Source organism: Oceanisphaera sp. IT1-181 (assembly GCF_033807535.1).
Classification (GTDB): domain Bacteria; phylum Pseudomonadota; class Gammaproteobacteria; order Enterobacterales; family Aeromonadaceae; genus Oceanimonas.
In genome coordinates, this window is sequence record NZ_CP136856.1 from 2,805,327 (window position 1) to 2,862,997 (window position 57,671).

Consider the following 57,671-nt stretch of genomic DNA (forward strand, 5'->3'; position numbering starts at 1 on the left):
TTTAAAAACTTCAAACAAGCGTGGGCGTTTACCAATAAAGTGGCCGAGCTGGCTGAAAGTGAATTTCATCATCCGGCCATTACCTTGGAATGGGGAAAAGTCACCGTTACTTGGTGGACTCACGCCATCAAAGGCCTACATCACAACGACTTTATCATGGCCGCCCGCACCGATTTATTGTTCGATAAGTAGCGCCGAGCTAAATCCAAGGCGCCGCTCTTTGTTGGTCTGTGCCCTTGGCCGTCATCCTGAACTTGTTTCAGGATCTCGTTTTTACGCTTTAAAGACCTAAACCGAGATCCTGATGTGCATCAGGAAAACGGCATAAGTACAGCACCGACCAAAAAACGGCCAGCAGATGCTGGCCGTTTTTATCTTAAATTTTGTGCAACAAAACTAAAAACCTAACAAGTGCCGCTCTGCGCCACCAGCCGGCTAAAGCGGCTTCTACCAATAACAAATCAATGCTTAGCGTGCGGTTAGGGTTCTGCCGTCTTCGGCAAAGACAATTAACTCACCGCTGGCATTAAACTCAATGCGCTTCGCATGGCCCAGTACATCTAGCATGGTGCGCTCATTTTTCATCTGCGCATCAGTGCACATCATCATGGTGCCGGCTAACTGAGAAGTGCTCAACTTGTCGCCTTGTAACTGATAACTGCCATTAACACTGTTACAAAAGGCACGGCCAAACACACGGCCGTCGTCGCCAAAGTTTAGGCTGCCTTCGCTGTCACTGTCACCTTCAACACCCGCAGGCACAGACACATCTTCGCCATTGAGGTTGGTCACCTGCCAAGCACTACTTTGCAGTATGGCGTTGGCATCTGACTCTTGGTTATTAGACTCGTTGCTATAAGACTGGCACTCTGGAAACGCCTTGCCCTTCACCTTAAGCAGGGCTTTATCGCCCTTATTCCACAGCTCGGTGCTAGGGTCGTTGGCTAACTGATAACGTGCGCCCGAGGCTGAGATTGCCTGCTCCAATGTATGCGTTTGGTTGCCTAAGCGTAAAAATGCCAGCCCATCATCATAGGCCACATGAATGCGCTGTTCACCGCATTGCATCAAGGTACTAAATTTATATTCAGCCACTTGTTGCAGCTCTAAATTACCCAATGCCGTATCACTTGGCTTACCCGATACACCGATAGGAGCGGTGCGCCAGCTCACTTGGTCTTGCTCTTTGATCACCGCGTTTAAGCTGTAGGTACCTGAGTCCAGCTTGTGATTATTAAGTTCAAGGGTAAAGGGGATCGGTAATTGTTGTTTATCTAAATCAATGCGTTGCTGTGCGATGACCTTGCCATCCGCCACACTGGTGTCACGTATGGTGACTTCGGCGACGCTATTGGGCGCTAAGGCAATGCGCGATAAATAAGATAAGCTGCCCGTGAGCTGGTGCTGTTCACTGGGCGCGTTGTTATTCGCACAGCCGCTAAGAGCCGTCATTGCTACCACGGACGTTAATGCGAGAGAAGTTAGTTGCTTCATCAAAATACCTCAAAAAGATAAGAATCTTCATCCTTGAGTTCAAGGCGCATCGCTATCTGCTTATATATAGCTTCAATGCGGCCTTAAAATAGAGTAAAAACACAATAACTGTAACGATTTACGCTCGTAAATACTCTAAGCAAAAGTCAGGTCACAAACCGACAAATCTTCTCAATCGCGACATAATCTGCCACGACTGTGGTGGGCGCTGTGGCTTAGCGCTTTAGCTCGGCGCTGTATTATCTGCTGCAGGATCAACGAGTACGCCACTATCTTAGTGTCGTTCCACGACACCGACCGGCTAAAGCGGCCTCTTGGGTAAGGTGTCTGTTGTTAGGCACGGCGCTTGGCACAGCCCTTCGTAGTCATCCTGACGCAGGTCAGGATCTCGATTTAGAGCCTTAATATATAAAGACGAGATACCGGGGCAAGCCCGGCAAGACTGCATAATGCTAATAAAAAAGACCTCCGAAGAGGCCTTTTACACAGCAGATTAAATAGAGCTAAGCCGACTGCAATCCCAGCTACAAGCCAGACAAGAGCCACTTAATGGCGCCACCAAACAGGGTGAGCAGTAGCACACCGCCTAGGTAGAGCGCGGCAAACCACAACCAGTTTTTCTGCTTATTCATTATTCACGAGCCATAATTTAATCGCCATCCGTTAATAACCCTCTTCAAAGTCTTCAACCTTGCCCGAGAAAATACGATATCCCCACAAGGTATAAGCAAAAATTAAGGGCAAGAAGATGAAGATACCGGGCAATAAAAATTTCAGGCTAGAATCTGGCGCGCTGGCCTGCCAGAAGGTTAACTGGTGCGGGATCAGGTAAGGGAATAAACCTACTACCAAACCGGCAAAGCCTAAAATAAACAAGCCCACCGCCAGCCAAAACGGCCGCGTTTCATGAGGTTGACCGTCTAAGTCGCGATACAACAACCAGCCAAACAGCGCGCTCAATATCGGCAGCGGCATTAGGTAGACAAAGTTTATGCCGCCTAGCCAGCGTGCACGCACCTCTGTGTTAGCAATTAAGGTCCACAGGCTGACTATCGCTAAAATCACCATTAGCGTGACCACCAGCTTGCGGCCTAAGTGAGCGGCGCGCGCCATAATATCCCCGCGGCTTTTCATCACAAGATAGCAACAGGCTAACAAGGCGTAAGCCACCATCAATGCCAAGCCGGTAAACACGCTAAAGGGACTAAGCCAGTCCAGTGCGCCCTGCTCGCCTACTTTCACGCCTTGTACCACGGCGCCCAAAATGGTGCCTTGGCAGAAGGTGGCCACAGACGAGCCTAAAAAGAAGGCGCTGTCCCACAGCGGCTTTGAGCGCTCAGACTTAAAGCGATATTCAAAGGCCACGCCGCGAAAGATAAGCCCAATCAGCATCAGCATAATGGGCGTATACATGGTGGATAAAATGCCTGCATAAGCGGCTGGGAAAGCCGCAAACAGCACTACGCCCCCAAACACCAACCAGGTTTCGTTGCCGTCCCACACATGGGAGATAGAGCGCATCATATGGTCGCGCTCGCCCTCGCTTTTAAACCAAGGGTACAAAATGCCGAGGCCGAGATCGAAGCCATCCAGCACCACATACATCAGCACCGCAAAGCCCAGTAATAAATAATAAAACAGCGCCAGATCCATATTAATCCTCCACCACTTCGCGTTGCAGTTTTTTCACCCACTCAAGTGCGAAGCTGGGTGCATTAACGTCTAGCATATGTTGCTCTAATCGCGCTAAATCCGGCGGCCCTTTACGTACTAACTTGGCCATAAAATACAGATACACCAGTAGTAAAGTACTGTAAGTCACCACAAACAGCGTCAATGAAAACAGCACCCGCTCCGCCGGCAGCGGCGTCACTATATCCATGGTGCGCACTAAGCCATGCACCACCCAAGGTTGGCGGCCCACTTCGGCTACATACCAGCCCGCTAGCGTACAAATAACGCCGGTGGGGATCATCAGGTTCATCAGTAGCAAAAAGGGTTTATTTTCAAACTGCGGGTGCTTACGGCGCAACCATAACCCCCACACGGCAGCCGCTACCATCAGCATGCCTAAGCCCACCATGATCCGAAACGAGAAAAAGATCAGCGGCACATAAGGTCTGTCTTCAGGCGGCACCGATTTTAAGCCTTGTATCTCACCGTCCAGTGAGTGGGTTAAGATTAAGGAAGCCACCTTAGGCACTTTCACTTCAAAGTGGTTGGTTTCGTTTTCCATGTCCGGAATCGCAAACAGCAATAACGGCGCGCCGGCTTCAGTTTCTGGCCAAATACCTTCCATGGCCGCCACTTTAATCGGCTGATGCTCTTTGACGTTCAAGCCATGAAAATCCCCCACTATCACCTGCAAAGGCGCCAGCACCAGAGCGGCCCATAGCGCCATCGATAAGCCTTTTTTGGCAAACGCCACGTCTCGGTCTTTGCGTAAATACCAAGCACTCACGCCGCCAATTAAGAAAGTCGCGGTGAGCATGGCCGCCAGCAGCATATGCACTAAGCGGTACGGCATAGAGGGGTTAAAAATAACCTCCATCCAGCTATCCACTTCAAAGCGGCCCTCTACTATCTTGTGGCCGGCTGGGGTGTGCATCCAAGAGTTGGCGGCAATAATCCAAAACGACGACACCCAAGTGCCGAACGCCACTACGCAAGTGGCAAAGTAATGCAGCTTTTCACCCACGCGCTGCCAGCCAAACAACATAATGCCGAGAAAGCCGGCCTCTAAGAAAAACGCCGTGAGCACTTCATAGGCCAGCAAGGGCCCTAATACCGGGCCAACCAGCTCGGAAAACTTCGAAAAGTTGGTGCCAAATTCATAAGACAACACAATGCCACTGACCACGCCCATACCAAAGGTGATGGCGAAGGGCTTGATCCAAAACTTAGCGAGTTGAAAATAAACCGGATTACGGGTTTTTAGCCACATGCCTTCCCAGATCGCGATGGCGGTGGCCAAACCTATGGTGATGGCAGGGAAAATAATGTGAAAGCTGATGGTAAAGGCGAATTGGATCCGCGACAGCATGGCAGCATCTAAGTCCATAATATCTCCTTGAAGGGCGATAAAGCGGTTAACTGCCGCAGGCAAAGTAGCTAATAGTAGAACAATAAAGATGGCAGAAAATTACAACTTTAATGTGAGCCTAGTCATAAATATGCTCAGCTGCAGCACTCACTAATCATAACTCAAACCATGATTATCGCGCCAAGTACCAAGTCCACCCACAACCCCCCGTCCCTGTAGCCGCTACTTGTTTGAATACAAAGAGCGCAGCTGGCTGGTTTAAATCAAAAAACTGACCGAGCCGAAGTCCTCTTTACCAAAGAGACGGGCACCTACAACAGAATCGTCTCTTGTAGCCGCTACTTGTTTGAATACAAAGAGGTCGGTGGACCAGCGCAGCTGGCTATTTTAAGGTTTAGGGATAAAACAAACCGTGCCGAAGTCCTCTTTACCTAAGAGACGGGCACCTACAGGGTCAAAACCAAGCGCTAAGACCGTACCGAACTTCTCTTCACCAAAGAGACAGGCACCTACAACAGAATCGTTTCTTGTAGCCGGCAACTTGTTCGCCGGGCCAGCGTAGCTGGATGTTTTAAATACAGCGCCAAATACCGAGCCCAACCAAAAACCACCGTCCCCGTCGAGGCCGTCTTTAGCCAGCTGGTGTCTTAGGTAAAGAGTTGCGCAGCGCAGCAAAACTAAATCAAACTTCCCTAACGCAAATTAAAAGCAAATACGATCAGCAAGGCGATGGGCGTGAGATAGCGCACCACAGGGAACCACAGCTTGTGCCAAGCGCCGAGCTCGGCTTTTGAGTGTTCTGGCTTCATCTTCCAACCCACGAACACCGCAATCAAAAAGGCCACCAACGGCATCATAATATTGGCGGTTAAATAATCGTATAAATCGAATAGGGTTTTACCTTCAAAGCGAGCGAAGCTATCTAGCGGTGTAAAATCAGACCAAACGTTCAGCGACAATAAAGTAGTAATGCCCACCAACCAAGCGGCAAAACCACCACCGATAGCAGCTTTAACTCGGCTCACGCCCTTTTCATTGAGGTAACTCACCAAAGACTCCAGCATAGAGATAGACGAAGTCCAGGCAGCAAACAGCAGCAATACAAAAAACAGCGTGGCAAAAAAGCCACTGCCCGGCATCTGGCCAAAGGCCACCGGCAAGGTCACAAAAATCAGCCCAGGCCCTTCACTGACGGCTAAACCATGGGCAAATACGATGGGAAAAATCGCCAAGCCCGCTAACAGTGCCACGCCCGTATCCATCACTGCCACCACCACCGCCGTGCGCGCAATAGATACGTTTTGCGGCAAATAAGCGCCGTAGGCCATCATGGCACCGCTGGCCAAGCTCAAGGTAAAAAAGGCATGGCCCAAGGCCGTCAATACGCTTTCGGCAGTCAGAGCAGAAAAATCAGGCTTAAATAAGAAGCGCAGCGCCTCACCAAAATAGCCGGTGGTGCTGGCATAACCGACCAAGATCAACAGCAAAATAAACAGTGCGGGCATTAACTTAGTGACGGCGCGTTCTAGGCCATGGCGCACGCCCCCCGCCGACACTAAAACAGTCAGCCCCATAAACACCGTATGCCACAGCAGCAATTGACCGGGTGAGGCTAACAGCTGACCAAATAGCTCGCCCGAGCTATCTGCACTAATGTCATTAAAGCCACCGCTTACCGCCGAGAGGATATACGGCATAGTCCAGCCGGCGATCACGCTGTAGAACGACAAAATTAAAAAGGCCGCCAGCGTGGCCATCATACCCACACCCACCCAGTTTTTATGACGCCCTTCTGCCGCCGCTAGCGCCTCCATGGTGCCAATCGGACTTTTTCGACCGCGCCGGCCAAGCATTACCTCTGACATCATCAGCGGCAAGCCGATAATGGCAATACACGCCAAATAGACCAGCACGAAAGCGCCGCCACCATTTTCTCCGGTAATATAAGGAAACTTCCAAATATTGCCCAAGCCCACGGCCGAGCCGACCGCCGCCATAATAAACACGAAACGACTGGACCAAAGGGCAGGTTTAGTAGAGGAGGCAGAGCGAGAAGAAGACGAGTTTGAGGCTACTTGCTGACTATCGGGCACGGGTGTGGCCACTCCTGTTACTGGGCTTAAGCCGGTGGATAAGGCTGGGCCAGATTAAACGCTTAGCCCGAAAAGTTCGCAGTTTAACAGCATACGAAACGAAAAGGGAAAATCAGCGCCCTTGGGGCAATGTTGAATTTTGAATGCTTAATGTTGAATGAAGAGCCATTAATCAACCACCATTACACAGCGGCACCGATGTTCACATATTTCACGAATGCTTCCACATCCACCGGCGCCCAGCGACCACCAGGTCGAGTATTGTTGTAGAAGCCGCTTTAGCCGGATGGTGGCGCGTAGCGGCACTTGTTAGGTTTTTAGTTTTGTTACACAAAACCGGCGCGCTCAAAGCGGCCTCTACCAAGCGAAAATCTGTATAACAGGTTCTTATGCACAGATTTAACGTGCCGCTCTGCGCCACCAGCGCTCTACTCCCATTTACTCACTCCGGGGTAGCCGCCGCCGGTGAGTTCTTTCACGAACACTGAGGGGATCTGCTGATCTGCCAATAAGAATACCTGTTGGCGGGCTCGTGTTAAGCCCACATACAAAAGCCGGCGTTCTTCGGCGTACGGAAACGTTTCTGCGACCGGTAACAATAAATCCAGCAGCGCGGTGGCATTTTGCTCCGGCGGAAAGCCATATTTCCCACGGCTCAAACCTAACAGGATCACATGATCCGCCTCTTTGCCTTTGGCACCGTGCAAGGTTTGCACGGCAATAGTAAGGCCGGGGAAACGCCGACGCCACGCCGTTAACTGCGACTCATCAGGCAAGCTAAAGCGAAAACGCGCCAAAATATAAAGCGAAGCCTCGGGCTGCTCAGCAGCTATTTGGCCTAACAAACGGCTAATAGAGTCCATTTGGCTGTTGCTGTCTACGGGCAACACATGCACGCTCGGCGAGCTGGTGCGCACGTGAGTATTCAGCTCTTTCGGTAATTGTTCGCGGTTTTGCTGCACGAAGCGGCTGGCTACTTGCTCAATTTGGTTGTTAAAGCGAAAGGTTTTATCCAACTTAGTAATACGAGTGGCACCAAAGTATTCGGCAAAACGCGTAGTCAAAGAAACGTCCGCACCACTAAAACGATAAATCGCCTGCCAGTCATCGCCCACACAAAATAACGATAACTCAGGCGCCGCATCACGCAATGCCTGCAACAGTGCCGCGCGGGGGGCCGATATATCTTGAAACTCGTCCACTAAAATATAGCGCCACGGCACCGCAAAACGCCCTTGGCGCACCAGCTCTGTGGCTTGCTCTATCATGTCGTCAAAATCAATCTGGCCAAGCTCTGCTAACTCTTGCTGATAACAATGCAATAACGGCAAAATTAAATTGAGCTGCTCAGCAAGCGCAGGCGTTAGACCATTCGGGTCGGGCTCGCCATAGAGTTTCAGCGCTGCGACTATGGGCGCCCACTCGCGCGCCACCCGATTATAATCGGGCTGGGGCAGCACTTGAAAACGATGCCGCCGTAACCAATCGTGCAGCTGTTGGCCGTAAACTTCATCATCATCACATAACTGCTCCAGCCACCGAGCAAGTGCTTGTATACGCACCTTATCTTGCTGTGCCATGGGGCTTAAAGCAGGCGTACGGCCTTGAGACTTACTCAAAATCATTAAGCCTAAGGCATGAAAGGTACTGGTTTTAACGGCTTGAGTGCTGGGTTGCTGTGCCAAACGCGCAGCCATTTCACTGGCCGCCTCGTTACCAAACGCCAATAACAGCAGTTCATCCGGCTCGGCTTGCTGAGAGGCCACCAAAAAGGCTGCGCGCGCCGTCATTACGCTGGTTTTTCCGCAACCCGCGCCCGCGAGCACTAGATTATGGTCTTCATCCACCACGCAGGCTAAGCGCTGAGCCTCGGTCAGCGGATGCGCCTCTATGGTGTCAAATAGCTCGCTATAATCGCTTAGCATCTGCTGGCAGTAATCCTCAGCGCATTGCTCACGCCAAATGTCATCGGCCGCTATTAAGGTGGCCATTAAGCCCAAAGCGGCGGCTTCGCGATCGCTTAACTCCGTCGGCGGCGTTAAGTTTAACCAATCAAGATTGCCGTGAACTTTACGTGCTTTCGCTAACAGCTTTTTCAGCTGCTGCCAGCGAGACTGGCGTAAGTAACCTTGCTCTAATAGGCGTACGCAAGATTCCGCCAGCGGCAAAATACGCTTCGCCTGAAAACGATACCAAGCTAAATTTAGCGCCTCATATAACGGCTCGACCACGGTTTTAGGCAACCAACCCAGTTCAATATCACCTTGGACACAGCTTAAATGCAAGCGATACAAACGCCGTCCTTGCACTAGTCTCGGCGGTGCTAACATCTCCTGCCACGCCAACGCTTGGCGCTCACCTTTAAGGTGTAACACCAAGCCCGTAGCCGACAGCTCACTGGCTAAAAACGGATGATTAAACCAAGGAGCCAACCAATGGGCCCGAAAAATTTGCATAATATCCTAATCTACAAGGCGAAATTTAAGATGAAAAATGCTTAACGTAAATACGCAGCTAAAGCACGCCTATAAATGGCGCCATTCTGTAGTAGCTGCTTTAGCTGCTACATCCGACGACGTCGGATGTCATGGACAAAATCAAACCTAAAGAGAGATGTTCCGACCCTGACTTTTATATTTTTCAGGTTAACTTCACATTGTACTTAATTTATTTAATAGACTCATACTTTACCTACAACAGACTCTCCAACTTGGATATTAATTTTACTAATCAAAAAAAATATAAATATGCTTAGCAAAGAGCACAAAGCAAAGGACGTGAAGAGTAACAAATAAACATTAACCTCTCCAACAAAACCAACAACGAATTTATTAGTAAAGTTCAATATAAACGCATGCACAAGATAGGCACCAAATGAATACTTACCAATAAAAGTCAGAACTGACGACAGCCTCACCATATTAACAGTAACAAAAGTGCTTAACTTTAATACCACTAACAAGGATGAAATTAAAAACAAGTAACACCCTAAAATTTATACATACGCTAATTCATCCCAACGGTTACTGCATCTGGTTACATATCATTTGAAAGGGGTTGGGTTTTTCTGCCTAGCCATTTAAACGCATCCGGGATGCTAAAATCATTCACTATATACTCACCGAGATACCAACTGCCAGACATACTTAAATGCCAGCCATCAAAATATATTAACCTATTGTCTAAAGAATTAAAACAAAGTTCACCCTCGCACAAATACTCCCAGATATCAAAATAGTTTACCGTTACGTACGTTGAAACTAACTTTTCGATAGCAGGGTTAGCTATTGACTTTGTATATACTGGCTTATCCCCCTCACACTCAACACTTGATATTTTTATACTTTTTTGTTTACATGATTTATCAACATTCGCGAAGATCGGGACATTGCCTACGACAATGATCTTCTTACCTTCTTTCTCCAAGAAAAGAATAGTATCATTAAGATCTGACATTAAATCCTGATTATTACTAAAATACGTATCCCACGCTGCAGCTATAATAATAACTTCATACTTACCAAGATTTTTCTTAACTAACTCTATAGATTCCTTACAACTTCTTTTACTTAATGCGTCACCATGAATGTATTTTCCAGCACCATTTAGTAGTGGTGGACAAGAACTATGAGCTATGTTTCTAAACGAAAAATCTACTTCTTTAGCAATAGCTCCTATAACACCCACGTAATGTGCGGCATTTGAATCTCCCCACAGCAAAACAGTTGGCTCAACATCTGAGTTTATAATACATTCTCTTCTACTGAGGTAATCTTCATCTAAAAGAACACTCTGACATATATAATTATAAGCATAAGCTGGACTGTCGGGCTTCAATTGTTCTATCGTTGCTTTATAGTTATTATCAAAATAATAAGTCCCGAAGCCTTTAGTTAAAATAACAACTACAGCTAAACATGAGAATGCAAAAGCAGGAGCACCAACACCGCGAAACATTACTTTTTTAAATGACATCTTGAGCTTACGCGTTGGCTTCTCTACAAAAAAATAGCTAATTATAGATAGCATTACTATTATAAAGATTAAAAGTAACTGAATCCAACCATCAACACTACCAAAAATGTAACGATAATAAGCTAAAACTGGCCAGTGCCATAAATACAAAGAATATGAAATTAAACCTATTAACACCACATAACGAAATGACAACAACTTATTTACTATTACTATTTTATTAGATGCTCCGGATAAAATAACAAGTCCTGCACCTAACGTTGGTAACAACGCATTTATTCCAGGAAAGTTTTTACTCGAGTCCAAAAACACCATACTATAAATAATTAACAAAGCACCTACTAAGCTTAAAAAATTAGAGGCAGCGCTTCCTAGAAATCTACCTACATTATGATTAAAAACCACATATGAAAACACACCACCAATTAACAGCTCTCCGGCTCTTGTTGGTAACATGTAATATGAGAACATAGGATTAACCTGCAGCATTATTTCAGCCATCACAAATGACGATACTATAATTGCAAGAAACCCTACATAAGAAGATACTCGATTAACCTTAGTTATAAAAAAAACAAGGATCAAAGGCCAGATAAAATAAAATTGCTCTTCGACCCCTAAACTCCATAAGTGCAATAGCGGCTTATGGCTACTGTCATCAGCAAAATAGCTTACATCCAGAAAGTATGTAAAATATATATTTGCAGAAGAAAATACGGCTGCTAAGGAAGAGTATGTTAGGTCTAAAGAGTCTTGAGGTAATAAAATAAAATTACCTACAAAAAAAGTAACAAAAACAACAAAAAACAACACAGGAAGAATACGCAATGCTCTTTTTCTGTAAAACTCCTTCCAAGAAAACCCTTTTTCACTAGCATTATCATTCAATATGTTTCCAGTAATTAAATACCCAGAAATAACAAAGAATATATCGACACCAACAAAACCGCCAGGTAGCCAACTTGAATTAAAATGAAAGACTATAACGGCTAATACAGCTACCGCCCTTAACCCATCAATATCTGGACGATACCTTCTTAACAAACTAGAGGACATTTAATTATTCCATTTAAAAAAATAAAGCATTACTAGCTTATAACTAGAAACTTACTTGATACTAATTTTTTAGCTATAAAAAATTAGCGAAAACCCAGTATAAATACTAAGCATCTAACAGTCATCAGGAAATGGACAGAGCGTAAATTTTGCTTTTAGCTTATCCATTTATTTAGCCGTCATAATTGGGGGCTTAAGCTTCCATTAAATACTCCGCGGCGTGGATTCATACGCTCTTAAAGTGCCCCATAACACGGCTAACCAGAAGGCGTATACCATTACGCCACTGGTGTGACCAAGAAACACCTGCGACAAACCAAAGTCCATAAACGCTACCGGTAAAATAGCGCCAGCGGTAGCCAACGCACGTAATTCTAAATTAGGCGCGGTTAAGCGTTTAGCAAACAAACGTAACGGCACCAAATATAGCGCCAACAAAGAGAGCAAGCCTAAAATTCCGCGACGGGCAAAGTTATCTAAATACTCATTATGGGCGTGATTATCAGCGGCAAATTGAATAACCAGCCCCTGATCAACTAAGTCTTGCATGCCTTGATAATAACCATTCCAGCCCCAGCCGGTCAGCGGCTTTTTCGCAATCAGCGTTACAGCACCTTGCCACATATCAAAGCGTGCGCCGAGTGACGTGTCTTTGTTTTCACCACTTTTATATAGTTCAACATCCTGAAAGCCTTGCGCCACGCGGGCTTGTACCCCAGTTTGCGGCACCACATAGACCAAAGCGACCAAGGCTAATAATGCACCCAGGATACCGAGGCGTAACTTGGCCGACAGTAAATTACCATAAGCGCGATACAACACTAAAAATACAAACGGTAGGCCAATCCAACCACCGCGGCTACCGGATAATAACGAGGCAAGCGCACCAAAGGCGGCGCCCACTAATAGCAAGAGCAGCCACCGCTTGGCGTGAGGTTGCACTGCGGCCCAACCCAGCCCTGCCAAACAGAGCAAGCCAAACAACATGCTGATGTTGCCAAACTGGATCACATAGGTGTAACCGGTAGCTCTGTCTATACCCAGTACCAGCTTTTGCCAAATGGCCCAGCTGCCCGTTAATACCGAGCCCACCACTAGCCCACTCCATAACCAACTTAACTTGGGCGGATAAGCGAGCACAAATAACAACACAGGAACTGCAAATAAGAAGCGACTGGGCCGGTCGAATACCCGAGAGTCGGCACCCTCCCACAATAGTTGGGCAATAAATAGCAGACTGTAACCGGCAATCACAGCCATCAACCATTTATCTTCGGCTTGCAAATTTAGCACCGGCCTCTGCCACAACAAGCTCACACTGGCTAACAGCAACAATACAGGCCCTATGGTGTAGCCACTGTCTACCACCAGGGTCAAGGCACCCATTAAAAATACCGCAAGGCTAGTGAAGTGGCGCATACCCGCGAAATGGGAATCTTGAATAGTTAATGTTGAATGTTGAATGGGATAAACCTTAATAAAAGCGCCGAGCGCCAAGCGCCAAGCGCCAAGCTAACCCAAAAAACAATAATAAAAACCACCTGCCGCTGCGCGTCACCGGCCAGCTGCTTTTGCCTAAAATAAGGGCTTCTACAAAACAAACCTGGCCCTGTAGAGGCCGCCTTTAGCTGGCCGGTTTTGTGCAACAAAACAAAAACCGAATAACCATGCTGATATATAACATGGAATCATTCTTGAACATGGCGTTACTTGACTATTTTGCGTGCCGCTGCGCGCCACCAGCCAGCTGAAGCGGCCTCTACGGAACATAAATCAGCGCTTAGCCCAAGCGCATGCTTGATCGATCAAGCCATTGGTTGATGCATCATGTTGATGGCTGGGAATGCCCGTAGCTAGCTCTTTGGCGATAGGAATAGCTAGCTTTTTGCCCAGCTCTACGCCCCATTGATCGAAGCTATTAATGTTCCACAGCATGCCTAAAATTGCGGTTTTATGTTCATATAGCGCCAGCAGAGTACCCAAACTGTAAGGAGTTATGCGCTTACACAGCAAAGTAGTGCTTGGCCGGTTACCATCCATCACCATATAAGGCGCCAGCTCGGCTATCTCTGCAACAGTTAAGCCTTGCGCGCTGAGTTCGGCTTCTACTTGTGAGCGGCTGCGACCAAAAGCCAGCGCCGCAGTTTGGGCAAACAAATTAGCCAACAGCTTAGTTTGATGCTCAGGAAAGTCATCATTGGGCTGTACAAAACCAATAAAGTCGGCAGCAATCACATGGCTACCTTGATGAAACAGCTGAAAAAACGCATGCTGACCATTACTGCCCACGGCACCCCACATCAAAGGGCAAGTAGGTTCGGTGATTTTTTCGCCCTGCCGGTCAACCGATTTACCGTTAGACTCCATGCCCAGCTGTTGCAAATAATCCGCAAACAACGCCATATCTTGGCTATACGGAAATATCGCCTCAGTATTCAGATTTAAATAACGGCTATTCCAGTGGGTGAATAGTGCCATTAACACCGGCACATTTTGCTCCAGCGGCGTATCGCGTAAATGGCAATCAGCCAAGTACGCTCCTTGTAATAACTGTTCAAACTGCTCAAACCCTATCGCTAATGCAATAGAGAGCCCCACTGCTGACCATAACGAGAAACGCCCGCCAACCCAATCCCAAAACTCAAAGCAGTTATCCGGCGCAACACCAAAATTAACGGCGGCGCTCACATTGCTGGTTACCGCCACAAAATGATGAGACACCGTCTGCGACTCAGTCTCTTCGCCATCAGATAAACGTTCAAGCAACCAACGCTTGGCACTAAGCGCATTAGTTAAGGTTTCAGCTGTGGTAAAGGTTTTAGATGAGACGATAAACAAGGTTTGCTCAGGATCTAAGCCTGCCAATACTGCGGTTAAATCGGCACCGTCCATGTTAGACACAAACTGCACCTGCACCGATTGTTGCTGATAAGCGCGCAATGCCCGCACTACCATAGCCGGGCCTAGGTCTGAGCCACCAATGCCAATATTCACAATGTGACTAATGGGTTTTCCCGTAATTCCGCGCCATTGACCGCTGTGCACTTGGGCGCAAAAATTACGCATTTGGCTTAACACTCGTTGCACATCGGGGATCACGTTTTTGCCATTATGCTCAAGGTGAGCATTGGCAGGCATGCGCAATGCCGTGTGCAGTACGGCGCGCTTCTCAGTGTTGTTAAGCTGGTTATCGCTAAACAGCTGTGTTATCTGGGGTTCAAGCCGTTGTGAGCGAGCCCAATCACACAACAGCGACAAAGCTTGTGGTGAGATACTTTGCTTAGAAAAATCAAACAGCCAATTGTCGCCCAGCGTACAGCTTAAGCGTTTAAAGCGCTCAGGATCTGCGGCAAAGCGCTGTACCGAGGTGAGGGCAGACTCGTACTCTGCGAGTTCTTTTAGTTGTTGGTCTAGCTCTTTATTTTTATCCTGCACTACTAACTTATCCTTAAACTCACGTAGAGGCCGCTTCAGCCGGACGGTTTTGTGCAACAAAACAAAAAACCCACAGAAAATATCAGTGTTAAATAAGGCGCGGTTTCACGGTATTAAATGCCGCTGCGCGCCATCGGCCGGCTAAAGCGGCCTCTACATTCTTGCATCATGTGAATTTAATGACATGTCACCACCCATGCCGCGCATACAAAATGACACCGTCTTCTGTTTAGCTCGGCGGCGTCTAATCAATAAGCATTCTTATGCACAAAGCCTTTTACTACGGTCCAAAATATAATACGCAAGTCTAGCCACAGCGACCAGTTATCGATGTACCAAAGATCAAATTCAACGCGCCGTTCCATTTTCTCAAGGGTGTCAGTTTCGCCACGAAAGCCATTCATTTGCGCCCAACCGGTAATGCCTGATTTTACCTTATGGCGCTTCATGTAAGATTCAACCAAATCTTTATAATACTCATTGTGCGCCAGCGCGTGAGGTCTAGGGCCCACAATCGACATCCGCCCTTGCAACACATTAAAAAACTGTGGCAATTCATCCAAAGATGTACGGCGTAAAAGCGTCCCTACTTTGGTTAACCGACCATCACCCTTACTGGCCTGCGTAACTTGGCCGGCGCACTCTTGATGTAGCTTCATGCTACGAAACTTATACACCTTAAAAGTTTTACCATTTACCCCAGTGCGATACTGCTTAAACAACACAGGGCCTCGCGATGTAAGTTTAATAGCGATCGCAATCACCGCACATACCGGTAAAATAAGTAAGCTAATCAAGGTGCCCAAGACTATATCTTCTAGCCGCTTAATAAGGCGCGCCATGTCGTTCATAGGCGTCACACTTAAATCAATGGCATATTGACCCGCCACTTCACTCATACGGTGGTTAAGCAGCTGCATATCTCTAAACTCAGGAATAAAACGCACTTCGGCGGTATGATGGCGCAACGCATAAAAAATAGAGCGCACTACTGAGCCCATTTCTAACGGCACACAAATCCATACCTCTTGCGCGCCCGAGTTCGCCACTCGGCGCGATAAATTGTTTAGGGTATCTTCATCTACACCTGTGCTATTCAAGCGCTGTACGCCTGCAATTCGATAGCCTTCTTCAGGCGTACCGCGCATGCCATGACCTACATGCTTGATATTTTGCCCAGGCCCTATCATGAACACCGAACGCAATGAACGGCCTTGTAAGCGGGCTTTGTGTAGTAGTCGCTGAATAACGACTCGAACCATAGCCGACAAACTAAACGAAATGAGCAATGCCCCACCCACCCACATGCGTGAATAACGATCAGCCGACTGCGTTAAATAGACCACTGTCGCCACCAAAGAGGCCACCGACAGCCATACCAAAAATTGGCGGGCCAATAAACTAGAAATACGAGTAATTCGCCAACGCTCATAAGCGCCAATGCTGCTGTTAATAAAAGTGATTAATAGCAGCATAATCACCACCGCTAACCAATAGCGGTCATGAATATTTACATGCCCAAAACGCAAGGCGTGAGCAAACACAGCCCCCAGTATTAATGCCAAACCATCTAATAGCGGCACTAATATCTGAGCTGGATAACGTTCGGTAACACCTTTGGGTTTGTGCAATTTAGGCACCTTAAAAATTTAAGCACCGCTATTATAGCAGGGTGAAGAAGAGCCAGACCACCAGCGATAATGCATGCTTAACATAGGCAGAAAGCGTAATGGCAAGCGTTTATGCTGCTTACCCAGCTTATAGCCTAACCATTTCATGGTATTACGCACAAAAAACTGCGGTAATAACTGCCAAGCGGCCTGCTTGCGCAAATAGTCAAATTCTGACTTAACATAGCGTAGCCCCTCCCCCTCAGGTTTGCCAAAAGTAGTTAGCAGCCACGGCTCCATGGCATGGAACACACCTATATCAAAATAGCGCTTAAATTCTTGCCATATAGTATAACTGTGCGAATGATATACTTGAGCTTCGGCTACATAGGCTAACTCATACCCAGCTAGCAACAAGCGCCCACCGGCGTAACTGTCTTCGCCTAAAATAAGGCCATTTTTAAAGTTGCCAATGTCTAGTAATGCCGAGCGACGATAAGCTGCAAATGAGTTAGACAAAAATGCCGTTTTAATGCCAACGCGAGGGCTATCGCTTAACGCACGCACATAAGACTGCGCGGTATAGTTAAAGTAGCGCAAATGCTTACCAAACAAATGGCACTGTTCATAAGGCAACTGTCGGCCGAAAGCTGCGCCTACTTTGGGATTAACAAACGCGGCCACTAACCTATCAATGGCATCAGCACTGGTAGGCAAGGCGTCTTGGGTCATAAGCACCACTACCTCGGCACTCACTTGTTCCACAGCCCAGGCACGGGTGCCACCATGATCAAAGTCAGCGCTATTTACGCTTAATACTCGGCCAAGGTTAGCCGCAGTTAACAGATCTGCGGTACCGTCTTTAGAACTGGAATCAACAAACAACAATTCGCGATCGGCAGTATTACGCCCTAGCCATTCAGCAAGCACCGGTAACAGCGTGGATAAATAAGCCGCGGCATTATAACAAGGAATAATCAGAGCTAGCTTCATTCAGTCACCTTTAAAAACAGCGCTTTGCGCAGATTGCAGGATATCGCTACGCGATATTGCAGGATGCAGCATCGCCTACAGCAGAGCCTACATCCGAGCACGGAGTGGCTGTTCCGCCCCGCCAAACAGCAACGCCAATATTCACATGGTGCAAGAATGTAGTCGCGCGCTTTAGCCGCGAAAACCGGCAACGCCGGTTCTGTTCGCCATGTTCATCCCGACGCGCCATCCCATGTACGGAACCAACCCAGTGTAGTGGGAAGAGCTCGGAGTTGGGATATCGCTACGCGATATTGCAGGATGCAGCATAGCTGCATTGCGGGATATCGCTACGCGATATTGCACAGCTGAAGCAGTGCCTACAGCATCGCCTACAGAATGGCGCCATATGTAGCCGCGGGTTCAACCGCGACATGGCGCAAATTAGCACTCAAACAGCCCCGCAAACCGCTGTTGCCAGGTCACTTCATGTGCGGTTACTGGTTTAGCTAAAAAGGCCGTAATGTCGTCATGCTTAGGAAGGGCAGCCATATACACAGAGGGTGAATTAGCCGCATGCCAAGGCATCTCGCCAAACTCAGACGATAACACCGGTAAACCTGCGGCGGCGTACTCATAATACTTAACCGGATCTACATAGCGAGTAATCTCATTTACCAAAAAAGGCACCAAACCGGCATTAAAACTAGCCAACAAGGCGGGTACTTCAGTGTGTGCGACCGCAGGTAACAATTGAATATTGGCGGGTAAATCCCGCGGCTTTAACACTTTAAGCGGACCAATCAACTTAATAGTGGCGGTTGGAAACTGCTCGGCTAAGGCAATCACCCACTGCCAGTCAAACCACTGAGAAATAGTACCTATATAACCAAAACATAGCGCCGCACTGCCAATACTCAGCGGTTCAGCGCTTACTGGCTGCGCCATATAATCTGCAGTAGCATTAAGGTATAAATGAATATTGGGGTGGCTGGCAAACTTATCGGCTAAGGCATGGCTAGAGCACAGCAGCTTGTCAACCTTGAGCACCACTGCTTGCTCTAACTGCGCCATGCTGTTGCGCGATAAGCCCTGATAAAAAGCCGCATAGTTATCCATTGCATCAAACCAGCATTCCTGCCAATTAGGCTCAGCTAATAGCCTTAACGCCAAGCGACTGGGCTTACCAATCACTAACATTGCTGGCTCACCAGCGGTAAAGTCGTTTATTTGTCGCTGCAACACCGCCAGCTTGCGGCCGTTTAAACCATTAAACAACACTGCAAATGGCTCAACCGGCAATAAACGCTGGCCGATCACGGTCAGGCCCGGCAAGGCATCAAGCCCTGCGGGCTCGATTGCATGGCGGCTGGGGATCAAGTCTTGCCATACAGGTAAACGCCCAGGATAAGGCTCAACCCACAGCACCTCACTTATGCCCTGCGCCAGCGCCTGTTGCACAAAAAAATGCGGCCGTTGGCTAATACTTTGCCAAGGCACAGGTGACAAATAAACGAGCTTCACTCGACGAATTACTTGGCAGATGTCTGTTGAGAAAAATAGTTGCGCACTATCTCAACAATGCGCGCGCTAGACTTACCATCGCCATAAGGTGAAGCACCTTTGGCCATGGCCGCATACGCATTGGCATCGGTGAGCAAAATGTTGGCTTCGCGCACAATGTCTTCTTTATTGGTACCGATGAGCTTAACCACACCCTCAGTTACTGCTTCTGGACGTTCGGTATCGCGGCGCAATACTAAGACTGGCTTACCTAACGCAGGGGCTTCTTCTTGTACACCACCAGAATCCGATAAAATCAGGTAAGAGCGCTTCATGGCACTCACGAAAGGGCCATAGTCAAACGGTGCTACCAACTTAATGCGATCATGACCTTGCAGGTACTTATCGGTTACCGCACGAATATTGGGGTTTGGATGTACCGGAAACACCACAAAAATATCATGGTGCGTGGCCACCAACTCAAGCAAGGCTTGGCAAATATGCTCAATGGGCTCGCCAAAGTTTTCACGACGGTGTGCCGTCACTAACACCAAGCGCTTATCCGCCGGAATATCAAAACCTAACTCAAAGTCTTTATCAGCCGTGGTTAGCAGCGCATCAATGACCGTATTACCGGTTACAAAAATTTGCTCAGCAGGCGTGGCTTCGCGCAACAGGTTTTGCTGCGATACTTCAGTAGGTGCAAAATGCAAACACGCCAACTTACCCGCCATCACGCGGTTGGCTTCTTCCGGAAACGGCGAGTATAGATCATGAGTACGCAAACCCGCTTCTAAATGAGCAAACGGAATTTGACGGTAAAAACAGGCCAACGAAGTCACAAATACCGTCGTGGTATCGCCTTGGGCAATCACCATATCTGGCTTAGCTTCGTCTAGCGTTTTATCAATGCTTAACATCAAGCGCGCCGTTAGCTCAGGCAGCGTTTGGCCTGGCGTCATCACGTTTAAGTCGTAATCGGCTGTAATATTAAACAAGGCAAAGGCTTGATCTAATAAATCGCGGTGCTGCGCCGTGGCCAGCACCCTCACTTCAAAATCGGGTGCTGCAGCAAAGGCATGCACTAAGGGGGCTACTTTTATCGCTTCTGGTCGTGTACCAATCACACACATAATTTTTTTCATTGTTATTGTTCCACTTTATTCATTTTATCAAACACCACAGCCATGGCTTCGGCACGGCTGTCCCAGCCATTACTATCAGCAAGAGTAGCCATGCGTCGTTTAAATTCAGCGTTATCTTTAACTGCTATCGCCTGGTCAATACAAGCGGAAAACCCAGCCACACTGTCTGCATGAAACACTTCGTCATATACCACACACTCACGCATTTCTGAGCTTACTACCACGGGTTTTTCAAGCGCAAAATATTCAAACAGCTTAAGTGGTGAAGTGGTGCGAGCAATCTCTATCGGCGCAAACGGAATAAAGCACACGTCGAATTGGCGTGCATAAGCAGGCAATACTTTATAATCAACCGTACCCAGATACAGTACGTTTTCTGGGCGGTTAAGCTGGTCAGCTCCACCGTAATAGTCAGGGCCAATAAATACGAAGCCTAAATCTGGCCGGCTGGCGATCAGCTCGTTCACCACGTCGTACCACAACCAAGGTGCCAAGGCGCCAAAGTAGCCCACTATATTTGTGTACTTACTTCTAAACTCCACCAATGACTCAGGCAAAACCACCTGCGCATGAGACGGATTACGATAGTGCACAGTGTCTACGCCGTTTTGTGCCAAAATAACGTTGTTTGCACCTACTGCGGCAATGGCTTCTTCTTCTAGCTTTTTAGCCGAGGCCACCACTACATCAGCACCACCACTAAAAGCAAAGTCTTTCAAACTCATTAAACGGCGAATATTTTCATCATCACCACTAATCGCAGGATCAATGTGATCTATGTATTCGTACATAATCTTAGAGGTGGGATCGATTTTCTTAATCAATTCTGGCGGAATAGAATAAGCTGTGCTGTAGAAAGAGCGCACCACACTGGGAATATCGTTCACTTCTTGCGCATTACTTAGCCAAACGTTTTTAGATACTTCTCTAAAACCGTTTACATTGTCATGAGAGAAATTCAATGTTTTGTAGATCACTAAATAGCCGATACGGCCAAAGGCACAAGCAATATGCTGAGGGCGCTGATATAAAGGCACATCCCAATCAATAACTATTTCTTGAACAAATACACCTTTAAACTGATCGCGCTTCGCCAATACCTGCTGGCTAAACTGCTCCCAAGAAAGATCTTCAGTATTCAGCGCATCGGGTACAGCTTGCGCCGGAATTTTACCAAAGTGGCGTAAAAAACGATGTTTTTGCCCGATTAAGCGTTCGCGCAACTCGGCAGGTAAGCGCCAATAAACATATTTAGCCGACTTGTACACGGCTTTAGAAGGACTCTGTATAAACAAGCGAACAAATGACACCATATTACTGGGCAAACGCGCCACCTCTAACAATAATCGTTTAAACCAACTATGCTGATCTAACTCTACTTTCATATTTTGACTCACCTGCTCCACCGATCCTGCTAATAAATGAGTAACCTCCACATTAAGTTGCTGTCTTAGCTCAACTTGCTGTTGCTGTGCACTCTGTTGTTGTTGCTGTAATAATCTATTCTGCTGATATAACTCTTGGTATTGCCGCTGTAAATTTTGAAAATATTCAAATAAACTTTGTTGCTGATACTCAACTTGTTGCTGCCGAGCCTGCTCTTGCTCAGTGATTTGAGACTGTAAATTGTGAAAATATTCAAATAAATTTTGTTGCTGATACTCAACTTGTCGCTGCCGAGTCTGTTCTTGCTCAGTGATTTGAGACTGTAAATTGTGAAAATATTCCAATAAACTTTGTTGCTGCTGTAACCACAGCTGATGTTGGTAATCTTGTAATTCTTGTAGGCCTTGCTGCAGCTCTAGCTGACGGCCTGCTAACTGCTGCTGGCGCTGAAGCTGAGCATAAAAGTCATAACTCGCGGCAGCTTGCGGATGATAATACTGCGGCGATGACCACAAACGCCCAGCCACATCCAATAATACATGGGTATGCAGATAAGCAAGCTCACCACGGCCCCTCAAAGTTAACTCCGCTTTGAGTTCATGATAAAAATCATCAATAAACTCGCAATTTTCTTGCCCTAACTCTGCCATCTGCTCAGCAAAGTTGTGCCATAGCATATCGGCATCATGCTCGGCCAGCAAGCTAGTGGGCAAGGCTGCTAAGCTTGCCAGCTGAGTGACAAACTCAGCGGCAGAGATAATAGGTAAATTTCTACCGGAGAAATTAGCTAATGCCGCCTGTTGCCACTGAGCTTCAGTAAGAATACCCTTTACACCGTCGTACCCCAGTAAACAAATTGGCCGCCCTGCGGCTACCGCTTCTAACACCACTCGTCCCATACCAGCAATGCCTGTATAACGCGGCATCAATTCACTTACTTGATGGCAAGCCCCTAAAAATTTAGCTTTATCGCCGAGCTGTTTGGCTAACCAATCTTGATGGTCACCTTCACCTGCTATGTGCACGCTATCAATGCCTGCTTGCTCGGCATATGCAACAAACCCTACAATGGCAGGCGCCTTATCTGCATCTAATCGGCTCACCACTAGCCAAGTATTGTTTAACACATCAGCACTACTGTTTAACGGAGCTTCAGCATGATTACGCTCAGCATCGTCATTAATGTCTTGCTCTACAGCGAGGTTAGAGTTAACGCGCAAATGGGCGTGTGGCACTGCAATACCATTAGGATGCAACTGCAAACCATGCTCACCACATACCGCCTTGGCTAATTGTTGCACTTCTGGCGACACCACCAAGCAACGGTCGGCAAAACGAGCAATAAGACCCGTTAAAATATAGTTATAAACAGGACCATAAAATCCTGTTATAGAAGCAGGGCCATGCAAAGTAGCCAGCATAGGCAGGCGTTGCAGTTTAGCCGCCAGCAAGGCCGGCAATAGAGTTGTAAAAGGGTGCGCATGCACTGTGCTAATATTGTGCAGTTTAATCAGGTCTTGCAGCCCATCAACCGTCGCCACTAGCTGTTCAAGGCTAGCATCTTCTAAAAAATTAACGCCCTGCGTAACGCTAGCAAAACGTTCGCCGGCCTGCTCGGCAGAAAAACGCTCACCACATGCTAAGTGTACTTGCCAGCCTTGCGCCGTTAATTGTTCAACTTGGGTATTAATGTAGGTTTCTAGACCACCCAAACCATAATGCTCGGTAACGATTAATAAGGCACTCATGCTCACTCCTTTAGCTGCAAGTTAACCTTAGTCGGCAGGCTGGCAATACCGTGACTCACAGCCCTAGGTTCACTGACTTTAAGAATAATAATATCTGTTTTACGATCTAAATAGGCCATATCAGCATGACTTATAGCCTCGGCAATCGCTAAAGTCACAAAATAGGTGCCCTCGCACAACATGAGATCTAATTCAAAGCTGGCTTGTAATTGCTGACCTTGTTTGGGCTCAAGATAATTAAGCTGATGATACAAAGTGCTAGTACCAAACACCGGCACCCCTTCTACTGTGCGTACCAGTAAGCCCGCTTGTAACTCACTAATATTTGCCATTACATCTATATCAAAATGAATACGCGCCACATCACCACTGCGAAATACCTCACAAGCTTTACCTTGGCCATCTGTTACCTGCCAACCAGAAATAATTGCGCGTGCACCACCCTGGGGTTCAGTTGATACATTTTCAGCGACAATTATTTCATCGTCTTTATTTTCACTTACTTGATCGACCACACTATGAGCTTGGCTGGCCGCAGTATTCAAATAACGTAAGTAAGTTTGTTCATCGGAATATAAGAGCGCATGATATTGGTCGACCATTTCTTTAGCTGGGCCCATGCCGTGCATTTCACCTTTGTGCAGCAATACCGCACGCTGACAAAACTTCTCTACCGTGGCCGTGGAGTGGGTCACAATTAAAATGGCACATCCCTTTTGGCGTAATGCATCAATATAATCAAAGCATTTACGCTGAAACTTTTCATCGCCCACTGATAGCGCTTCATCGACGATTAATACTTGTGGCTCAACACAGGCTTGCACCGCAAAGGCCAAGCGCACATACATGCCGCTAGAATAAGTTTTTACTGGTTGATCAATGTGCTCGCCAATATCAGCAAAGGCTTCAATGTCGGCAAATTTTGCCTGCATTTCAGTGTGCGTGAAACCTAAAATAGCGCCGTTTAAATACACGTTATCCCGACCACTAAACTCAGGGTTAAAGCCCGCACCTAACTCTAACAAGGCGGCCAAGCGGCCATTAACTTTAACGTCTCCTGCGGTCGGCGTTAAGGTGCCGGCAATAATTTGTAACAGCGTACTTTTACCACTGCCATTACGGCCCATAATACCTAAGGTTTCGCCTTTTTTAACGTCAAAGGAAATGCCTTTTAACGCCCAAAATTCTTTGTAATAGCGACGTTTTTTGCCGGCAAATAACTGCTTTAACCGCTGATGGGGTTTGTCGTACATTTCGTAGCACTTAGTGATATTACGCACCGCAATCGCCACCTCAAGGTGAGCCATTGGCTCAGTTTTAGCATCCGTTGCATCAGCTACCGTTAGCGTTTTAGACAACATCAGCAAACCCCTTCTTAGTGAAACTAAACCAGCTGTAACCTAACCAACAAACCAGCAGCGACACCAAGCAATACAGCCCATAAGCCGGCCAGTTAATGCCTTTGTTAAACATCATTACATCGCGCGCTTGCTCAATCACAAAGCTTAACGGACTAAAATGCATCGCCGTTTGAAAGCCCTCAGGCAATATAGAGATAGGATAAAAAATGGGCGACAAATACATTAATACCATAACGCCGATGCCCACCACCTGGGCCACGTCGCGCACATACACACCCAATGAGGCTAAAAACCAGCTAATGCCCATCACCAGCACAATAAAAGGCACTAACAGCACGGGTAACAATAAGATAGTCAAAGGCGGCAAGCCGAAAAACATCAAATAAAACAGCAACCATACGCCAAAGCTCACTGCAAAATGAAACAGCGCATTACCCAGCACAATAAGCGGCAATATCTCCACCGGAAACACCACTTTTTTTACATAGTTAACATTACCGATGATCAGCAATGGCGCACGGGTGACACATTCGGAGAACAAGTTAAAAAGGATCAATCCAGCAAACAGCACCAGCGCAAATTCAGTTTTAGAGCCAGTACCCGTGCTCCAACGTGCTTGAAACACCACGCTAAATACGAAGGTGTACACGGCCAACATCAAGATAGGATTCACAAAGGACCAAAACAAGCCCATCGCCGAGCCTTTATAGCGGCCTACTACTTCACGCTTAATCATTGACCAGAGCAAACCGCTATGGCTACGCACTAAGCCCGGTAATTGCCGATGCATGGCACTAAAGGGAGAGGATGCTTTCATAAGTTTTTGATTTCGCTTTAGTTAATAAACACCCATAAGGGGCTGGGCAAAATAATCAGTTATTCTAGCAGAAAAAATAGCTGCAAGCTCTCACCTCGCAGCAACAAAAGACAGAGGCTTTCGGAAGAGTGTGGATGAAGGTGTGCTTGGTGAGGTGGTTTGGCGTATCGGGTTGAATATGTGCATGAGATGGCGCAGCGCGCCATTCCGCGGCTAAAGCGCGCGACTACATGTGGCTTCATTCTGAAGGTGCTGCTTTTGCTGCACAATGTTGCGTAGCTATATCTCAATCCTGATATTTTTCACACCACGCATTTTTAACTGCAAATGGTATCTTTCTGACTGACAAAAATATTGAATCTACAAGGGCAAACAGCTCATAATACGTTATGAATTATGTAAAATTACCTAGGGTCTGTTGACGTTTCACATGGGCAGCCATAGAAACCCGCAGGCCATGGCCACCGTGCTTGCGTAATTCCGCTTCAACTTGTCGAAGCGCGACGCCACGGCCCGATATTGCTTTAACCGAGCAAAGGCGTTTTCCACCAAATGTCGATAACGATACAAACCTCTATCCAAGTCAGCGTTACCTTTGGTGGAATTGCGCTTTCTGGGGATGACGGGTTGAGCGCCTTGTGATGCGATCTGCTCCCGGAGCGGTTCGCTGTCATAGCCTTTGTCCGCGATAATAGCTTGTGTGGCCGGCAGCTTGGCAATCAGTTCCGGCGCGGCCTTACAATCGTGAACCTCACCGCCGGTGATATCGAATTCGATGGGCAGGCCATAGGCATCCACGGCCAGATGAATCTTGGTGGTGTTACCTGCCCGGCTTTTCCCTATGGCTTGGTTATCAGAACGGGCTGCCCCTGCACTATGTTGATGCGCCTTGACGTAGGTGCCATCAATGAAGGACCACTCCAGGTCTGGCTGCACCACCAGCGCCTTGAAGATCCTGAGCCACTTGCCTGCGGCTGACCAGGCATTAAAGCGCTTGTAAACTTTGTTCTACCCTCCGAAAGCGGTGGGCAGATCCCGCCAAGGGCAACCAGTGCGCATACGATAAAGCATACCTTCTACCGTCATACGTAAATCACGCTTGTCATAGATGGATTCTTGCAGCAAAATTTTCCGTAGCTTCGACCAGAACTCATCAGTGAGCAGTGATCGGGGCATCGCAAACTCGTACCATTAGAATGTGATAACTTGAACAATACGATCTTTCTCTTTTATATCAATATCTTATAGTAAAACGTCAACAGACCCTAATTAAAAATTAATATTATATTTAGTAAATAATTACTATTTTAATTAAAACAATCTGAATTGTTAAATAATATTCCTTGTGCATCTTTGCCAGATAAAGTGGGAGAGTGCTGCAAAGGCCAAACAACATTGATCGTTGGATCATTCCAGATGATGCAACGTTCATGCTCTGGCGCATAGTAATCGGTTGTTTTATATAAAAACTCGGCGGTTTCAGAGAGCACCACAAACCCATGGGCAAAGCCCTCTGGCATCCATAGCTGGCGTTTGTTTTCGGCACTGAGCTCAACACCCACATACTGGCCAAAAGTCGCCGAGTTTTTACGTAAATCGATCGCCACATCAAAAACCCTACCTTGAGTACAGCGTACTAGCTTGCCTTGGGGTTGTTGAATTTGATAATGCAGACCGCGCAACACGCCCTTTACCGAGCGCGAGTGGTTATCTTGTACAAAGTTAACTGGGCGACCAATAGCTTGTTCAAATTGGCGTTGATTGAAGCTTTCATAAAAAAAACCGCGGTCGTCGCCAAACACTTTGGGCTCTAAAATAAGTACATCGGGAATGGCCGTTTTTATAATGTTCATGGGCGATATCCTGGTTTAATAAGATTCAGCAGATATTGACCATAGGCGTTTTTAGCTAAAGGTTCAGCCAGCTTTTGCACTTGCTCGGCGCTAATAAAGCCTTTACGATAGGCAATTTCTTCTGGGCAGGCGACCTTTAAGCCTTGGCGCTGCTCTATGGTCTGAATAAAGGTGCCCGCTTCCATTAAGCTGTCGTGAGTACCCGTATCTAGCCAAGCATACCCACGGCCCATGGTGGTTACCGACAGTTGCTGGCGCTCAAGATACACACTGTTTACATCGGTAATCTCTAACTCACCACGGTGCGAGGGCTTAATATTTTTCGCAATCTCGATCACTTGATTATCATAAAAATACAAACCCGTAACTGCATAATTACTCTTAGGCTGGGCGGGTTTTTCTTCAAGACTCAATGCTTGGCCTTGCTCGTTAAAGTCTACGACTCCGTAACGCTCTGGATCTTGTACATGATAAGCAAACACAGTTGCGCCCTGCTGCTGCGCGCCAGCTTGCTCTAATTCTTGCTGCAGATTATGGCCAAAGAAGATATTGTCACCCAATACCAGCGCACAGTTATCATCACCGATAAAGTCTTCACCAATAATAAAAGCCTGCGCTAAGCCATCTGGGCTTGGCTGCACCGCATATTGCAGGTTAAGGCCCCACTGGCTGCCATCACCCAATAGTTGTTCAAAACGCGGCGTATCTTGCGGCGTGCTGATAATGAGAATGTCTTTAATACCGGCCAGCATTAACGTGCAAAGCGGATAGTAAATCATTGGCTTGTCGTACACCGGCAGCAACTGTTTGCTCACGGTCATAGTTACCGGATATAGCCGAGTGCCAGAGCCGCCAGCTAAAATAATTCCTTTACGATTACTCATTAATTTTTTTCCAAAATTTCAGTTAGCATACGGGTCACACCTTGTTGCCAAGGTGGCAAGGTGAGACCAAAGGCGGTGCTTAGTTTTTTAGTATTTAGCCGAGAGTTAAGTGGCCGTTGGGCAGGCGTGGCGTAATCGGCTGTAGCAATGGCGTTAAGAGTGCTGAGTTTTAGCTCAAGACCTTGCGCGCGGGCATGAGCGAATACTTGCTCCGCGTATGCAAGCCAAGTGGTTTCACCGCTGGCGGCTAAATGATAAATGCCGGCTAGAGATGGAGTTTGCTGCGATCCCGCAAGCGAACTTACCCCCATCACAGTGCGAATGGCATGCGCGGTGCAATCGGCAATAAGATCGGCCCCGGTCGGCGCGCCTATTTGGTCGTTAATCACGCCAAGCTCTTCGCGCTCTTTGGCGAGGCGCAGCATGGTTTTAGCAAAGTTGTTACCGCGCGCGGCATACACCCAGCTAGTACGAAAAATGAGGTGCCGTTTACAGTTGTGAGCAATAATGTTTTCACCGGCCAGCTTAGTGGAGCCATACACATTTAGCGGTGCCGTGATGTCATCTTCCCGCCAAGGCGTATCACCTTCGCCGTTAAATACGTAGTCAGTGGAGTAATGCACCAGCCAAGCGCCAAGCTTGTTAGCTTCGGTGGCTAATACAGCCAAGGTATCGGCATTAATTTGGCGCGCCAGCATTGGTTCGCTTTCGGCTTTATCCACTGCGGTGTAGGCGGCGGCATTAACGATTACGTCTGGCTTAAGCGCTCGTATAGTTTGGACTAGCTCTTCAGGCTTAGTTAAATCACCACAAAACTCTGTTGAGTGACGGTCTAGTGCCGTAACCGTGCCTAATGGCGCCAGCGCGCGCTGCAGCTCCCAGCCTACTTGGCCGTTTTTGCCCAATAATAAGATGCGCATTACTCGGCCCCGTACTGCTGGCTGATCCAGTTTTGGTAGGCGCCGCTTTGGACGTTGGCTACCCAGTCTTGGTTATCTAAATACCATTGCACTGTGCTGCGAATGCCCGACTCGAAGGTTTCTTGTGGCGTCCAGCCCAGCTCACGCTCAATTTTGCTGGCGTCGATGGCGTAACGGCGGTCGTGGCCAGGGCGGTCGGCAACATTAATGATTAATGAGGCATAGCCAGTGAGATGAGAGGCATGAGGCGTGAGGTGTAGCGGTGCCAGTTCATCTAGAATGTCGCAGATGGTGTGCACTACTTCTAGATTTTGCTTCTCGTTATGGCCACCTATGTTGTAGGTTTCGCCTACTTCGCCTTCCGTTACCACTTTATATAGCGCGCGTGCGTGATCTTCTACGTGCAGCCAGTCGCGAATTTGATCGCCGTTGCCATATATGGGTAACGGCTTGCCTGCCAGTGCGTTTAAAATCACCAGTGGAATAAGCTTTTCGGGAAAATGATACGGCCCATAGTTATTTGAACAGTTGGTGATCAGTGTTGGAAAGCCATAAGTACGCAACCAAGCGCGCACTAAATGATCACTGGATGCTTTAGATGCCGAGTATGGGCTACTTGGAGCGTAAGAAGTGGTCTCGGTGAAAAGCGGAAGGCTATTAATGTTTAATTTTGCATTTTTAATGTTTGATTGTTCGTTACTTTCACTTAATTCACCATTCACCATTAAGCATTCAACATTGCAGTCATTAGGGTGCGGTAGATCGCCGTAGACTTCGTCGGTACTTATATGGTGAAACTTAAATGCGGCTTTGCGCGGCTCATCTAGCTGATTCCAGTAGGCGCGCGCGGCTTCTAATAGAGTATAAGTGCCCACTATGTTGGTAGTGATAAATTCTGCCGGGCCGGTAATAGAGCGGTCTACGTGGCTTTCTGCCGCTAGATGCATTACTGCGTCTGGCTGGTGCTTGGCAAATACGGCATCAAGTGCTGCGCGATCACAAATATCGACTTTTTCGAAACGATAACGGTTTGATTCTGCAACAGACTTAAGTGACTCTAAGTTACCGGCATAGGTGAGTTTATCCAGATTGACCACTTGGTCTTGGGTGTGGTCAATTATGTGGCGCACCACAGCTGATCCGATAAAGCCGGCGCCGCCGGTAACTAAAATCTTCATAAATATTGTTCTCTATAAGTTAGTGCAACGAGGCGCAAATACGCCCATCAAAGCAACCGCTGATATTAACATAGCAGGCCGTACCTCAAAAGCGCATAGCGCTTTAGGTAATGTTGAATTTTAAATTAAGACCTTCATTCAACATTGCACACTGCGCTTGCATGCAGCAGGAATGTAGTCGCGCGTTTTAACCGCGAAAACCTGCAACGCAGGTTCTGATGTACATGTTCTACCCGAGAAAACGAATGGGATTGGAATTTAAGCGTACGGTGCCATGGGAAAATATCGGAGTTGGGATATCGCTGCGCGATATTGCACAGCTAAAGCAGTGCCTTGCAGCATGTCTAGTCCTAGAATAGGTTTACACTATTTTATGTTAGTTTGAGTCCATAAACGCCCGATGCACCGCATCGGGCGTTTTGTATTGCAGCGCTAAATGTGGGCGCTCAGTATTATAAATTTGCACCGCCTCCTGAACCATACGTGTGGCTTGAGCCAGATCCTCAGGCTCATGCAGCAGGAGCTCATTCTTCAAAATCCCATTAATGCGTTCAGCTAAGGCATTTTGATAGCAATCGTACCCATCCGTCATCGAGCACTGGATACCATGTCGTTCATGCACGGCTTGATAAAACCCAGAGCAGTATTGAACACCTCGATCTGAATGATGCACTAAGGAATGCTTGGTGCTTCGTTGTCGCAGCGCCAATGTAAAAGCCTTAGCAACAGACTTAGCATGCATGCCCTCATGCACGTGATGGCCCACGATTTTACGTGAATAGGCATCGGTGATCAGACTCAGATACAGCGGGCCGGTTCGTGCAGGTAAGTAAGTGATATCGGCCACCCAGACATGCTCAGGGGCAGTGGGGATAACTTGCTTTGGCCCAGGCTTAAGCAGATTAGGGTGACGATAAAAGCGGTGAAAGCTATGAGTGGTTTTATGGTACGCGCGCTTGGGTGCCACCAACAGCCGGTATGCACGTAAGATATTAAACAGTCGATCGCGGCCAACGCGTAGCTGCTGGTTTGGCTGGCTGTGGAGCAGGTGGTGCAGCTTGCGGGTACCGAGTCTCGGTTGGCGTATTCGCACCTGTCTAACGTATTGCACCACGGTGTCGGCATGAGCATCTTTGCTATCCGCGGCTCTATTACGCCGGTAATAAGCTTGACGACTGATACGTAAATATTGGCAAGCCCTGACAATGCTCAACCCTCTGACGTGTTGGTCGGAGAGGACTTGCCTGATCGCTTTTTTACGATTGAAACCCCGTAATCCTTTTTTAAGACATCAACGACAGCCTCAAAAAACTGCGCTTTTTGAGACATTTGTGCGAGTTCTTGTTCGAGCTCTTTGATCCTTTGCTCTGGCGTTTGGGATTTAGAATCAGTCATAACCTGACCTCTATTAGCTCGGATCGACGCCCCTTGGCTCCAATCCTGTTGACCATGCTTTCTGAGCCAGACTAAGACGGTGGATCTGCCTTGAATTCCGTATCGGTCTTGGGCTTGTTTATATGTTAACTCGCCTTTTTCAATCTGGTCTACCACGGACAATTTAAAAGTCAGCGAGTAATCACGTTGAGTTCGTTTCACACCTTGTCCCATAGGGCTCTCCAAAATTAGAGGTAGAAGGTGTAAACCTTAATCAGGACGGGACAGCAGACAGAAAAAAGCCGCGAAATTCGCGGCTTTTATTCAACATTAACAATTAAGCATTTAACATTGCGCGCAGCGCTAGCCAAGGTGTTCGGCATGAAAACGCAGGTGGTCTTCGATGAAGCTGGCGATAAAGTAATAGCTGTGATCGTAACCGGGCTGCATACGCAGCGTTAAGTCCGCGTTGGCTTGCTTGGCCGCTTGTACTAAAGCTTGCGGTTTAAGCTGCTCTGCCAAGAAGTTATCCGCCTCACCTTGGTCGACCAAAATCGGCAAGGTGCAGCCTTTGCTCATCAGTAACAGACTGGCGTCATAATGGGCCCACATTTGACGGTTTTCACCCAAATATGCGCCTAAGGCTTTCTCGCCCCACGGGCAGTCGCTCGGGTTACAAATGGGCGAAAAGGCCGACACCGACACAAAACGCTCAGGGTTGCGCAGTGCTAACACTAAGGCACCATGACCGCCCATAGAATGGCCACTGATGGCCCGCTTACCAGACAATGGCAGTTGGGCTTCTACTAACGCCGGCAGCTCGTTCAGCACATAGTCGTACATATGGTAATGCTGGTTCCAGGGCGCTTGGGTGGCGTTAACATAAAAGCCTGCACCTAAGCCTAAGTCGTAAGCGGCATTTTCATCGTCCTCTACACCTTCGCCTCTGGGGCTGGTGTCCGGAATAATCAGTGCCAGCCCAAGCTCGGCGGCAATACGCTGGGCGCCCGCTTTGCTGGAGAAGTTTTCATCGGAACAGGTTAAACCCGACAACCAATACACGGCCGGCACTGGGCCCGCTGCTGCTTGGGGTGGTAAAAACACCGAAAACTGCATGCTGCAGTTGAGCACTTTTGAGTCGTGCTGGTAGCGAATTTGACGACCACCAAAACAGACTTGTTCTTGAACAATTTGCATGGAAGCTCCTGCCCGCAAAGCGGGAATGTTGAGTTTTGAATGCTGGATGTTGAATAAAGGGCTAAAGACAGAACCCATTTTTGCCACGGAAGAACACGGAACGCACGGACGTAGTTCACGTGCGACAAAAGACTTATTATTTGTAAGAGCCCCCCTTGGAGTTTGGGTCGGTTGGCTCTTACCATTAAAATTATTTTCAGAATTTATCTTTATTTTTCCGTGTTCTTCCGTGTATTCCGTGGCAAAGGGGTTTAGTCACTAAAATCTAAACCGAGATCCTGACTTTCGTCAGGAAGACGGCTTAAAGATAAACACCGCTCTTTGTTGAGCTTGGTGCTTAGTGCTGGTTTTTACTTATCAAAATGGATTACTGTGCGGATCGACTTGCCTTCGTGCATCAGATCAAAGGCTTTGTTGATGTCTTCTAGCCCCATGGTGTGGGTAATAAAGGTGTCTAACTCGAACTCGCCGTTCATGTACTGATCTACGATACCCGGCAATTGTGAACGACCTTTTACGCCACCAAAGGCGGAACCGCGCCATACACGACCGGTCACTAACTGGAACGGACGAGTAGATATTTCTTGGCCGGCACCGGCTACACCAATAATGACCGACTCGCCCCAGCCTTTGTGGCAGGCTTCAAGTGCAGAGCGCATCACTTTAACGTTACCGATACACTCAAACGAGAAATCGACGCCGCCGTCTGTCATCTCAACGATCACTTCTTGAATTGGCTTATCAAAGTCGTTGGGATTAAGGCAGTCGGTGGCACCCAATTGCTTGGCTACTTCAAACTTATCTTCGTTGATGTCGATGGCAATAATACGGCTGGCTTTGGCCATTACCGCGCCAATGATCACCGCTAAACCAATGCCGCCTAAGCCAAATACCGCCACCGTATCGCCTTCTTGCACCTTGGCGGTATGTTTAACGGCGCCTAAACCAGTAGTCACGCCACAGCCTAGCAAACAGACTTTTTCTAACGGCGCTTCTTTATTGATTTTGGCCAATGAGATTTCTGGTACTACGGTGCGTTCAGCAAAGGTGGAGCAACCCATGTAATGGAAGATAGGTTTGCCGTCTTTAAAGAAGCGCGTGGTGCCGTCTGGCATTAAGCCTTGGCCTTGAGTGGCACGCACGGCTTGGCACAGGTTAGTTTTGCCAGACGTACAATACTTACACACGCCACATTCGGCGGTGTACAGCGGAATAACATGGTCGCCCACGGCCAGCGTGGTCACGCCCTCGCCTATCGCTTCAACAATACCGCCGCCTTCGTGGCCGAGAATGGCCGGAAAGATACCCTCAGGATCGTCACCAGACAGAGTAAAAGCGTCCGTATGGCACACGCCCGTAGCCACAATGCGTACTAGCACTTCGCCTTTTTGTGGCGGCATAAGATCCACTTCTTCAATAGACAGCGGTTGGCCAGCGGCCCAAGCAACAGCGGCACGTGTTTTGATCATATCCATGAGTTTACTCCGATTGTTAACAAGTAAGAGAGGTGACGGTTATTAAGTGTAGGTAATAGTAGCGGCATTCAGTTTAGCCTTATTGGCTTAAAGATAAGCTCAACCAAGGCTAACCGCACAGCGACTATTTTACTAATGCCATTGTATTACATCACGGTATAGGAACAACGGCTTAAAATGGAAATGATTTTTACTGAGTGGTAATAATGATTGCCATACACAACGGTGTCGATGTTTACAGATGGCACTAATGGAGGCGCGCTCTTTGCTGCCTTATGGCTGGTTCTGGTGCACAATTCCACGCGCCGCTTTGCGCCACCAGCCGGCTGCTCTTACCTAAAAATAAGGGCTTCTACCAGTAACACCCGCCCCTGTAGAGGCCGTCTTTAGCCGGCCGGTTTTGTGTAACAAAACTAAAAAACAACCAAAATTGTCGGACTTGGGTTAGAAAAACAATCCAAATCTGTGCCGCTGCGCGCCACCAGCCAGCTAAAGCGGCCTCTACTGTACCCGTGGTCGTGTTTGATATTTTTCGTGTCGCTGCGCGCCACCGGCCGGCTGAAGCGGCCTCTACTGTACCCGTGGTCGTGTTTGATATTTTTCGTGCCGCTGCGCGCCACCGGCCAACTGCTCTGACCTAAACCACAAACAGATATTAAAAAACCGCTTTCGCGGTTTTTTTTAAGCTGGGTGCTGGTCGCTCGGCGCTGATGTTTTACATCTGCGACTGTAGGTAATTCTGTAGTCCGATTTTGCCGATTAGGCCTACTTGCTGTTCTAACCAATGGGTGTGATCGTTTTCGGTATCGTCCAACAGCACTTGTAGCATGTCGCGAGTTTGATAGTCGCGCACTTGCTCACACAAGGCCATGACGTTGCGCAAATCAACGATCACCTTTAATTCCAAATCAAGGTCGCTTTGCAGCATGCTCGGCACGTCTTTACCAATGTTCAGCGGTGCACGGGCGACCATATTTGGCGTGCCACCCAAAAACAGGATGCGCTGAATGATCAAAGAAGCATGGCCTTTTTCATCATCAAATTCATGATCGATACGCTCAAACAGCTTTTGAAAGCCCCAGTCTTCATACATGCGAGAATGAATAAAATACTGATCCATTGAGCTCAGCTCACCGGCTAACAAGTCGTTTAGCGCGTCTATTACCTTGGCATTACCTTTCATATTCTTTTCCCCTTACATTTGCGATTGCAGGTAGTTTTCGAGCCCTACACTAACAATCAAATCCAGTTGGGTATCAATCCAGTCCAGATGCTCTTCTTCATATTCTTCAATTTCGCATAACAAAGCGCGCGATACATACTCTTGAATCGACTCGCAGTAAGCGATGGCGTCTTTTAACACTGCCAGTTGCTCTTCTGCTTGCAGTTTGTCGCATTGCAGCATTTCTTGGGTGTTTTCACCAATGCGCAAGCGATTCAAATGCTGCAGATTCGGCAGACCTTCCAGAAACAACACCCGCTCAATCAGCTTATCGGCTTGTTTCATGTCTTTAATGGACTTTTTGTATTCGCGCTCGTCTAGCTGGTGCAAGCCCCAGTTTTTGAACATGCGGGCATGCAAAAAATACTGATTAATGGAGGTGAGCTCTAGGCCCAGCACCTGATTGAGGTACTCAATGACTTTTTTATCGCCTTTCATAACATCCTCCTCTTAAATTGTGGGCTAAGCATAGTCGTTAATCGCCAACTTTACAAACTTGAACTATAGATAAGTGTTTGATTTTACTTAAATAACGTAGTCGCAATGAGAATGAATTGAATTAACAACAGCAGCGCCCTGCACGACGCGCAATGGTTAATTTTTAAAATTGAATGGTTAATTAAAAACGCACAAAATATTTTGCACACATTACACAGTGCCGCAGCACCCACCAGCCTTGGTAGAGGCCGCCTTTAGCCGGCCGGTTTTGTGTAACAAAACAAGAACACCAATAAACACGCCAATATAAAGCATCTGCGCACATGGTGGTGTTCGACGTATTGCGTGCCGCCTTTAGCCGGCCGGCCTTGTCTAAAGCAAGGCTTCTACCAAAGCCCGCTACGTTATGTGGCCTACACTCACTATTTGGTATGGGGAGAGCTATGCCATATAAAAATGCGGTAGCAGGTAGAGTCTCTCTACCTGGTCAGGTTTATCACATCACTATGTGCACCCATCAGCGCCAGCCATTTTTTGCTTGCTGGAAGGCGGGTCGGATATTGGTGCACACCTTAAAAGATCTACAACAGCAACAACTAGCCAATTCCTTAGCTTGGGTGATCATGCCGGATCATTTACATTGGTTAATGCAATTGGGTGAAAGCCATGATTTATCCTCGACTTTGCAGCTATGCAAAGGGCGTTCAGCCAGAGCAATTAATTTGCATTTGAATCGCCAAGGTAGGTTATGGCAAAAAGGTTTGAACGAAACCACTATTCGCAAGGATGAAGATTTACGAATGGTTGCAAGATATATAGTGGCAAATCCATTACGTGCACAACTGGTGAATAAATTAGGAGATTACCCACTGTGGGATGCGGTATGGCTGTGATTGATATAGTGCCGCTACCAACACACCAGCTCTTGTAGAGGCCGCCTTTAGCCGGCCGGTTTTGTATAACAAAACTAAAAAACCAATAAGCACGCCAATAGTAAATATCAGAATTGCACCTGTATCCGTAGTGGTATCCGACGTATTGCGCGCCGCTGCGCGCCACCAGCCGGCTAAAGCGGCTTCTACAAAAATACCCGCCCCGGTAGAGGCCGTCTTTAGCCGGCCGGTTTTGTGTAACAAAACTAAAAAGCCTTGATTTCATAGTGCCGCTGCGCGCCACCGGCCAGCTGAAGCGGCCTCTACCAAATCAGGTACAAAAAACAGATAAAAAAGCCGCGAAGTTCGCGGCTTTTTTATTTAGCTTGGTGCTCGGAGCTGAATTACTTCACCCAAATTGGGTTGGAGTAGGCTTTGTTGCCTTGTACGTCTTCGACTATCCACTGCATCCAAGTGCGGTTGGGCGGTACGGGTACGCCGGTTCTAAACAGCTTGGCACCGTTGATTTTCCAACCTGCCACTTGCACGCCGTCTAACCAGATTTCGGCTTTAGCCAGTCCTACTTCGGAGCGAAACTCCACTTCGGTTTTACTAAAGGGTGCGGCTTCGCCACCAAAGTTAGTGGTCAACGGATACACTTCTGGACCGAAGCTGACGAAGCTGTGGCCACGGGCGGCGGCACGGGCGAAGTCGGCGGTAATACTGCCTTTAGGCGTGTAAGCGTACACTTTACCGCTGTGTTGCTTGGCATTTTTCAGCAAAGGACCGGCGTTTAAGTACACACGCTCGCCTCTGTCCCAACGCTGGCGCATCACTGTCATGTAGTTTTCAAAGTTGCCGGTGGTCGGTTTTAAATCAAACAAACCCAATTCGGCTTGTGGGCTGGTGCTGGTGTAAAACTGCTTGTCGCTTTGCAGGCTACCCAGTGAGCCGGCACTCAGCCAAGCGCTAAACTCGGTATTTTTATCTGTACTCTTGCCTACACTCTTGCCTGAATAGCTGCGGCGTAAATCGTCGGTCTCATACAGCGCACTGAGTTCATTTTGCAGTTGCGCCGAGGTCCAATGATTGCGCACCATGCGCGTCATGTCGTTGTAAGTGGCCACGTTGCTATTATTAATGGGCGCATTACGTTCTAACTGATAACCGGCGAACAGGGTTTCTTTCACTTGGCCTTGTAACTGAGTAGTGAGCTTTACGCCGGGGTAGTTTTTGTGCACTTCATAGGTGCTCAGCACCTGCTGGCCATTCCAATTACGCGTGACTTTAATCACCAGCTCATCATTGGTGTGTTTCACTATCTCGGTTTTTTCGAGCTTAAGCTCGCCGACATCTGGGGTGAAGTCTACGGATTTCACCAAGTCTTTGGTGTATAAGCCATCTTCTACCATGGCTAAATCCACTAATACCCCTTGGGATAACGCGAAGGCAAAGTAGGGAGTGGTGACGGTAATGTCGTCTGCGCCTTTGGCATCACCATTCACTATGCTGGTAGGGCCATGGGTCACATCGATTTTGGTAGCAATGTCAGCAGTTTTAGAAGAGCAAGCGGTTAACACCATGGCGGCCAGCAATGTGAGGCCCGTTTTATAAAAGCGCATGTTAAAAAACCCTGAGTAGAAGAACGACCATAAAGTAAGAATTTTGACAGGTATTGACCAGAACTCAAGCTTAGCCGTAAACGGCACCACTTAATGTTAGATGCTTAATGTTGAATGAGCGTAACTAAAACGGCACTTATGCCTAAGAGACCCGCAGCCAAACCGACCGCAGCATAGCCAAAAACGTATGAGCACCCAGCAGATTCGAGATCATTCTCAAAGCTTTCGCCGCGAGTACCATATTCAAAATTAAACACTCAACAATAAAAACGCGCGACCAATTAGGTCGTTACTGTTGAACCGCATGCTAAACGCCGAGTACGACAATGCGATCGACTAACAACAGTCGATGAATAAGTAAGGTTAATGGAGCGAGAACTGAGCAGATTAGTGAGTGAGAAGACGGCCTTGGGCAAGTTCGCGTTCGCGTTGGCATTCGGCCAAGTAGATGGCGGCAACCACGGCGGGACGGCTGTGATAATCATCAATCACTTTGGAGACCATAAGATCGAGCGTTCTATCATTTTTAGCCATGCGAAATTTGCGTAACCAATAAAATTTATCGATTAAATCGCTTTCAAGGGGCTGGGTTTCTGTCATCAAAGGGTATAAATCCAATTAGGTGGTTTAAAAAGGGCCTATTGGCCCCTTAAACATTAGCGATTTCGGGGTACGAAACCAAGCACATCATATACATTTTCTAGGGTATTCGCAGCTTTCACACGGGCCTTATCGGCTCCCAGCGACAATATTTTACTCAAACCTGCTTCATCGGCGCGCAGCTCATGAAAACGGGCTTGAATGGGTTCTAACATCGCTAGTACCGCATCGGCAGTTTCGGTTTTAAGGTGGCCATACATCTTGCCTTCAAAGTGCTGCTCTAGCTCTTTAATGCTGCGGCCAGTGGCACCGGACATTAAGGTTAGCAGGTTTGACACGCCGGGTTTATTTTCTACATCAAAACGCACTACGGCTGGCTCTTCTGAGTCGGTGACGGCGCGTTTTAGCTTTTTGGCGATCACTTTAGGATCTTCTAACAGGCCGATAAAGTTATTCACGTTTTCGTCCGACTTAGACATCTTTTTAGTCGGCTCTTGCAAGCTCATGATGCGCGCGCCATCCACCGGAATAAACGGCTCAGGCACGGTAAATACTTCGCCATACAGCTGATTAAAACGATGAGCTACATCACGGGATAATTCTAAATGCTGCTTTTGGTCGTTGCCCACCGGCACTTGGCTGGTTTGATAGAGCAAGATATCGGCAGCCATTAACGCCGGATAAGTGAATAAGCCGGCGTTGATGTTTTCTGCATAACGGCTGGACTTATCTTTAAACTGAGTCATGCGCGATAACTCGCCAAACTGGGTGTAGCAATTTAGCACCCATGCCAACTGGGCGTGCTCAGGTACATGCGACTGAATAAAAATCGTGCTCTGCTCAGGATCCAGACCAATGGCCAAATATAAGGCCGCTGCATCTAAGCAAGCAGCACGCAGCGCTTTAGGGTCTTGGCGCACGGTAATGGCATGCAGGTCAACGATGCAATACAAGCAGTCATAGTCTTGCTGCATGGTCACCCATTGGCGAAGCGCCCCCATGTAATTGCCTATGGTGAGCTGGCCCGACGGTTGGGCACCGCTAAAGACGATGGGTTTGGCCGAGGCCTTAGCTTGCTGTTCAACCATGATGCTGTTCCTTGTGTGCATATTTTTAATGTGCAGTTTGAATTAAGTGTTTAATAAATAGTAGATTTTGTGCGCAGCAAAACTAAACCGTGTTTCGCACTCTTTACCTATGACACGGCCATCTACAAAAGACAGGCCCTTGTAGCCGGCCGTCTCTTTGGCAAAGAGGACTTCGCCGGGCCAGCGTAGCTGGCATTTTTAAAACCAAAACATAAAACCGCGGCGAATTCTTTTTATCGTAAACAGAGGTATTTACAAAAGACTGGCTCTTGTAGCCGGCAACTTGTTCGCCGGGCCAGCTTAGCTGGCATTTTTAAAACCAAAACATAAAACCGTGGCGAAGTCCTCTTTACCTAAGAGACGGCCACCTACAAAAAACGGTGTCTGTCTTTTAGCTAGAAGCTCGGCACTTACTTCAGTAAATCGAGCAGGCCTTCAATGTTATCTAACACCCAGTCGGGGTTACTGTCGGCGATATTGCGCCCGTAGTTATAACCGTAGGTCACGCCCACCACACGCATGCCTGCGGCCTTGGCGGCCAGCACGTCGTTTTCGGAGTCGCCCACCATAATACTGTGCTCCGGCGCAATATTAAGCGTCTGACACACATGCAATAAGGGCGCGGGATCTGGCTTTTTTTGTGCCAAGCTGTCGCCGCCTAAAGCTTGCGAAAAATACTCGCTCAAGCCGCTGCTGGCTAAAATGTCAGGCACAAAGCGATAGGGCTTATTGGTCACTAAGGCCAAGGCTTTGCCCGCAGCTTTAAGCTGGCTTAAGGTATCGAGCACGCCCGGATACAGCACGACATTGTGCTTAGCTACGCTGTCATAAGCCGCATCAAAGCTCGCACGGGCCGCTTGTTGCTCATGCTCACTCGGCGATTGGCCAAGAGCGTCAGTCAGCGCGCGCTCCACTAGCTTATCAGCACCATTGCCAACCCAGTGCTGCACCGCCTGCTTTGGGGCTTGAGCAAAGCCAAGTTCTACCAGCATCAAGTTTACCGCCTGCCAGAGCTGCGGCAGGCTATCGATCAAGGTGCCGTCTAAATCAAACTGCACCAACTGGATATTACTCAGCTTATTTACATCATTACTTGGCATTGACGTGTGCCAACTCGCGGCGCATTTGATCGATCACCGCTTTATAGTCGGGCTGGCTAAAAATAGCCGAGCCGGCCACAAACATATCGGCGCCCGCTTCGGCGATAGCGCGAATGTTCTCAACTTTAACGCCGCCGTCGATCTCTAGGCGAATTTGGCGACCACTGTCATCAATCATGCGGCGCACTTGGCGTAATTTATCGAGGGTGCCATCAATAAAGGACTGGCCGCCAAAGCCTGGATTGACCGACATCAGTAAGATCACGTCTACTTTATCCATCACGTACTCTAAATAGCTCAGCGACGTGGCGGGGTTAAACACCAAGCCTGCCTGACAGCCCTGCTCTTTAATTAGGCCTAAAGTACGGTCGATATGTTCGGAAGCTTCCGGATGAAAGGTAATAATAGACGCGCCCGCCTTGGCAAACTGCGGCACTAGGCTGTCTACTGGCTTCACCATGAGATGCACATCTATAGGGGCGGTAATGCCGTAATCGCGCAGCGCTTGGCAGACCATAGGGCCTATGGTGAGATTAGGCACGTAATGGTTATCCATTACATCAAAGTGCACCACATCGGCTCCAGCCTGGAGCACGCGGTCCACTTCTTCTCCTAAACGGGCAAAGTCAGCAGACAAGATAGAGGGGGCAATCAGGTAGTCGGTCATAGGGGTTCCCATAGGCGCAAAAAAACCGTTCAATTCTAACTCAAATCAGCGCAGAGCACCAAGCGCTGCCGCTATAAGGGCAATGTTGAATGGTTAATTTTGAGTGTTTAATGAAAACTCTGTGCCGAGCTGTTTTGCGTGCCGCGACGCGCCACTACCAACAACACCCGCCCTGGTAGAGGCCGCCTTTAGCCGGCCGGTTTTGTGCAACAAAACAAGAAAACCAATAAACACGCCAATAGTAAATATCAGAATTGCACCTGTACCCGTCGTGATGTTCAACGTTTTTCGTGCCGCTGCGCGCCACCAGCCGGCTGAAGCGGCTTCTACCAACAACACCTAACTCTTAGAGGCCGCTTTTAGCCGGCCGGTTTTGTGTAACAAAACTAAAAAACTGTCAGCCTTGGGTTAGAAAAATAATCCAAATCTGTGCCGCTGCGCGCCACCGGCCGGCTGAAGCGGCTCCTACAAAAATACCCGCCTTGGTAGAAGCCGTCTTTAGCCGGCCGGTTTTGTGTAACAAAACAAGAGAACCTATAAACACGCCAATAGTAAATATCAGAATTGCACCTGTACCCGTCGTGATGTTCGACGTTTTTCGTGCCGCTGCGCGCCACCAGCCGGCTGAAGCGGCTTCTACAAAAATACCCGCCTTGGTAGAGGCCGCCTTTAGCCGGCCGGTTTTGTGTAACAAAACTAAAAACTATCGGATTTGGGTTAGAAAAATAATCCAAATTTGTGCCGCTGCGCGCCACCGGCCAGCTGCTCTTACCTAAAAATAAGGGCCTCTACCAACAACACCCGCCCTGGTAGAGGCCGCCTTTAGCCGGCCGGTTTTGTGTAGCAAAATAAGAAATTTTATCCGACAGCAACAGTATGAGCTTTAAAGCTCAATACTAGGCGTTGGGTGTTCCGTATTCTCTTCAGTAAACAGTGCGAGCAGTTCGTCGACGCGTTTGCGATTGAGGGCGTTGCGACTGATGGTGCGCTTGACTGAGATCACTTGTAGATCGGCGCCACGATACAGCTCGCGAGTGAGCTCAATATCGTGATTGCTCACTAATACCGGCACGCCTTTAGCGGCGGTTTCGCGGGCTAAGCGTGCCAGTATGGCTTGATCGTCTAACGTAAAGCCGTTGGCCGCATAGGTGGTAAAGCCGGTGGTCGATAAAGGCGCGTAAGGCGGGTCGCAGTAAAACACTTGATCTGCTTGTGCTTGTGCAAATACCTCGGCGTAGCCTTTGCAAACGAAAGTCGCCTTCTGGGCTTTTTCGGCAAAAAACCACAGCTCACGCTCGGGAAAATACGGCTTTTTATAGGCACCAAAGGGCACATTAAAACCGCCACTTTTGTTATAACGGCACAAGCCGTTATAACCGTGACGATTTAAATATAAAAACAGTAAGGCGCGGCGAAATCGGTCTTGCTCTTGATTAAAGGCGATACGATAGTCGTAGTAAGCCGCTTTATCGTTATTGGCAGGGATAAACAAGGCTGCCGCTTCGCGGATAAACACCTCGGGCTTGCTTTTCAGCAACTCATAGAGGTGGATTAAGTCCGCGTTAATGTCGGCCAGTAAGTAAGACTCAAAGTCAGAGTTTAAGAATACCGACCCCGCGCCCATAAAGGGCTCAACCAGCTGACGACCTTCGGGCAAGCGCGCATTAATGCTTTCTACGAGGCCGTATTTTCCACCTGCCCATTTTAAGAATGCCCGAGTTTTAGTCATTGTTGTCATTAAAGCCGAACCAATAAAGGGCGCGCATTGTAACCATTAGCCGCTGTGTTGGCTATGGTTGCGATTGGGATGATACCTAGCTGGCCGCAACAGCAGTGACGGCTACGACGCAACTGAATAAAGAAAAACCTAATTTCTAACCTGCTTTTGCCACATCTCTCGTAGCAAGAGCCTTAATCTTTAAGATCTAGAACCAATGCTATTTTTGCCACGGAAGAACATGGAACTCACGGAAGAGTTCACAAGCGACAAGAGACTAAAAGTTTATGGGTAAGAGCTCGCCTCTGATGTTCTGGTGGTTGGCTCTTACCATTAATAGTTACTTTCAGATCTGATCACTATTTTTCTTTGTGTTGTCCGTGCGTTCCGTGGCAGAAATTTTTTATCTTTTGTTAAGCTTGGCGCGGCTTATCACTACTGCGCGACTTCTTTTTGCACTTGTCCGAACGGTTTAGGCCAAGGTTTAGCGGCTTGTAATTCTGACGCCAGCCCTTTAACTGCATCGCGGGCTTGCTTCGCCGATACATAATCGCCTTGAACTAAGACAAACCAAGGTTGACCGTCAATGGTACGCGGATAAACCCAAGCTGGGCTCAGTTTATGCTGGCTTACCAGCGCTTCTAATACCGACTTATTGCGCCCCGCCATCAGCTGTAAGGTGTAACGCTGGCCTGATCTTTGCTTCAAGCTCGCAACACTGCCTAAGTTGCCGTTGGCAGCCGCATTTTGGCTGGCCGCAGGCGCTTGTGCGGCAGGCTGGGGCACAACAGGAGCCTGAGGCGCTGGCTGAGGCGCGGCTGGCTTAGCGGGCGCCGTTTGTGCCGTAACCGGCGCATTGGGCTGGCGTTGCATCAGCTGGTTCACCACTTCATCTTCAATCACCACCCGCTCTTTATCGCCGTCATCTGGCGTTTCGGTATCTGTAGCCGCGATGGTGGGTGATTCTGGCAGTGTCGGATTCGCCCAAGGTTGTACCACTGCTTCGCCGTTAATATCGGTATTGGTGAGCGTAGTATTGGCATCCGCAGTAAGCGGCTGGCCGCTATTAGGGATGCCCGTAGGCAGTGCAGTGAGATCGTCTTGCGGTGACTGAGCAAGCTCAGACTTATCTGGCCCACCGGTTAAACTCACGATCACTATCAGTAACAGCACCACTATCAGTACGGTGAGTAATGCTTTAACAGATTTTTGCTCTAGTAGCTGACGATAGTCTTGTATATTCATCTGTGGCTCCATCATGGCGATCACTTGGCCCGGATAATGAATATCCTGAGCGGCGTCTTGGGGGGGCTGAAACTTCAAGGCTTGCCATAGTTGCTGTTGGTCGTCGGCCGTTAAAGGCGGCACTTCCACTTCTAGCATTTGGCTTTGCATCACCTCATCAAGCTGCTGGCGCACTTGCTCTGCCCATTCGGCAGTGCCCAATAACAGCATAAAAGGCCGCACCGCTGCCGGCAAGGTCCCGTAGAGTTGCACCAGCTCTTGCAGTTGAATATCCGTCAACCAAGCGCCGTTGTCTACCACCAGTAAGCGTTTATGTAAGCTCTGTGCTAAGAGTCGCGTCATGGAGTCCACTAACGAGTCTTGGGCATCAAAAATCGCCCCAGGAAACCAATGGCTGAGTAGCGCTTCGCGAAAACGGACGTGGCTGTCGAGTGTCTTAGCATCCAATATTACCGGATAACTGAGGCTGGCTTGCTCGATAAATAGGTTAGCTAAATGGGTCTTACCCGCGCCCTCTGGGCCCGTAAGCAAGATAAAATCGGTTTCAAGGCGGGAAAGATGGCGCAGCCGCGCGAGCAGCTGCTGCTGAGAAGAAAAAGGTAAACTTACGGTGTCGGTCACACCGAGGATTCCGACACCACCAAGCCTAACTGTTGTTCACTAACGTCACTGACCACCTGCGCACTGCCAATACCGAGCGGTAATACCAGGCGTAATTGGCCGGCCAATACCTTTTTATCGCGCATCATGTGCGGCAAGTATTGACTTAAACCCATGGTTTCGGGGCCGGTGATTGGCAGCTTGGCGGCCAACAATAGCTGCTTAACGCGCTCAACTTGTTGGTCTGTCATCTCGCCGCGTAAGCGCGCCGTGTAACAGGCTTGCACCATACCCACCGCCACCGCTTCACCGTGTAACCAATTGCCATAACCCATTTCGGCTTCAATGGCGTGGCCAAAGGTGTGCCCAAGGTTAAGCAAGGCGCGCACGCCATGCTCACGCTCGTCACGGCCCACCATGTCGGCTTTGATTTCACAGCAACGGCGAATGGCGTAACTCAAGGCGCTGGGCTCTAGCTGTTGTAAGCGCGACACATTTTCTTCGAGCCAGCTAAAGAAATCTGCATCCCAAATAATGCCGTACTTAATGACTTCCGCCAGACCAGCGGCAAATTCCCGCTCAGGTAAGGTTTGTAAACACAAGGTGTCTATCAGCACTAGTTGTGGTTGATAGAAGGCACCAATCATGTTTTTACCCAAGGGATGGTTAACCGCGGTCTTGCCCCCTACCGAGGAGTCAACTTGCGCCAATAACGTGGTGGGCACCTGAATAAAAGGCACTCCGCGTTGGTAACAGGCTGCGGCAAAGCCGGTTAAGTCACCAATCACACCGCCACCTAAGGCAATAAGCGTAGTGTCGCGGCCATGGTTACCGGCCAGCAAAGCGCCCATCACCTGATTAAAGGTATCTAAGCTCTTAAACTGTTCGCCATCGGGCAGCACCAAAGACTCAACTTGCAGTGGCGCTAACGCCGCCAACAAGGTGTCTAGGTATAAGGGCGCCACCACTTCGTTGGTGATGACCATGACTTTGCTGCCACTAATGGCATTACGCAACAGTTCGCCTTGAGTGAGCAGATGCTCAGCAATGAGGATGGGGTAGCTGCGCTCACCCAAACTTACGGTTAACCTTTCCATGGATCTCCTGTCCGTTACAGGCCGATCAGCTCGGCGATTTGATGGGCAACCAATTTGGCGCCTTGCTCGTCGGTGCGTACTACGTAGTCGGCAATTTCTAGATACAACTCGTTACGTTCCGCAGCTAATCGGGTCAGCACGTCTTCGGGTGCTTCTTCGGTTTGCAGCAGTGGGCGACGTTTGTCTTTTTGTACGCGAGCCAGTTGCTTTTCTACCGGTGTTTCTAAGTAGACCACAATGCCACGCGCCGACAGCCGGTTACGGCTTTCTTTGCTTTTGATGGAGCCACCGCCGGTCGCCAACACTATGCCCTGTAACTCACTCAGGTCGTTGATGACTTTTTCTTCACGATCGCGGAAGCCTTCTTCGCCTTCGACATCAAATACCCAGCTGATATCGGCACCGGTACGGCGCTCAATCTCATGATCGGAGTCATAAAACTCCATATGCAGTTGCTGCGCTAGGTATTTACCGATGGTGCTCTTGCCCGCACCCATAGGCCCTACAAGGAAGATATTGCGTTTCTCAGCCATGTTACACGAAATTCTCACAAACGAATGCGCCCCACGAACACCGCAGGGTCGACGATGGACCTAACCTTAACTTTCTGAAATGGGACGCCGAATTATCGCAACTGAACCGGTCGCTGGCAAGCGACAACGGCCATTAGGGATCAAAGAGGTCTTGAGTCAGTCCTCATGCCTGGCGTCCCACTTCTCGTTTTAGGTCTCTTGGCGGTCAATTTAGCCGCTGTTGTTCAAGGCATACGAATACTAAAATTCAAATACTAGGCGCACAATACGGGGCGCGGCCCAGATAATCAACTCGCGCTTGCTACATTCGTGCGCCGTGAATACAGCACCGTTTTCTATATAGCACGGATGTAGGCGCGGTTTTAACCGCGAAATGGCGCAGCGCGCCATCCCAACGCCGAGCTCATCCCATTACATGGTTTCACGGTTTTGCAAATTCAAAAAATAGTGATGCTTTAGATAAGAAAAGCTGGCCGGTGGCGATCTACAAGGGCTGGCGTTTTGGTAGAGGCCGTCTTTAGCTGGCCGGTAATGCGCAGCGGCATTAAAAACATCAAACACCACCACGAGTGCAGGTAAAATTCCGATATTTGATATTTGCGTATTTATTTAGTTTCTTGTTTTGTTACACAAAACCGGCCGGCTAAAGCGGCCTCTACAGGGCCGTGGCGCGCAGCGGCACCAAAAACATCACTACGGGTACAGGTGTCGTACTGAGATTTGATATTCACCTATTAATTAAATTTCTTGTTTTGTTACACAAAACCGGCCGGCTAAAGACGGCCTCTACAGCTCGCGCTGATTAATACAGATGCAAGGTAATGGCATGAGTATTATTGCAGCCTGCGTTTATTGTATGGCTAGGGGTAAGCGTCACAGATTGCGCCGTGATGGCCGTTACTTTACCCAGATCCTCGCCTAAATCAGCGGCGGCCTGATTGTTCACCTTAGCGATCAACCGCTGACCAAGCCTGACTGGATAAATTTCCGCATCCGCCACTTGAATCAATGCAGAGGCTGCCCCGCCCTTATGGTGTTCGTGAAAAACAGCGCGTAAGACTAAATCAGGCAGTGGCGCTAATTCACAAGCAGGCAGGATCTCATTGGCCTGCAGCTCAGCTTCGGTGGCGATGTTTAAGCTGGTGCTGATTTCACTGGCTGGGCGATTCGCCGCTAATGATAACGGCTCCCAGAAAAAAGGATTACGCGCCGCATGAGCTTGATACACAAGCGCTGGGTAAGCCGTTACCGGCAATAAAGATGGCGGCCCATTTCCTTCTTGGGTTTTGGCTTGGGCTTTAGTCTGTGCAATATAGTCGACCATGGGCTCGGGCTCATTGCAGGCACTCAACATCAAGCTTGCAACCATCAATAGCACCCTATTTAAACGGTATAAGCAGGATAAACCCCTTAAGCCGAGTGATCGTCGCAATATTTCACAGCTATCGTGCATCATGGTGAGTCACGTTCCTCCCGATTAGCATAGACATAGGCGGTCGCTAATACGCTCATATTCAGCCGTTCATTCGGCGGGTTAAACTCAACGCCACTGTCAGTTACGGCTGGCTTAGTGTCTGCTCGGCGTATCTCTAAGCTATCAATCACCACCAAACGCGGCAGTGCCGATACTTGCGCTGCAAACTGGCCTAATTGGTGATAATCCCCTTGTAAATGAAGTTGCAGCGGTAACTCGGTGACAAGGGCTAACGGGCGCTCGGCCTGCCATTGAAAACCGGTGAGCATTAGGCCATGAGTTTTGGCCAAGGTACTGAGATCGCTAAGCAAGGTTGCTGCTTGTCGCTGATTGGGCAGTTGTTGCATGGCGCTCGCCACTTGCTCTTCTAGCTCGAGCACCTGTTGCTGATAGGCCGGTAAACTTGCGGCCAGTTGCGCTTTATGATGAAAAGTGCGTTTTAGCTCCGCCTCTTGTTGCAGTGCTTGCTGCCATTGCACCCAGTGCTCATTCAGATAAAAATAGCCGCCGCTTAAACACAACAGCGTCGACACCAAACCCAGCAATAACCACTTAGCACTGCTCGGCCAAAGCGCTACTTGCTCTAACTCCAACTCATGTAAGGTCCAGCTCATGACTCCTCCTCTTCGATACTAGGCACTGTAGCAACCCCACTTGCTGACCAAGTCGGCAGAGATGGCATGGCAGGAATTGTGGCACTGGGCGGTATGGATATTGGGGGCTGTATAGCTATTGGAACAGTTACAGTTTCGGGAGCCGATATAGAGAGCTGCAATGAAAACTGCTTAGTCAGGGCTTGATCGGCAATCCGAGCATCACCGGGTAAGGCTTGTGCTTGCAGCCGAGGCTCACTCAGCCAAGCGGCCTGCTCTATGTGTTGTACTAACAACGATAATTGATGGTAACTCTGGGCTTGTCCTTTTAGCTCCAGCGCTTGTTGCGCTAAATGGACGCTATCTAACCTTACACCTGCAGGCAGCCAAGTGGGCAGCTGATTAAGCAGGCGCACGGCTTGGCTGCGCCTTTGTTGAAATTGCGCAATTAAGTCGCTGCGCGCACTCAGTTGTTGGCCTTGTTGGCGCGCTTGCTCTATATGACGCAAGGCCTCGTCGAGTTCAGTACTTGCCTGCTGCAGTTGGGCATTACGCAGCTGTTGTGCCTGTGCTTGTTGCTTAATTTGATGGGTCGCCACCAAGACAGCGGCCACGGTTAACACACATACCAAGGCCAGCTGCCCGATAAAGCGCTTTTTCTGCCGCTCTTGGTGCTGCGCCCTCCAGGGCAATAAATTTATATTAGACATGGCGATACCCGACGCAGTGCCAAGCCTAAAGCGGTACTCAACGCCGGCGCCTCAGGATAAAGTTGAGGCTGACCGCCAAAAATGGCACTAAAATCAGGCAGTTGCACGGCTATGCCCAAGACATGACTGAGGCGCGCCACTAATTGAGCAAGATCCGTATCACTGCCACAGAGCAGCAGTTGCGAAGGCGGTGTTTGACCTGAGTTACTGCAAAAAAGCTGCAGCTGGCGTTGCGCTTGGCTGGTAACCTGCGCCATATAGTGTTGATTGCTCAACTTGGCTGGTTCAGAGTCGGCGGCCAAGGGCTGTAAACGCTGATAAATGATCTCGCCTTGATATATCACCATAAAGGTGAGGCTTTCGGCGCTAAGCTCTAAAACGGCCACGCGTTGTTCGGGCGATGGCGCTAATAAAAAGCACACCGCTCGCGCCAAAGCATGGCTGCCAATATCCACCACTTGCGCACGCCAGCCTACTTGGCGCAGGGCATCAACACGGGCTTGTACATGCTCAGTACGAGCGGCACTGAGCAGTATCTTATCGCGATCTGGATGCAGATCACTGGGCCCTAGTATTTCGAAATCTAAGCTAATTTCAGCTAAGGGAAAGGGAATGTGTGCCGCCGCTTCTTGCTCCATATGATGCGCCAGCATTTCAACGGGCAAGCTATTAGGCACATGCACTATTTTAGTAGTAACGCTGCTGCCGCTTACGGCAGTGGCTACGTTGCGGGTGCCTACTTTGAGCATGCGGCGCAACTGCTTAAGCGCGTCTACTACTTGCGCCACATTATGTAATTGATGATCAACGATGGCACCGCTTGGCGTGGCCACACTGGCCATGGCCTGCAGCTGATACGCAGCCGGCTGGTCGCCAATAGCAGGGAGAGCGCGCAGCGCCAAGGCGTGAATACGCTCACACCCAAAATCGATACCGAGTAAGGTCTCGCTTGAAGTATTTCTTTTAAATCCTCTGCTAACACTAAAAATAGTGCTCAGTTTTGTGCTTAAATTAGGGCTCAACATAGGCATCCATGCAGTTGATGAGTCGCGACTTAAGCATAGCCAGCATCGGTAAATTGCGGGCGCGATTGACCTTTTAAAAAACAAAGCGCTCGAATAAGCACGCCGACACAGGATATACTTGCGGTCTAAATGAGCGATAAATAATTCTGGGTTACTACTACATGCTTAAATGGCTAATTCGCCTCTTCATATTCGGTTTATTCTTAGGCTTTTGCGCCATAGCTGGCGTGTTTGTGCTTTATCAACAGGTAAAGCCTGAGTTGCCAGATGTATCCGAGTTAAAAGATATTCGTCTTGAAACGCCAATGCGTATTTTCAGTCAAGACGGTGAGCTGATCTCTCAATATGGCGAACAACGCCGTACGCCAATTGCAATTGAAGACATGCCACCTATGTTGATTGATGCGGTATTAGCGACCGAGGATGCGCGTTTCTATGAGCATCCCGGCATAGATGTGATTGGTATTAGTCGTGCGGCCGTAGTCTGGTTTACCACAGGTGAAAAACGTCAAGGTGCCAGTACTATCACCCAACAGGTGGCGCGAAATTTCTTTTTAACCCGGGAAAAAACCATTACCCGCAAAATTAAAGAAATTTTCCTCGCCATGCATATCGAATCTTTGTTGAGTAAAGATGAAATTTTGGCGCTGTATTTAAACAAAATAGCGCTGGGTCATCGCTCTCATGGTGTGGGCGCGGCAGCACAAGTGTATTACGGTAAAGAAGTCGCGGATCTGACCTTGGCAGAAGTGGCCATGATTGCCGGCTTGCCCCAAGGCCCCTCCGTATTAAACCCCATCAGCAACCCCACTCGTGCCGCAGAGCGCAGAGCCGTGGTGCTGGGCCGTATGCTAGATACTGGCAAAATTAGCCGCGCACAATACAACGAAGCCATGGCCGTGCCTGTGGCAGCGCGCTACCACGGCGCCGAAATTACCCTTAGTGCACCTTATATTGCAGAAATGGCGCATCAATTCGCCTTGAGCATGTTTGGTGAAGATGCTTACACCCAAGGTTTAAAAGTCTATACCACAGTGCAATCAGAGGAACAGCAAGCAGGTACACAAGCATTGGTGGATGGGTTGCTGGCTTATGATTTGCGCCACGGTTATCGCGGTGCCACCGAGCAATTATGGCAAGGTACGGCTTGGTCAAACGAACAAATTACTGAGCATTTGGCGAGCTTACCCAGCTATTGGCCATTAGAGCCGGCGGTCGTCACCGCAGTGGCGGCGCGCAGTGCCACCGTACAAGTTAAGAATAAAGGTGAGCTGACTTTGGCGTGGGATGGCCTAAAATGGGCACGCCCCTATATTGCCGACAATCGCCAAGGCCATGCACTACGCCAAGCTAAAGATGCCGTCGCGGTGGGGGACTTAATTTGGGTGCGCCCGCAAGGTGAGCAGTGGATGCTGGCGCAATTGCCAGAGATTAACGGGGCGCTTGCCGCCCTTGATCCCAATAATGGCGCCATTACCTCACTCGTGGGCGGCTTTAACTTCACCTTAAATAAATTTAACCGCGCCCAACAAGCAGAGCGACAAATGGGTTCTAATATTAAACCCTTTATCTATTCGGCAGCGCTGGATAATGGCTTTAGCCTAGCGAGCATGGTGAATGATGCGCCCATTAATCATTGGGATCCGGGTACGGGTAAAAGCTGGCGGCCGCGTAACTCGCCAAACGTCTATGACGGCCCAATGCGCGTGCGCGAAGCGCTAGCCCGTTCTAAAAACGTGGTCTCTATTCGTTTATTGCAAGGCACGGGCATTCCGATAGCCCTGCAGCGCCTCAACGACTTAGGCTTTGATACGGCGAATATTCCCGCCACCGACAGCCTAGCGTTAGGTTCGCCGTCTGCCACGCCTTTGCAAATGGCCACCGGCTATGCGGCGTTCGCCAACGGCGGTAAAAAAGTCACGCCGTTTGTGGTACAACGCATCGAAGACAGCAACGGCATAATCTTGTATGAAGCCGAGCCTATGGTCACGCAGGTGATCAGCGAAGAGACCTCATTTTTAATTAGCGAAGCGCTCAACTCCGCCATTTGGGGCGGAACTAGCCGTGGTCGTCATTGGAACGGTACCGGTTGGCGCGCCGGAAAAGCGTTAAACAGACAAGATATTGCCGGTAAAACTGGTACCACTAACGAATCTCGTGACGCTTGGTTTTCTGGCTTCACCCCGGATCGCGTAGCCAGTGCTTGGGTAGGCTTTGATGACTTTGGCCGCCCCTTAGGCCGCACGGCTTACAACGCCAACCTTGATGGTAACCAAGTAGCCGGCGGCGAGTTTGGCGCCAGTACCGCCCTGCCCATTTGGATTGGCTATATGAAGGCGGCGCTCGCACAATTCCCTGAGCGCGACCGACCTATGCCCAGCGGTTTGTATACCGCGACTATCGACCCTAACACTGGCTTGAAAACCACAGGTAAAGGAATAACTGAGTATTTTGTGCCCGGCACCGAGCCTAAATACTACAGTCGCCCAGAAACCAGCCAATCCTTTGGTGGCACCAGCGTCACGGATGATTTGTTTTAGAAAATTAGCACCGAGCTAAATCAGAAAAAATCCACGCCAAGGCGTGGATTTTTGTTTTAGCAGCGAACGGCAAGCACACATCCACGTAGGAGCATGGATACGAGGTGGTTTTTTTGTAGAAGCCGCTTTAGCCGGCTGGTGGCGCGTAGCGGTACTGTGTCTATCGTTCCCATGATCCGACGTGGGAAGTCTAGCGTCGTGCCACAGGCACCGAGCAACTGACCTGGCCACTGGTTATCAAACAGCGTAGATGCAGCAGAATGGCGATGGTTATTAAACTTCTCGTTTTGTTGCACAAAACCGGCCGGCTAAAGACGGCCTCTACATAAGTAATCCGGCATAACTTATGTGGATAGCCAAGCTCCAAACTGCGGCGAAGCTCTCTTCGCCGAAGAGACGGCCACCTACGAAAGATACCATACCCCGTAGCCGGCAATTTATTCGCCGGGCCAGCGTAGCTGGTTAGTTTTAGAACCAAACCTAAAGCCAAACCGTGCTGAATAAATTTGCACCTACAAGGTCAAAACCCAGCGCTAAGACAGTGGCTAAGGAGTCTTGAATCTTTTAAGAGCCTGTAACGACAAAATCCACGTTAGTTCCGCAGCATTACTTAAGTAATAGCTCATAACTTCTGTGGAATTTTCGGTCAATTTTTCTTAAAAAGCTAAAACCTATCGGCCACGGAAGGCACGAACAACTGAAGGAAAAATAGTGATTAGATCTGAGAAATCCTTAAGTGGTAAGGGCCAAACACCCCATTATCAGAGATCAAGCTCTTACCGTCTAACATATCTTTGGCCTTTGTCGCACGTGAACTGCGTCCGTGCCTTCCGTGTTCTTCCGTGGCAAAGAAGATTTTTTCAGTTCCACATCTGTTATAGCGTTCTACATAACCACAATACCGACGCTGCTCTTAATCAGTTTCGCCATTTCATTAAAACAAGGCCGGCGCACTGAATGGCTGCGGTGTAATAAGCTGATGGCTCGGCTGGGCTCGGGATCCACCACCGGAATATAGCTAACGCCGCCAGTGCTTTGCGGGAGCTGGTTTTGCTGCGTATTAATGGCTAACTTGGGCATTAAGGTTAAGCCTGAGCCGGCGGCCACCATGTTGCGCAAGGTTTCAAGACTGGTGGCTTTAAAGTGCTGATCTTCGCCAATGCCGGCGGCAAAGCAAAAACCCATGGCTTGATCCCGCAAGCAATGGCCATCTTCCAGCATTAATAACTTCTCGCCTGTTAGCTCACTCAAGGCCACTTGACTACGGTTAGCCCAAGCATGGTCGCTGGGCAGTGCCAGCAGCATAGGCTCGAGATACAGGGGCAAGCTACCAAAATTTTCCATGTTATCGAGCTGCGCTAAAATCAAACAATCGAGCTCGCCATCGGCTAATTGCTTGAGCAGGGTATGGGTCTGTGCTTCGTATAAATACAACTGCAACTCAGGAAAGTGCTGCTTAAGGGCTGGAATAATATGCGGTAATAAATAAGGCCCTACAGTTGGGATCAAGCCGATGTGCAGCTCACCGGACATGGGATCGGTAAAGGTGCGCGCTATGTCTGTTAGCTCTTTGGTTTCCGCCAAAACCCGCTTCGCCTGAGCGGTAATAGCGTCGCCAGCGGGGGTGAGCAATACCGAACGAGACGTACGCTCGATCAGTATAACCCCTAACTCTTCTTCTAATTTTCGTAACTGACCGCTTAACGTCGGTTGACTAACAAAGCACTTCTCGGCGGCCTTACGAAAGTGGCGCTCTTGGGACAGCGCCACTAAATATTCCAAATCCCGTAAATTCATATAGGTCCTTAAAGCAGCGCCGAGCACCAAGCTCAATAAAGGGCGGTGTTGGTCTTTTAGCTCGGCGCTTGGTGCTTAGCGCTAGGCGCTGTTATAACTCGTCGCACGTGACCTCTTCCGTGCCTCTCATAAACTAAGAGGGAACTTTTTCCGTGGCAAGAAATAGGTTTAGGTTTTATCTTTTCGCTAGGCGCTTGGTGCTCGGCGCTCGGTGCTGAACTAATCCCCTACCCCGCATTCCATGCAGCGGTCTTCGATGGCGGAGCCTAGTTTTAAGTTGGCGTTTAAATCGCGCAACGCGGTTCTTAAGCCTTCTTCTACGACGGGGTGATAAAACGGCATGGTCAGCATTTGGGCCACTGTCATTTCACTTTGATGGGCCCACGCCAATAAGTGCGCCAAGTGTTCGGCGTCCGGCGCTATCATCTCGGCGCCCAGAAAGCGGCCGGTAACGGGCTCGCCGTATACACGCAGCAAACCTTGATTGCGGCGCATCACTCGGCTGCGACCTTGATCTTCAAAGCTCGCTTCACCAACGGCAAAGCAAGCACCAGACTCAGAGATTTTTTGGCCGCCCTGTTGAGAACGTAGCTCTAATGCCTGATAACTTTCGCCGACCATGGCGATTTGCGGCGAGGTAAAGACGATAGACAAAGTACTGTGCCTAAAGCCTGGCAACACCTGTGGAAAACGCGCCGCATTATCACCAGCAATGCGCCCCTGATCGTTAGCCTCGTGCAACAGCGGCAACTGATTACTGGCATCGCCCGCGAGAAAAATATGCGCCATGCTGGTTTGCATAGTGTGGGCATCCACTATTGGCGTGCCCTTTTCATCCAGCGCTAGCGCCAGTGTCTCCAGCCCCAGTTTATCCACATTGGGCTGACGACCGGTGGCGGCAATCACATAATCCACCAAGATAACTTCATTGACGCCTTCGGGATCAGTAAATTCAATTTCAACCTGCTCGCCCACCCTGTGCATGCGTTGCACTTTGGCATCCGTGTCTAAATAAAACTCGGCACTGAATAAGGTTTGGGCGTAGTCCATTACTTTTTCATCGGTAAATGGCCCTAATTTTCCGCCCCGGCCCAGCATCCACACTTTAACGCCTAAGCGATGCAGCGCTTGCCCTAACTCTAAGCCAATCACACCAGGGCCAAATAAGGCCACCGACTTAGGTAAATCGTCCCAAGCAAAGACATCATCGTTGATCACTAATCGATCACCCAATTGCTGCCAATCGCTGGGATAGGATGCGCGCGAGCCGGTGGCAATCACAATACTGGTCGCCGTGACTTGAGTGTGCTCATCCACCATTAAGGTATTGGCGTCGATAAAGCGGGCAAAGCCGGTGAGCTTATTTTCAGCTGGAATTGAGTCGATGGAGTCGATAACCAAACTGACGAAGCGATCCCGCTCACTCTTCACCCGCTGCATCACCGCTTTGCCATCTATGATGAGCTTGCCCGGCTGTACACCAAAGCCGGTTGCTTGGCGCACTGCATGGGCGCTGTCGGCGGCGGCAATCAATAACTTAGAGGGCATGCAGCCTACCCTCGCACAGGTAGTGCCGATCGGGCCAGATTCAATAAGCAGCACTTTTTTACCCTGCTTACTGGCGGTACGCCAAGCGGCTAAACCCGCAGTACCACTGCCAATAATGGCGACATCGACTTGCAGCTGTTTGCGCATCTTTACTCCTAGGCTTAATCGATAGCTCAGAAAGCTAGCTGTTCAGAACAATTTATTCTGAGCATTGGATGATTCCTAAATCCGACCATTCAACGTTAGACTAAATCCATAAGCAAAACAGCCGGCTAATGACTAAACAGGATCGAGATCAAACATTAACGCGCCCAGCTAAACCCACAGCGCCGACTTTCGTCGGCGCTGTGGGTTTAGGTATGTATTACTTAGGTGTTTTACGCAAAGTACATTGCTAATTCTTCGCTGCCGCCCATCTAAACGAGTGACGGCCATCGACAAAGATCTGCTCTATCATACTTATGCTAAGTATTCGGTCAGCTCTTCACTGCCACCAATATGGCGACCATCAATGAAGATCTGCGGTACCGTGCTACGACCGGATACGGCTTTTAAGGTAGTGCTGCTCACGCCTTTGCCTAATACTACTTCTTCAAAGCGCATGTTTTTATCTGACAACATTTGCTTAGCACGTAAGCAGAACGGACAGCCTGGCTTACTAAAT

44 protein-coding genes and 1 pseudogene (2 of these 45 cut by a window edge) are annotated in these 57,671 nt (G+C 48.7%); 3 read left to right on the plus strand and 42 right to left on the minus strand.

What is annotated here, in order from left to right:
* Positions 1-192, plus strand: partial view of a 4a-hydroxytetrahydrobiopterin dehydratase gene (locus R0134_RS12430; RefSeq protein ID WP_319782273.1) — the 3' portion only. 150 nt of this gene lie to the left of the window's left edge; only the last 192 of its 342 coding nucleotides appear in the window; its start codon lies off the left edge, out of view; its stop codon occupies positions 190-192.
* 276 nt (positions 193-468) lie between these two features.
* On the opposite strand, the gene R0134_RS12435 is transcribed toward R0134_RS12430, so the two are convergent.
* From R0134_RS12435 to bfr (R0134_RS12555), 25 genes and pseudogenes are all read right to left on the minus strand, one after another.
* The gene (locus R0134_RS12435) at positions 469-1,494 is read right to left on the minus strand and encodes an META domain-containing protein (RefSeq protein WP_319782274.1); all 1,026 of its coding nucleotides are present in this window, start codon (positions 1,492-1,494) and stop codon (positions 469-471) included.
* Between the two features lie 663 nt (positions 1,495-2,157).
* Positions 2,158-3,147 carry a cytochrome d ubiquinol oxidase subunit II gene (cydB, locus tag R0134_RS12440; RefSeq protein WP_319782275.1) on the minus strand — a complete coding sequence of 330 codons (990 nt, stop codon included), beginning with the start codon at positions 3,145-3,147 and terminating at the stop codon, positions 2,158-2,160.
* A gap of 1 nt (position 3,148) precedes the next feature.
* On the minus strand, positions 3,149-4,555 hold the full coding sequence (locus R0134_RS12445) for a cytochrome ubiquinol oxidase subunit I (RefSeq protein ID WP_319782276.1): 1,407 nt from the start codon (positions 4,553-4,555) through the stop codon (positions 3,149-3,151).
* A gap of 674 nt (positions 4,556-5,229) precedes the next feature.
* Positions 5,230-6,630, minus strand: a complete 1,401-nt coding sequence (locus R0134_RS12450; protein ID WP_319782277.1) for a sodium-dependent transporter — start codon at positions 6,628-6,630, stop codon at positions 5,230-5,232.
* Between the two features lie 428 nt (positions 6,631-7,058).
* Positions 7,059-9,086, minus strand: a complete 2,028-nt coding sequence (locus R0134_RS12455) for a UvrD-helicase domain-containing protein (protein ID WP_319782278.1) — start codon at positions 9,084-9,086, stop codon at positions 7,059-7,061.
* A 580-nt stretch (positions 9,087-9,666) separates the two neighbouring features.
* Complete coding sequence (locus R0134_RS12460; protein ID WP_319782280.1) at positions 9,667-11,661, minus strand: acyltransferase family protein; 1,995 nt, start codon at positions 11,659-11,661, stop codon at positions 9,667-9,669.
* A gap of 204 nt (positions 11,662-11,865) precedes the next feature.
* A complete protein-coding gene (locus tag R0134_RS12465) occupies positions 11,866-13,047 on the minus strand; it encodes an O-antigen ligase family protein (protein WP_319782281.1) in 1,182 nt (393 codons plus the stop codon).
* 387 nt (positions 13,048-13,434) lie between these two features.
* Complete coding sequence (pgi, locus tag R0134_RS12470) at positions 13,435-15,096, minus strand: glucose-6-phosphate isomerase (protein WP_319782282.1); 1,662 nt, start codon at positions 15,094-15,096, stop codon at positions 13,435-13,437.
* Between the two features lie 248 nt (positions 15,097-15,344).
* A complete protein-coding gene (locus R0134_RS12475) occupies positions 15,345-16,727 on the minus strand; it encodes an undecaprenyl-phosphate glucose phosphotransferase (RefSeq protein WP_319782283.1) in 1,383 nt (460 codons plus the stop codon).
* A gap of 18 nt (positions 16,728-16,745) precedes the next feature.
* Positions 16,746-17,699 (minus strand): glycosyltransferase family 2 protein, encoded by a 954-nt coding sequence (locus R0134_RS12480; protein WP_319782284.1) that lies wholly within the window; start codon positions 17,697-17,699, stop codon positions 16,746-16,748.
* Between the two features lie 423 nt (positions 17,700-18,122).
* Positions 18,123-19,202 carry a glycosyl transferase gene (locus R0134_RS12485; RefSeq protein ID WP_319782285.1) on the minus strand — a complete coding sequence of 360 codons (1,080 nt, stop codon included), beginning with the start codon at positions 19,200-19,202 and terminating at the stop codon, positions 18,123-18,125.
* A gap of 8 nt (positions 19,203-19,210) precedes the next feature.
* A complete protein-coding gene (gene wecB / locus R0134_RS12490; RefSeq protein WP_319782286.1) occupies positions 19,211-20,326 on the minus strand; it encodes a non-hydrolyzing UDP-N-acetylglucosamine 2-epimerase in 1,116 nt (371 codons plus the stop codon).
* A gap of 2 nt (positions 20,327-20,328) precedes the next feature.
* Positions 20,329-23,460: a glycosyltransferase gene (locus R0134_RS12495; protein WP_319782287.1), complete on the minus strand. Its 3,132-nt coding sequence runs from the start codon at positions 23,458-23,460 to the stop codon at positions 20,329-20,331.
* A gap of 2 nt (positions 23,461-23,462) precedes the next feature.
* Positions 23,463-24,821 (minus strand): ABC transporter ATP-binding protein, encoded by a 1,359-nt coding sequence (locus R0134_RS12500; RefSeq protein ID WP_319782288.1) that lies wholly within the window; start codon positions 24,819-24,821, stop codon positions 23,463-23,465.
* Entirely contained in the window at positions 24,811-25,638 is an 828-nt protein-coding gene (locus R0134_RS12505; protein WP_319782289.1) for an ABC transporter permease, read from the minus strand. The genes R0134_RS12500 and R0134_RS12505 overlap by 11 nt, the downstream gene beginning before the upstream one ends.
* A gap of 426 nt (positions 25,639-26,064) precedes the next feature.
* Positions 26,065-26,814, minus strand: a pseudogene (locus R0134_RS12510) (IS5 family transposase).
* Between the two features lie 131 nt (positions 26,815-26,945).
* Positions 26,946-27,491 (minus strand): dTDP-4-dehydrorhamnose 3,5-epimerase, encoded by a 546-nt coding sequence (gene rfbC, locus R0134_RS12515; RefSeq protein ID WP_319782291.1) that lies wholly within the window; start codon positions 27,489-27,491, stop codon positions 26,946-26,948.
* Positions 27,488-28,375 carry a glucose-1-phosphate thymidylyltransferase RfbA gene (gene rfbA, locus R0134_RS12520; RefSeq protein WP_319782292.1) on the minus strand — a complete coding sequence of 296 codons (888 nt, stop codon included), beginning with the start codon at positions 28,373-28,375 and terminating at the stop codon, positions 27,488-27,490. Before rfbA ends, rfbC begins: the two co-directional genes overlap by 4 nt.
* On the minus strand, positions 28,375-29,295 hold the full coding sequence (gene rfbD, locus R0134_RS12525; protein ID WP_319782293.1) for a dTDP-4-dehydrorhamnose reductase: 921 nt from the start codon (positions 29,293-29,295) through the stop codon (positions 28,375-28,377). The genes rfbA and rfbD overlap by 1 nt, the downstream gene beginning before the upstream one ends.
* Positions 29,295-30,473 carry a dTDP-glucose 4,6-dehydratase gene (locus R0134_RS12530; protein ID WP_319782294.1) on the minus strand — a complete coding sequence of 393 codons (1,179 nt, stop codon included), beginning with the start codon at positions 30,471-30,473 and terminating at the stop codon, positions 29,295-29,297. The genes rfbD and R0134_RS12530 overlap by 1 nt, the downstream gene beginning before the upstream one ends.
* A gap of 376 nt (positions 30,474-30,849) precedes the next feature.
* A protein-coding gene (locus R0134_RS12535) for an IS3 family transposase (protein WP_319782295.1) occupies positions 30,850-32,081 on the minus strand; the annotation gives its coding sequence in 2 pieces (ribosomal slippage) (positions 30,850-31,733 and positions 31,733-32,081; 1,233 coding nt in all).
* Between the two features lie 129 nt (positions 32,082-32,210).
* Positions 32,211-33,044 carry an S-formylglutathione hydrolase gene (gene fghA / locus R0134_RS12540; RefSeq protein ID WP_319782296.1) on the minus strand — a complete coding sequence of 278 codons (834 nt, stop codon included), beginning with the start codon at positions 33,042-33,044 and terminating at the stop codon, positions 32,211-32,213.
* Between the two features lie 350 nt (positions 33,045-33,394).
* Positions 33,395-34,513: an S-(hydroxymethyl)glutathione dehydrogenase/class III alcohol dehydrogenase gene (locus R0134_RS12545; RefSeq protein ID WP_319784367.1), complete on the minus strand. Its 1,119-nt coding sequence runs from the start codon at positions 34,511-34,513 to the stop codon at positions 33,395-33,397.
* 721 nt (positions 34,514-35,234) lie between these two features.
* Entirely contained in the window at positions 35,235-35,702 is a 468-nt protein-coding gene (gene bfr / locus R0134_RS12550; RefSeq protein ID WP_087035039.1) for a bacterioferritin, read from the minus strand.
* A gap of 12 nt (positions 35,703-35,714) precedes the next feature.
* Positions 35,715-36,179 (minus strand): bacterioferritin, encoded by a 465-nt coding sequence (gene bfr / locus R0134_RS12555; RefSeq protein ID WP_319782297.1) that lies wholly within the window; start codon positions 36,177-36,179, stop codon positions 35,715-35,717.
* Between the two features lie 443 nt (positions 36,180-36,622).
* Between bfr (R0134_RS12555) and R0134_RS12560 the strand changes: the two genes are divergently transcribed.
* Positions 36,623-37,072: an REP-associated tyrosine transposase gene (locus R0134_RS12560; protein WP_319782298.1), complete on the plus strand. Its 450-nt coding sequence runs from the start codon at positions 36,623-36,625 to the stop codon at positions 37,070-37,072.
* A 383-nt stretch (positions 37,073-37,455) separates the two neighbouring features.
* Here the strand turns inward: R0134_RS12560 and R0134_RS12565 are convergent, their stop codons facing one another.
* The 14 genes from R0134_RS12565 to pilM all read right to left on the minus strand — a co-directional run bounded on the left by R0134_RS12565 (position 37,456) and on the right by pilM (position 51,122).
* Positions 37,456-38,673 carry a hypothetical protein gene (locus tag R0134_RS12565; protein ID WP_319782299.1) on the minus strand — a complete coding sequence of 406 codons (1,218 nt, stop codon included), beginning with the start codon at positions 38,671-38,673 and terminating at the stop codon, positions 37,456-37,458.
* Positions 38,674-39,060: 387 nt separating this feature from the next.
* Entirely contained in the window at positions 39,061-39,273 is a 213-nt protein-coding gene (locus R0134_RS12570; RefSeq protein ID WP_319782300.1) for a hypothetical protein, read from the minus strand.
* A gap of 56 nt (positions 39,274-39,329) precedes the next feature.
* On the minus strand, positions 39,330-40,361 hold the full coding sequence (trpS, locus tag R0134_RS12575) for a tryptophan--tRNA ligase (protein WP_319782301.1): 1,032 nt from the start codon (positions 40,359-40,361) through the stop codon (positions 39,330-39,332).
* Between the two features lie 410 nt (positions 40,362-40,771).
* The gene (locus tag R0134_RS12580; RefSeq protein ID WP_319782302.1) at positions 40,772-41,461 is read right to left on the minus strand and encodes a phosphoglycolate phosphatase; all 690 of its coding nucleotides are present in this window, start codon (positions 41,459-41,461) and stop codon (positions 40,772-40,774) included.
* A complete protein-coding gene (gene rpe, locus R0134_RS12585) occupies positions 41,451-42,128 on the minus strand; it encodes a ribulose-phosphate 3-epimerase (RefSeq protein WP_087035044.1) in 678 nt (225 codons plus the stop codon). The genes R0134_RS12580 and rpe overlap by 11 nt, the downstream gene beginning before the upstream one ends.
* Before the next feature lie 93 nt (positions 42,129-42,221).
* Positions 42,222-42,467 (minus strand): hypothetical protein, encoded by a 246-nt coding sequence (locus tag R0134_RS12590; protein WP_319782303.1) that lies wholly within the window; start codon positions 42,465-42,467, stop codon positions 42,222-42,224.
* Between the two features lie 544 nt (positions 42,468-43,011).
* Entirely contained in the window at positions 43,012-43,857 is an 846-nt protein-coding gene (locus R0134_RS12595) for a Dam family site-specific DNA-(adenine-N6)-methyltransferase (protein WP_319784368.1), read from the minus strand.
* A gap of 423 nt (positions 43,858-44,280) precedes the next feature.
* A complete protein-coding gene (locus R0134_RS12600) occupies positions 44,281-45,711 on the minus strand; it encodes an SPOR domain-containing protein (protein ID WP_319782304.1) in 1,431 nt (476 codons plus the stop codon).
* Positions 45,708-46,787, minus strand: coding sequence for a 3-dehydroquinate synthase (aroB, locus tag R0134_RS12605; RefSeq protein WP_319782305.1), 1,080 nt, complete (start codon positions 46,785-46,787; stop codon positions 45,708-45,710). Before aroB ends, R0134_RS12600 begins: the two co-directional genes overlap by 4 nt.
* Before the next feature lie 14 nt (positions 46,788-46,801).
* A complete protein-coding gene (gene aroK, locus R0134_RS12610; RefSeq protein ID WP_087035048.1) occupies positions 46,802-47,320 on the minus strand; it encodes a shikimate kinase AroK in 519 nt (172 codons plus the stop codon).
* An 802-nt stretch (positions 47,321-48,122) separates the two neighbouring features.
* Positions 48,123-48,689: a pilus assembly protein PilP gene (locus tag R0134_RS12615; RefSeq protein WP_319782306.1), complete on the minus strand. Its 567-nt coding sequence runs from the start codon at positions 48,687-48,689 to the stop codon at positions 48,123-48,125.
* Between the two features lie 83 nt (positions 48,690-48,772).
* A complete protein-coding gene (locus tag R0134_RS12620) occupies positions 48,773-49,408 on the minus strand; it encodes a type 4a pilus biogenesis protein PilO (RefSeq protein WP_319782307.1) in 636 nt (211 codons plus the stop codon).
* Positions 49,405-50,097: a PilN domain-containing protein gene (locus R0134_RS12625; RefSeq protein WP_319782309.1), complete on the minus strand. Its 693-nt coding sequence runs from the start codon at positions 50,095-50,097 to the stop codon at positions 49,405-49,407. The genes R0134_RS12620 and R0134_RS12625 overlap by 4 nt, the downstream gene beginning before the upstream one ends.
* Positions 50,085-51,122, minus strand: coding sequence for a type IV pilus assembly protein PilM (gene pilM / locus R0134_RS12630; RefSeq protein ID WP_319782310.1), 1,038 nt, complete (start codon positions 51,120-51,122; stop codon positions 50,085-50,087). Before pilM ends, R0134_RS12625 begins: the two co-directional genes overlap by 13 nt.
* Before the next feature lie 161 nt (positions 51,123-51,283).
* Here pilM and R0134_RS12635 point away from each other — a divergent pair, with 161 nt between their 5' ends.
* Positions 51,284-53,662 (plus strand): PBP1A family penicillin-binding protein, encoded by a 2,379-nt coding sequence (locus R0134_RS12635; RefSeq protein WP_319782312.1) that lies wholly within the window; start codon positions 51,284-51,286, stop codon positions 53,660-53,662.
* Between the two features lie 885 nt (positions 53,663-54,547).
* Here R0134_RS12635 and oxyR read toward each other — a convergent pair.
* The 3 genes from oxyR to R0134_RS12650 form a co-directional block, all read right to left on the minus strand.
* A complete protein-coding gene (gene oxyR, locus R0134_RS12640; protein ID WP_319782314.1) occupies positions 54,548-55,459 on the minus strand; it encodes a DNA-binding transcriptional regulator OxyR in 912 nt (303 codons plus the stop codon).
* A 219-nt stretch (positions 55,460-55,678) separates the two neighbouring features.
* Positions 55,679-57,154 carry a dihydrolipoyl dehydrogenase gene (locus R0134_RS12645; RefSeq protein WP_319782315.1) on the minus strand — a complete coding sequence of 492 codons (1,476 nt, stop codon included), beginning with the start codon at positions 57,152-57,154 and terminating at the stop codon, positions 55,679-55,681.
* Between the two features lie 312 nt (positions 57,155-57,466).
* Positions 57,467-57,671 carry the final stretch of a glutathione peroxidase gene (locus R0134_RS12650; protein ID WP_319782316.1) on the minus strand. Its footprint extends 524 nt past the window's final position, so 205 of the gene's 729 nt are visible here — the last part of the coding sequence; its start codon lies off the right edge, out of view — the gene reads right to left on this strand; the stop codon is at positions 57,467-57,469.

Coding starts and splice junctions, on each gene's coding strand:
- R0134_RS12435 (WP_319782274.1), bottom strand. CDS start 1,494: ATGAAGCAACTAACTTCTCTCGCATTAACGTCCGTGGTAGCAATGACG.
- cydB (WP_319782275.1), bottom strand. CDS start 3,147: ATGGATCTGGCGCTGTTTTATTATTTATTACTGGGCTTTGCGGTGCTG.
- R0134_RS12445 (WP_319782276.1), bottom strand. CDS start 4,555: ATGGACTTAGATGCTGCCATGCTGTCGCGGATCCAATTCGCCTTTACC.
- R0134_RS12455 (WP_319782278.1), bottom strand. CDS start 9,086: ATGCAAATTTTTCGGGCCCATTGGTTGGCTCCTTGGTTTAATCATCCG.
- R0134_RS12460 (WP_319782280.1), bottom strand. CDS start 11,661: ATGTCCTCTAGTTTGTTAAGAAGGTATCGTCCAGATATTGATGGGTTA.
- R0134_RS12465 (WP_319782281.1), bottom strand. CDS start 13,047: ATGGGTGCCTTGACCCTGGTGGTAGACAGTGGCTACACCATAGGGCCT.
- R0134_RS12480 (WP_319782284.1), bottom strand. CDS start 17,699: ATGAAGCTAGCTCTGATTATTCCTTGTTATAATGCCGCGGCTTATTTA.
- wecB (WP_319782286.1), bottom strand. CDS start 20,326: ATGAAAAAAATTATGTGTGTGATTGGTACACGACCAGAAGCGATAAAA.
- R0134_RS12495 (WP_319782287.1), bottom strand. CDS start 23,460: ATGAGTGCCTTATTAATCGTTACCGAGCATTATGGTTTGGGTGGTCTA.
- R0134_RS12500 (WP_319782288.1), bottom strand. CDS start 24,821: ATGTTGTCTAAAACGCTAACGGTAGCTGATGCAACGGATGCTAAAACT.
- R0134_RS12505 (WP_319782289.1), bottom strand. CDS start 25,638: ATGAAAGCATCCTCTCCCTTTAGTGCCATGCATCGGCAATTACCGGGC.
- rfbC (WP_319782291.1), bottom strand. CDS start 27,491: ATGAACATTATAAAAACGGCCATTCCCGATGTACTTATTTTAGAGCCC.
- rfbA (WP_319782292.1), bottom strand. CDS start 28,375: ATGAGTAATCGTAAAGGAATTATTTTAGCTGGCGGCTCTGGCACTCGG.
- rfbD (WP_319782293.1), bottom strand. CDS start 29,295: ATGCGCATCTTATTATTGGGCAAAAACGGCCAAGTAGGCTGGGAGCTG.
- R0134_RS12530 (WP_319782294.1), bottom strand. CDS start 30,473: ATGAAGATTTTAGTTACCGGCGGCGCCGGCTTTATCGGATCAGCTGTG.
- fghA (WP_319782296.1), bottom strand. CDS start 33,044: ATGCAAATTGTTCAAGAACAAGTCTGTTTTGGTGGTCGTCAAATTCGC.
- R0134_RS12545 (WP_319784367.1), bottom strand. CDS start 34,513: ATGATCAAAACACGTGCCGCTGTTGCTTGGGCCGCTGGCCAACCGCTG.
- bfr (WP_087035039.1), bottom strand. CDS start 35,702: ATGAAAGGTAATGCCAAGGTAATAGACGCGCTAAACGACTTGTTAGCC.
- bfr (WP_319782297.1), bottom strand. CDS start 36,179: ATGAAAGGCGATAAAAAAGTCATTGAGTACCTCAATCAGGTGCTGGGC.
- R0134_RS12560 (WP_319782298.1), top strand. CDS start 36,623: ATGCCATATAAAAATGCGGTAGCAGGTAGAGTCTCTCTACCTGGTCAG.
- R0134_RS12565 (WP_319782299.1), bottom strand. CDS start 38,673: ATGCGCTTTTATAAAACGGGCCTCACATTGCTGGCCGCCATGGTGTTA.
- R0134_RS12570 (WP_319782300.1), bottom strand. CDS start 39,273: ATGACAGAAACCCAGCCCCTTGAAAGCGATTTAATCGATAAATTTTAT.
- trpS (WP_319782301.1), bottom strand. CDS start 40,361: ATGGTTGAACAGCAAGCTAAGGCCTCGGCCAAACCCATCGTCTTTAGC.
- R0134_RS12580 (WP_319782302.1), bottom strand. CDS start 41,461: ATGCCAAGTAATGATGTAAATAAGCTGAGTAATATCCAGTTGGTGCAG.
- rpe (WP_087035044.1), bottom strand. CDS start 42,128: ATGACCGACTACCTGATTGCCCCCTCTATCTTGTCTGCTGACTTTGCC.
- R0134_RS12595 (WP_319784368.1), bottom strand. CDS start 43,857: ATGACTAAAACTCGGGCATTCTTAAAATGGGCAGGTGGAAAATACGGC.
- aroB (WP_319782305.1), bottom strand. CDS start 46,787: ATGGAAAGGTTAACCGTAAGTTTGGGTGAGCGCAGCTACCCCATCCTC.
- aroK (WP_087035048.1), bottom strand. CDS start 47,320: ATGGCTGAGAAACGCAATATCTTCCTTGTAGGGCCTATGGGTGCGGGC.
- R0134_RS12615 (WP_319782306.1), bottom strand. CDS start 48,689: ATGGTTGCAAGCTTGATGTTGAGTGCCTGCAATGAGCCCGAGCCCATG.
- R0134_RS12620 (WP_319782307.1), bottom strand. CDS start 49,408: ATGAGCTGGACCTTACATGAGTTGGAGTTAGAGCAAGTAGCGCTTTGG.
- R0134_RS12625 (WP_319782309.1), bottom strand. CDS start 50,097: ATGTCTAATATAAATTTATTGCCCTGGAGGGCGCAGCACCAAGAGCGG.
- pilM (WP_319782310.1), bottom strand. CDS start 51,122: ATGTTGAGCCCTAATTTAAGCACAAAACTGAGCACTATTTTTAGTGTT.
- R0134_RS12635 (WP_319782312.1), top strand. CDS start 51,284: ATGCTTAAATGGCTAATTCGCCTCTTCATATTCGGTTTATTCTTAGGC.
- oxyR (WP_319782314.1), bottom strand. CDS start 55,459: ATGAATTTACGGGATTTGGAATATTTAGTGGCGCTGTCCCAAGAGCGC.
- R0134_RS12645 (WP_319782315.1), bottom strand. CDS start 57,154: ATGCGCAAACAGCTGCAAGTCGATGTCGCCATTATTGGCAGTGGTACT.